This is a genomic window from Angustibacter aerolatus, from assembly GCF_054776675.1.
On the sequence record NZ_BAAHBM010000010.1, the window covers coordinates 1 to 56,420 of the forward strand.

Here is a 56,420-nt window from a genome sequence, read left to right on the forward strand (position 1 = left end):
CCGGGGGCAGCGCGCTCGTCGTGGCGGTCGCCGTGGTCGGGGCCGCCACCGCGCTCGGGCGCTCGGACGCCGTCGACGTCCGGCCCGTCGCCGCGCCGGCCACCGCGAGGTCGACGGTCACCGCGACCCCGGCACCGCTGACCTCGGTCGCCGACGGCAGCGGGACGGCGGTGACGCTGACCCCGACCGGCCCGGGTGGCGTGCCGCGGGCCGCCTTCCTGCCGGGTGCCGGGTGGGCGGCGAGCGGGCTGAGCCGCGGCGCGCCGGTGTCGCTCGACACCGTCGAGTCGGAGGGCAGCCTGCAGTACGCCGAGTGCGACGTCGACGCGCGGTGGACCGGCCGGGCCGGCGTCGTGCAGGCGGTGCTGCCGGCCGACGCGCAGGTCGGCGTGCAGAAGGTGCGGGTGCTGGCGACCGCGCGGCAGGCGACGTCGCAGGCTGCCGCGCAGGTGTCCGGCCTGCTGGGCTGCGCGAAGGTGCGGGCGGACGCCGAGGTGACGGTGACCCCGGTGCCGTCGGCCGCGGTCCGCGACGCCACCGGGTCGGTCGACGTCGTGCACACGGTCGTCGACACCGGGACGTCGATCGACCAGTGGGTCGTCGTCGCCCGCGAGGGCCGCGGGGTCAGCACGCTCACGGTGCCGGTCTTCGGCGAGCAGCAGGTCACGGTGGCCGGGCTGCGCCAGCTCGCCGCCGCGGCCCGCGCCCGGATGGCCGCGGCGCTCGACTAGCCCGACGATGGAGGGGTGCCCCCGGCCGACGCGACACCGCCGAGCGCCCAGGGCACCAGCACCTCGGACCCGCCCGACCCCCGGCGCTGGCGCGCGCTCGCCGTCTGCCTCGTGGCGCTGTTCGCGACGCTGCTCGACGTGAGCGTCACCAACGTGGCGCTGCCGTCGATCGGGGCGGCCACGGGTGCCGGGCCGTCGCAGCTGCAGTGGGTGGTCAGCGGCTACGTGCTCGCGTTCGGCCTGGTGCCGGTGCTCGCCGGGCGGCTCGGCGACGACCGCGGCCGCCGCACGATGTTCCTCGTCGGCGTGGCCGGGTTCACCGCGACCAGCCTCGTCGTCGGCCTGTCGCGCGGCGCCACCGCGCTGATCGTCGCCCGCTTCGTGCAGGGCCTGTTCGGCGGGCTGATCAACCCGCAGGTCTCGGGCCTGGTGCAGCAGCTGTTCCGCGGCCCCGAGCGCGGCCGGGCGTTCGGCGCGATCGGGTCGGCCGTCGCGCTGGCCACCGCCGTCGGACCGGTGCTCGGCGGTGCGCTCATCGGCCTCGGCGGGCCCGAGCACGGCTGGCGGCTGGTGTTCTTCGTGAACATCCCGGTCGGCCTGGCCGCGCTCGCGCTCGGCCGCCGCTGGCTGCCCGCTCCCCCGCCGCGCGGCAGCACCCGGCACCGCCTCGACCTGCTCGGCGCGCTGCTGCTCGGGCTGGCCACCGCCTGCGTGCTCGTGCCGGCCGTCGAGTACGACGCGGTGCGCGACCCCCGGCTGTTCTGGCTGCTGCTGCCGGTGGTGCCGCTGGGTCTGGCGTTCTGGCGACGCGAGCGCCGGCTCACCGAGGGCGACCTCGACCCGCTCGTCGACCTGCGGCTGTTCCGGCGTCCGTCGTACGGGGTGGGGGTCGGCCTGGCGCTGCTGTACTTCTGCGGCTACACCGGGCTGCCGCTGGTGCTGGCTCTCTACTTCCAGTCCGGGCGCGGCTACACGGCGCTCGAGTCCGGGCTGGCCGTGACGGCGTTCGCCGTGGGCTCGGCGGTGGGTGCCCCGGTGGCCGGCCGGCTGGTGCCGCGGCTGGGCCGGCCGCTCGTCGTCGGTGCCCTCGTGGTGTTCGGGCTCGGGGCGCTGGCCATCGGGCTGGTCGTGCGGTCGGGGCCGGACGACGTCGCGCTGCGGCTCGCGCTGCCCCTGCTCGTGCTGGGCCTCGGCTCGGGCGCGATCATCACCCCGAACCAGGCGCTGTCGCTGTCGGCCGTCGACCCGCGCACCGGCAGCGTGGCCGGTGGGGTGCTGCAGACCGCCCAGCGGCTGGGATCGGCGATCGGGCAGGCGGTGCTCGGCGCCACCTTCTTCGCCGCCGTCGGGGCCGGCGCCTCGGCGTCCGGCGCGGCCCGGGTCGACGCCTACTCGCGCGCGGTGAGCGCCGCGGTGCTGGTGACGCTCGCGTTCACCGCGGCCGCGCTGGTGCTCGGGCTGCTCGACCTGCGGCAGTCCCGGCGGGCGCGGACGGCCGACGCCGCGGCGTCGGGTCAGGCGGCCAGCGCCGGCTGACGCGTCGCCCGCTCGCGGTAGCGCTCGGCCGCCTCGCGGAACGCCCGCAGCGCGTACGGCGGCACCGCCATCCCCTCGCGCTGCGCCCACAGCAGCTGCGACTCGACGCGCGCGATGTCGCGCACGTGGTGCTCGATGCGGTCCTCCAGCCCGAGCTGCACCAGCACCGCTCCGGAGTCGGTGCGCTGCTCGGCACCGTTCGCCCCCACCGGTCCGAAGGTGCGCGAGCGCAGGAACCGCGCGAGGTGCAGCTGCCACGGCGAGAGCGCCCCGGACTGCACCAGGTGCGTCGCGCTCAACCGGTAGAACGCGAAGTGGCCGGGCTCCTGGGCCTTGATGGCGTCGACGACGGTCTCGCGCAGCGCGTGCTCGCCCATCTCGGCCAGCGACGCGCTCATCGACTGGTACGCGATGGTCGCCGAGCGCTCGGTGGCGGCGCCGGTCAGGTAGTAGAGCAGGCGGATCACCTCGTGCAGGGCGGGCAGGTGCGCCAGCGCCCCGAGCAGCCGCACCTTCGGGCTGACGGTGTCGAGGTCGGCCTGCACCGGCGGCAGCCCGAGGTGCCCGACGAGGGTGTCGAGCAGCACCCCGTGCCGCTCCTCCTGCGGGCTCCACACGTCGTTGGCGAACGTGCGGTCGACGTCGCTGCTGCCCGGCAGCAGCACGGCGAGCTCGAGCACGTTGCGCTCGACCTCCATCTCGACCCGCGCCATGTACGCCAGCACGTCGGCGAACCGGTCGCGCACCGCCGCGACGTCCCGCATCGAGTAGTCGGCGGACGCCGGGTCGATCGGCGGGTGCAGCTCACCCAGGCGGGTGACGTGGTCCCGGATGCGCTGGTCGTCGGCTCGTGGCGTGCTCACGGTCGGGTCTTCGGGCCCGGCGTCCGGCGGGTTTGGTGCGGTCCACCGGACGGCGCACCCCGCACGCGCGGCAGCCCGCCCCCGACCGGGTCGGGAGCGGGCTGCGGCGTCGCGCGGTGCGGGTCAGGCCTGCAGGCCGCGCATGATCTCGCGCATCAGGTCGGCGGTGGCCGACGGCGTGCGGCCGACGCGGACCCCGGCGGCCTCGAGGGCCTCGGCCTTCGCGGCCGCGGTGCCCGACGACCCGCTGACGATCGCGCCGGCGTGGCCCATCGTCTTGCCCTCGGGCGCGGTGAAGCCGGCGACGTAGCCGACGACCGGCTTCGTGACGTGCTCGCTGATGTACGCCGCCGCGCGCTCCTCGGCGTCGCCGCCGATCTCGCCGATCATCACGATCGCGTCGGTGTCGGGGTCGGCCTGGAACGCCTCGAGCGCGTCGATGTGCGTGGTGCCGATGATCGGGTCGCCGCCGATGCCGATGGCGGTGGAGAACCCGAACTCCCGCAGCTCGTACATCATCTGGTAGGTCAGCGTGCCCGACTTCGAGACCAGGCCGATGCGGCCCGGGCCGCTGATGTCGGCGGGGATGATGCCGGCGTTGGCCTGCCCGGGCGAGATGAGCCCGGGGCAGTTCGGCCCGATCAGCCGGGTGGTGCCCGACTCCTGGGCGTAGGTGAAGAACTCCGCGGTGTCGCGCACCGCGACGCCCTCGGTGATGCAGACGGCGAGCGGGATCTGCGCGTCGACGGCCTCGACGACGGCGGCCTTGGTGAACTTCGCGGGCACGAAGATCACGGTGACGTCGGCGCCGGTGGCCTCGCGAGCCTCGGCGACGGAGCCGAACACCGGTACCTGCACGGGCGAGCCGTCGGCGCCGGTGAACTCGACGCTCTGGCCGCCCTTGCCGGGCGTGACGCCGCCGACGACCTGGGTGCCGGAGGCGAGCATCCGCTGGGTGTGCTTGCGGCCCTCGGAGCCCGTCATCCCCTGGACGACGACCTTGCTGTCCTTGGTCAGGAAGATTGCCATGAGTTCGATCGGTCCTTACTTCGCGGCGGCGAGCTCGGCGGCCTTGCGCGCCGCGCCGTCCATGGTGGGCTCGACGGTGACCAGCGGGTGGGCGGCCTCGGCGAGGATCCGCCGGCCCTCCTCCACGTTGTTGCCGTCGAGGCGGACGACGAGGGGCTTGGACGCCTCGTCGCCGAGGATCTGCAGCGCCTGCACGATGCCGTTGGCCACCTCGTCGCAGGCGGTGATGCCGCCGAAGACGTTCACGAAGACCGACCTCACCTGCGGGTCGCCGAGGATGATCTCGAGGCCGTTCGCCATCACCTCGGCCGACGCGCCGCCGCCGATGTCGAGGAAGTTCGCCGGCTTCACCCCGCCGAGGTCCTCGCCGGCGTACGCGACGACGTCGAGGGTGCTCATCACGAGGCCGGCGCCGTTGCCGATGATGCCGACCTCGCCGTCCAGCTTCACGTAGTTCAGGCCCTTGGCCTTCGCGGCCGCCTCGAGCGGGTCGGCGGCCTCGGCGTCCTCGAGCGCGGCGTGCGCCTCGTGGCGGAACCCGGCGTTCTCGTCGAGCGACACCTTGCCGTCGAGCGCGATCACCCGGCCGTCCTCGGTCTTCACCAGCGGGTTCACCTCGACCAGCGTGGCGTCCTCGTCGCGGTAGACCTCCCACAGCTGCTGCAGGACGGCGGCGACCTGGTCCCGCACCTCGGCGGGGAACCGGCCGGCCTCGACGACCTCGGCGGCCTTCGCGGCGTCGACGCCGACGATCGGGTCGACCTCGACGCGGGCCAGCGCCTCCGGCCGCTCGACGGCGAGCTGCTCGATCTCCATGCCGCCCTCGCGGGAGGCCATCGCCAGGTAGCGGCGGTTCGACCGGTCGAGCAGCAGCGAGACGTAGTACTCCTCGGCGATCTTCGCGCCCTGCGCGATCATCACCCGGTGCACGGTGTGGCCCTTGATGTCCATGCCGAGGATCGCCTCGGCCTGCGTGGCCGCCTCGTCGGGGCCGTGCGCCAGCTTCACGCCGCCCGCCTTGCCGCGACCGCCGACCTTCACCTGCGCCTTCACCACGACGGTGCCGCCGCCCAGCTGCTCGGCCCCGGCCCGCGCGGCGTCCGGCGTCTCGGCGACGACCGCGTCGAGCACGGGGACCCCGTGCTCGGCGAACAGGTCGCGCGCCTGGTACTCGAAGAGGTCCACGGTCGTTCGTCCTCGCCTTCCGGTGCGACGTCGTCGTCGGCCGGCCACCGCTCGCGGCAGGCCGAGGCGAGCCTAGACCCGCGCGGCGACACCCCCGACGCCCCGCACCCCGGGTGCGACGAACCCCACACCCACGCCACCCCGCCGAGATGCGAGCAGCGGTTCACGCCGCCGTCGTTCGACCAACCACTGGGCGCATCTCGGCGGCCGGTCGAGGTGCCTCAGTCGGTGGCGACGTTCGCGCGCACCCAGTCGACGATCGACTGCGTGGTGGCGCCGGGCGTGAAGACCTTGGCGACGCCCATCGCCTCGAGCTGCGGGATGTCGTCGGCGGGGATGATGCCGCCGCCGAACACCACGATGTCGTCGGCGTCGCGCTCCTTCAGCAGCTCGACGACGCGGGCGAACAGCGTGAGGTGGGCACCGCTGAGCACCGACAGGCCCACCACGTCGGCGTCCTCGGCGATGGCCGCCTCGACGATCTGCTCCGGCGACTGGTGCAGGCCGGTGTAGACGACCTCCATGCCGGCGTCGCGCAGCGCCCGCGCGACGACCTTGGCACCGCGGTCGTGCCCGTCGAGGCCGGGCTTGGCGACGACGACGCGGATCGGGGCAGCGTTGCCCATCGAGACCTCCTGTGGTGACGGCTCGCGGTGCAGGCTATCCGGCTGCAGGGGTCGCGCCGTCCACAGCCGTCGAGGCGAACTTGATCCCGCCGCCGGGGTGTCCGTATGGTCGGCGCGACCGCCGAACACCCCTCGTGGAGGACGCCTGTGCCCAAGCGCGCCTACGCCGGACGCCACCGCGGGCGCCACCGTGCGCCCGTCGAGGAGCGTCCCGGTCGTGGTGTGGTGCTGCCGGGCGCGGCCGCCGCGGCGCTGACCATCACCGCGACCGGTGCCGTGCTGGTGCCCGGCGCGGCCGGCGCGCAGGCCCAGGAGCACGTGCCGGACACCGACACCGGGGCCACCGCGACCGCGGCCCCGACGGTCTCCTCCACGCACGTGGCCGACGCCAGCGCCGCGCTGCGCTCGGCCGAGATCGCCGAGGTCGCCGCCAACGCCCGCGCCGAGGCCCGGGTCAGGGCCAGTCGCGCCGCCGAGCGCAAGGCCCTCGCGGCCAAGAAGGCGAAGGCGCTCGCCGAGGCGCACAGGTGGGTGCTGCCGGTGCCGCGCGGCTCGTACCGGGTCAGCTCCGGATTCGGCATGCGCTGGGGCAAGCTGCACGCCGGCAACGACTTCGCCGCCCCCGTCGGCACCCGCGTCGGCTCGATCGGCAAGGGCACCGTGGTGTTCGCCGGCCAGCAGAGCGGCTACGGCAACAAGGTCGAGATCCGGCACTGGGACGGCACCGTCTCCTGGTACGGCCACCTGTCGCAGATCGAGGTGAAGGTCGGCCAGGACGTCGACGCGGGCGAGGAGATCGCCCGCTCCGGCAACACCGGCCACTCCACCGGCCCGCACCTGCACCTCGAGGTGCACCCCGGCGGCAAGGGACCGGTCAACCCGCGCCCCTGGCTCGCCGACCACGGCGTGCGCTTCTAGCGCTCAGCCGCTCGGCTGGTCCTTGACCAGGTGCAGCAGCCAGCTCGTGCCGCCGGTGGCGGCGTCGGTGTGGATGAGGGCGTAGCGCCGCGCGCCGTCGCGGCCGTGCAGCACGAACCGGAACCTGGTGTCGCGCAACGACTCCAGCTCCCACCAGCCGGTGTCGGCGACGGACTTGTCGGCGTCGGTGTACGTCAGGTGGTCGAGGTCGTGGTCGGGCACCGCGACGGCGAGCCGGTCGTGCCGGACGTCGGTCGGCAGGCCGCGCGGCACCGCCCACGAGCGCAGCACGCCCTCGATCTCGAGCCGCAGGTCGAAGTGCGGGCGGGGCACCCGGTGGTCGTGCAGCACGAACGCCGGCCGCTCCGGCTGCGCGCCGCCCGCCTCCGCCACCGGCGTCAGAGCTTCTCGACCGGCGCGTAGCGCAGCAGCAGCCGCTTCTCGCCCTCGCTGCCGAAGTCGACCTTGGCGATGGTCTTGTCGCCCTCGCCCTCGACGCCGAGCACGGTGCCCAGCCCGAACGACTCGTGGGTCACCTTGTCGCCGGGCTCGAGCGCGATGATCGGCCGGTTGCCCGGTGACCGGACGCCGGGCCGCTGGGCCAGCCGCGCCACGGCCGGCAGGTCGCGAGACGACATCCGCGACGGCGGCGTGCCGAGCCGGCGCCAGTCGAGGCTGCTCTGCGGCAGCTCGTCGAGGAACCGCGAGGCGGGGTTGTACTGCGGTGCACCGAACGCGCTGCGGATCGTCGCCCGGGTCACGTACAGCCGCTCGCGGGCACGGGTGATGCCGACGTAGGCCAGCCGGCGCTCCTCCTCCAGCTCGGTGGGGTCGTCGAGCGCGCGCTTGTGCGGGAAGACCCCCTCCTCCATGCCGGTGAGGAACACGACGGGGAACTCCAGGCCCTTCGCGGTGTGCAGCGTCATCAGGGTCACCACCCCGCGCTCGACGGCCTCGGCGTCCGGGATGTCGTCGCTGTCGGCGACCAGCGAGACCCGCTCGAGGAAGTCGGTGAGGGTGCCGTCGGGCTGCGACTCCTCGAACTCGCGGGCGACCTCCTCCAGCTCGTAGAGGTTCTCCAGCCGGGTCTCGTCCTGCGGGTCCTTGCTGTTGCGGAGCTCCTCGGCCAGCCCGGTCTGCTCGAGCACCGCGGCCAGCACGACCGCCGGCGTGGCGCCGCTGTCGACGAGCGTGCGCAGGTCCTGCAGCAGGGTGGTGAACCCGCGCACCGCCGTCAGCGAACGGGTGGCGATGCCCGGCGCCTCGTCGGCCCGGGCCAGCGCCTCGACGAACGGGATGCGCTCGCGGGTGGCGAGCGCCGCCAGCACCGCCTCGGCGCGGTCGCCGATCCCGCGCTTGGGCACGTTGAGGATGCGCCGCAGGTTGACCGTGTCGGTGCCGTTCGAGAGCACCCGCAGGTAGGCGATCGCGTCCTTGACCTCGCGCCGCTCGTAGAAGCGGGTGCCACCGACGATCTTGTACGGCAGGTGCACGCGCACCAGCACGTCCTCGATCGTGCGGGACTGCGCGTTGGTGCGGTAGAACACCGCGACGTCGCCGGGCCGCACGCCCTCGTCCTTCGTCAGCCGCTCGACCTCCTCGGCGACGAACGCGGCCTCGTCGTGCTCGCTGTCGGCGACGTAGCCGACGATCGGCACGCCGCCCGCCTTCGCCGTCCACAGCTTCTTGTCGCGGCGGTCGGGGTTGCGGGCGATGACGGCGTTCGCCGCGGTGAGGATGGTCTGGGTCGAGCGGTAGTTCTGCTCCAGCAGGATCGTGCGCGCGTCCGGGTAGTCGCTCTCGAACTCGACGATGTTGCGGATCGAGGCGCCGCGGAAGGCGTAGATCGACTGGTCGGCGTCGCCCACCACCGTCAGCTCGGCCGGCTCGGCGCGCACCTCGTGCCCCTCGCGGACGACGGTGCCGTCGGCGGCCAGCACCTCCTTGCGGGCGACCTCCTCGGCCACCGAACCGCCGACCAGCTCGCGCACCAGCACGTACTGCGCGTGGTTCGTGTCCTGGTACTCGTCGACCAGCACGTGCCGGAACCGCTCGCGGTAGTAGGCCGCCACCTCGGGGAACGCCTGCAGGATGTTGACCGTGGTCATGATGATGTCGTCGAAGTCGAGGGCGTTCGCCTCGCGCAGCCGCGCCTGGTACATGCGGTAGGCCTCGGCGAGCTGCTGCTGCTGCGGGGTGCCGCCCTCGCGCGCCGCCTGCTCGGCGAACGTCTCCTCGTCGACCAGCTCGTTCTTCAGGTTCGACACCTGGGCGAGGAACGAGCGCGGCGGGTAGCGCTTGGGGTCGAGCTGCAGCTCGCGGCAGACCAGCGCCATGAGCCGCTGGCTGTCGGCGGCGTCGTAGATGGAGAACGACGAGCGCATGCCGACGTGCGTGGCCTCGCGCCGCAGGATCCGCACGCACGCCGAGTGGAACGTCGAGACCCACATCCACTGCGCGCGGGGGCCGACCAGGTGCTCGACCCGCTCCTTCATCTCGCCGGCGGCCTTGTTCGTGAACGTGATGGCCAGCACCTGGCTCGGCCGGACGTCGCGCGCGGCCAGCAGGTAGGCGATGCGGTGGGTGAGCACGCGGGTCTTGCCCGAGCCCGCTCCGGCGACCAGCAGCAGCGGCGAGCCGGTGTGCACGACGGCCTCGCGCTGCTGCGGGTTCAGCCCCTCGAGCAGCGCCTCGGGGTCGCGGCCACCCCGCCCCGGGGGCTGCGCCGCGGGGTCGGGCTCGTCGGCCGAGGCCTCGCTCGGGACGTGGTCGAAGAGGGTGCTCATCGTCGTCCAGGGTACGGCCCGGCACCGACACCCTCCGGTGCCGACACCGGGCTCGCCGTTCCCGCTCCGCGTGCCCCGGACGCGTGGTTGTATGCGTCTGGTCGCGGCGAGGGCGCCGCACGAGCCGGGAGGTGGACGGGTGCGTCGTCAGCACGAGGTCGGACGGTGGCTGGCGGCGGGCGCCGGGCTGGCGACGGCCGCCGGGGTGGTGCTGGCGCCGGCGAGCGCGAGCGCGGCGGCACCGTCGCACGACGACGCGTCCGGCGCCACGCAGGTCGCGTCACTGCCGTTCGCGGCCACGGCTGATCTGCGCCAGGCCACCGACAGCGCCACGGAGACCCGGCTGCGCGACACCTGCTCGGACGACGCGCCGGCGCCGCAGGCGCACGGGGTCTGGTACCGCTACACGCCGACGTACACCCGCGTGGTGCACGCGGAGGGCAGCGGGCGTGCCACCGTGCTCGCGGCGCAGGGGCCGGTCGACGACCTGCAGCCCGTCGACGGCGACTGCGGCCGCTCGTTGCGCGCGGACGGCATGATCGTGCGAGCCGGCACTCCCTACTTCTTCCTGCTCACGGTCCCCGACGGCGACACGGCCTCCAGCACGACGTTCCACCTGGTCGACAGCGGGTGCGGCGCCGACCAGCCCCGTGCGCACGACCTCGACGGCGACCACTGCCCCGACCTGGCCGTCGCGCTGCCCCGCACGGCGAGCGTGGAGGTGCGCTACGGCAGCACGATGCACACGCTCGCCAAGCGGCGGCAGGTCCTGCGCCTGAGCACCCAGACCGGCGCCGGGAGCGGCATGGTCGTCACCACCGGTGACGTCGACGGCGACGGGTACCTCGACCTGGTGGTCGGCCTGCCGTCGCTCGACGTGTCCGGGCGGGCCGACGCCGGCGGCGTGCAGGTCGTGTACGGCTCGGCCACCGGGCTCGGCGCGGGCAGGGCCACCCGGCTGCTGACCGAGAGCACGCAGCGCGGCACCGGCTCCCCCGAGGTCGGTGACCGGTTCGGCGCGGCGGTGTCGGTCTCCGGCGCCCCGCGCGGGCGGCTGGCGATCGGCGTGCCGGGCGAGTCGCTGGGCAGCACCGCCCGCGCCGGCGCGGTCGTCGTGCTGACGGCGGGGAGCGCGTCCGGTCGGCTGCTGTCGCAGTCCGGGTCCGCGCCCGGCACCCCGCGCACCGGCGACGCCTACGGCTCGGCCGTGGCCTTCGACGGCACCAACCTGCTCGTCGGCGTGCCGCTCGACGACCTCGGGTCGGCGGCGGACGCCGGGTCGGTCACCGTCGTCCCGGCCGGCGGCGGTGCCTACGAGCTGACCCAGGACACCAGGGGGATGCCGGGCGTCGCGGAGGCCGGCGACCGGTTCGGCGCCGCGTTCGCCGTCCTGCGCTACGCCGACGGCACCCGCGTCGCCGTCGGGGTGCCGGGCGAGAGCATCGGGTCGGCGACGCGCACCGGGTCGGTGAACCTGCTGACCCGGGCCGCCGGCACCGCCCGGCTGCACCCCGACGGCTACGCGTTCCACCAGGGCAGCGCGCACGTGCCAGGGGGGAACGAGTCGGGTGACCACTTCGGTGCGGTGCTGGTCGACGGCACCGACACCGTGGTCGACAGCGTGCGGTCCTACGCGACGGTGCACCTGCTCGTCGGGGTGCCGGACGAGGACCTCGGTGCGACCGCCGACGCAGGCACCGTGCTCGACCTGCCCTTCGCCGACTCCGGGTCCCGCGGGGCCTCGGCCCGGCGCTCGGAGCTGGTGGACGGCTCCGGGACGAGCCAGGGCGCCCGCAGCCCGTCCGGCGGCTCGGCGAGCGTGCCGGGCTCACCCGGCCGGGGCAACCGGTTCGGCGCCTCGCTCGCGGCACTCCCCGGCGACGTGCGCGCGCAGGAGGACCGCACCGTCTCGGTCTGGGCGGGCGTGCCGGGGCAGGACGTCGCCGGTGCCGCCGACGCCGGTCTCGTGCAGCGCGCGGACGACGTCGAGCCGGTCGCGGGCGACGCCCTGCACCGCATCCAGCACCTGGAGCGCCTGCGCTACCAGACGCTGTACCCGGCCCAGATCGTGCGGGGCGCGGGGTACGGCGGCTCGGTCGGCTGAGCAGCGCGGGCGGCGCGGCGGGCGCGGCCTAGGCTGGACGGCGATGAGCGGTCACGGGCACGGGCACGCGACCGCCGCGGCGTCCGGCTCGGGCGGCCGGCGGCGGCTGTCGGTCGTGCTCGCGATCACCGTCACCGTGCTGGTCGTCGAGGTGGTCGGCGCGGTGCTGTCCGGCAGCCTCGCGCTGCTGGCGGACGCCGCGCACGTGCTCACCGACGTCGCCGGGCTGCTGCTGGCGCTGGGCGCCGCCGTGCTGATGGGACGCCGGCCGAGCCCGCGCCGCACGTGGGGCTGGCACCGCGCGGAGGTCGTGTCGGCGGCGCTGCAGGCGCTGGTGCTGCTGGCGGTCGGGGCGTTCGTGCTGGTCGAGGCGGTGCGCCGGCTGGTGCACCCGCCGGAGGTCGCCGGCAGCGCGATGGCGCTCTTCGGCGCGGTCGGGCTCGTCGGCAACCTGGCCGCCGTCGCCGTGCTGGCCGGGGCGCGCACCCACGACCTGAACCACCGCGCGGCGTTCCTCGAGGTGGTGAACGACGCGCTCGGCTCGGTGGCCGTGCTGGTCGCCGCCGCCGTGGTCGCGCTCACCGGCTGGACCCGCGCCGACCCCGTCGCCTCGCTGGTCATCGGCGCGCTGATCGTGCCGCGCACGCTGGTGCTGCTGCGCGAGAGCGTCGAGGTGCTGCTCGAGTCGACCCCGCGCGGCCTCGACCTCGACGACGTCCGGCAGCACCTGCTCGAGGTGGCCCACGTGCGCGACGTGCACGACCTGCACGCGTGGCAGGTGGCGACCGGTCTGCCGGTGCTCACCGCGCACGTCGTGGTCGACGACGCGTGCTTCGTCGAGGGCGACCAGCCGGCGATGCTCGACGAGGTGCAGGCCTGCCTGGCCGGGCACTTCGACGTCGAGCACTCGACCATCCAGTTCGAGGCGGCGGGGCACGCCGCGCACGAGCACGCGCGGCACGACTGACGCCGGGATAGGTTCGGCCGCATGCCCATCCCCGACTCCGAGGTCGAGCGCGTGCTCGTCGTCGCCGCCCACCCCGACGACATCGACTTCGGGGCCTCGGGCACCGTCGCCACCTGGGTGGACGCCGGGGTCGAGGTCACGTACCTGCTGTGCACCTCGGGCGACCAGGGCGGCTTCGACGACACCCCGCGCGAGGAGATGCCGGCGCTGCGCCAGGCCGAGCAGCGGGCCGCGGCGAAGGCGGTCGGCGTCACCGACGTCCGGTTCCTCGAGGGGTACCGCGACGGCTGGCTCGAGCCGAGCTGGGAGCTGCAGCGCGACATCGTGCGGGTGATCCGGCAGGTGCGGCCGCAGCGGGTGCTGCTGCCCAGCCCCGAGCGCGACTGGAACCGCATCCAGGCCAGCCACCCCGACCACCTGGCGGCCGGCGAGGCCGCGATCCGCGCCGTCTACCCGGCCGCGCGCAACCCGTTCGCCTGGCCCGAGCTGGTGTCGGACGAGGGCCTCGAGCCGTGGACGGTGCGCGAGGTGTGGCTGATGGCCCACCACGACAGCCCGCACTTCGTCGACGTCACCGACGCGTTCGACCGCAAGCTCGAGGCGCTGCGCTCGCACGTCAGCCAGGTGTCGCACCTCGGCGACGAGCTCGACACGATGCTGCGGCACTGGGGCGGCTCGCTCGCCACCGCGGCCGGCTTCGGCGACGGCCGGCTCGCCGAGGCGTTCAAGGTCGTCCCCACCGGCTGACCCCCTCCCGCCGAGCTGCCACCTCTCGGGCACCGGCAGGACTCCCGGTGCCCCGGAAGCGGCACGTCGGCAAGGAGGGGTGCGAGCGGGGTCAGGCGGCCGGACGCCGGGTGCTGCCGGTGCGGAACGCGTGCCGGGCGGCGACGGCGACGGCGGGGTGGTCGGTGATGAGACCGTCGACGCCGGCCCGCAGGTGCGCCAGCTGCTCGCGCACCGCCTGGCCGAACGCGGCGGGGTCGTCGCCGTCGCGCAGGGCCGGCGGCAGGAAGGCGTTCTCGGCGCGGTAGGTCCACGGCCGCACCGCGAGCCCGGCCTCGTGCGCGTCCGACACCAGCGACGTGACCTCGCCGAGGCCGCCGTCCACGCGGGTGGGCAGCACCTGCTGCCGGTTCGGGCCGAGGCCGGTGACGCCGAGGCCGCGCACCCAGCGCAGCCCCTCCGGCGTCACGAGCTCGGCGTACGTGCGCTCGTCGCCGGCGCGGGCCAGGTCGGGCGGCGCGCCCTCGGCGGCGGTCAGCAGCGCCGTCTGCGCCCGCACGCCGTACCGCTCGCGCAGCAGGCGCAGGTGCGTCGGCTCGAAGCACTGGACGACGACCGGCCCGTCGGGGCGGTCGACGCCGGCGGCCCGCAGGTCGCGTGCCACGAGCTCCTCGACCGGCCGGCCGAGCTCGCGGAACCACGTGGGGTGCTTCACCTCGGCCAGCACGCCGACCGGGCGCCCGACGACGGCGGCGAGCTGCCCGCGCAGAGCCAGCACCTGGGCGAACGTCAGCACCCGGTGCCGCCCGTCGTGCCGCGCGCTGCCCGGCCGCAGCAGCGGCATCCGCTCGCGGGCCCGCAGCGTCAGCAGCTCGGCGAGGGTGAAGTCGATGGTGAACCACCCGGTCACCGGCACGCCGTCGACGACGCGGGTGGTGCGTCGTGCGGCGAAGCGGGGACGGTCGGCGACGTCGGTGGTCTCGCTCAGCTCGGCGTCGTGCCGGGCGACGAGCACGCCGTCCTTCGTCGGCACCAGGTCGGGCTCGACGGCGTCGGCGCCCGACAGCACGGCGAGCCGGTAGGCGGCCGCCGTGTGCTCCGGTCGCTCGCCGCTGGCACCGCGGTGCCCGATCACGACCGGTCCCTCACTGCCCCACGGACCGAGACCCGCGAACATCGTGCCTCCCGCTCGCCACGCCGTCCGTCGGCGGTGCGCCGACTCCCAGTGACCTCCTCCTCGGCGCTGCGGGGGCGATCCCTGGATGGACGCCGGGTGAAGTGCTCCCGACGATCCGGTGCGCTCCCCCACCGGCTGCCGAGATGCGCCCAGCGGTTCACCTGGAGGTCGCTCGGTGAACCGCTGGACGCATCTCGGCGAGGGTGGGTCAGGAGCGGGTGCGCAGGTACTCGTCGCGGGCCACGACGCCGACGTCCGTCTGGTCGGTGAACAGGCCGTCGATGCCGGTGCGCAGGTACGTCACCTGCTCGTCGATCGCCCGCCCGAAGTCGGCCGGGCTCGTGCCGCGTCGGTAGTCGGCCGGCAGGAACTGGTTCTCGGCGCGGAACGTGTACGGCGTGACGGTGAGCCCGGCGCGGTGGGCGTCGCGCACCAGCGAGGTGGGCGTGCCCAGCGTGCCGTCGGCCTTCCACGGGATGACCTGCAGCTTGTCGGGGCCGATCGAGTCGATGCCGAGCGAGGCGACGGTGCGCAGACCCCTGGCGCTGGTGAGGTCGGCGTAGGTGCGCGGGTCGCCGGCAGCCACCAGGTCGTACGGCGCGCCGCTGGCGGAGGTGAGGAACACCGTGCGGGCGCGCAGCCCGTAGCGCTTCGGCGCCGTCGCGATGTTGGTCAGCTCGAACGACTGGACGACGACCGGCGCCTTCGGGCTGTTGAGGCCGGCCCGCTGCAGCTGCGGCACCAGCACCGGCTCGAGCGGCAGCCCCTGCGAGCGGAAGAACGTCGAGTGCTTCGTCTCGGGGATGACGCCGATCTGGCGGTGCAGCTGCTTGCTGAGCCGCACCCGCAGCGCGAGCACCTCGGCCAGCGTGGGCACCTGGTAGCGCCCGTCGTACAGCGTGCTCTCCTGGCGGATCTGCGGCAGGCGCTCCTTGGCGCGCAGCGTCTTCAGCTCCCTGAGGGTGAAGTCGGTGGTGAACCACCCGGTGGTGCGGACGCCGTCGATCACCTTGGTCGTCTTCCGGCCGGCGAACTCCGGGTGGTCGGCGACGTCGGTGGTGCCGCTGATCTCCGGCTCGTGCCGGTCGACCAGCACGTGGTCCTTCGTCGACACGAGGTCGGGCTCGAGGTAGTCGGCGCCCATCCGGGCGGCCAGCTCGTACGCCGCGAGCGTGTGCTCGGGCCGGTAGCCCGACGCGCCACGGTGCGCGATGACGAGCGGCTCGTGGCGGCGCTCGGCCGCGGGGAGCCCGCTGGCCTGCGCCACGCCGGACGACGCCGAGACCCGTTGCACCGCAGGGGCGCTGGCGCCGGCCGGGGTGGCGACGTCGAGGGTCAGGACGGCCGCGGTGGCGAGCGCGGCGGCCGAGAGGGCGCGGACGGACGAGCGGCTGGTGAGCGCCCGACGTCCGGGGACGACTGTGTGCACGGTTCCTCCACCGGCGCCGCGGCGGCGGTCGCCGGTGCGCCGCGGCCAGTCACCCAGCCGCAGCGGGCCGAGCGGCCAACACCGGGCGGCGCCGCCGTGGCAGGCGAGCGGCCGTTCGGTGTCCGGTTCGTCCCCCTAGCCGCTCGGCTGAAACCGCTGCGCCACAACGGCTGGAACGGATCGTGAACACCGGTCAGCCGTCAGAGGAGACGTCGGTCGGCAGCCCAGCGGGTCAGCTCGTGCCGGCTCGACAGCTGCAGCTTGCGCAGCACCGACGACACGTGGGTCTCGACGGTCTTCACCGAGATGAACAGCTCCTTGCCGACCTCCTTGTAGGCGTAGCCGCGCGCGATGAGCCGCATCACCTCGCGCTCGCGGGCGCTCAGCCGGTCGAGGTCGTCGTCCATCGTGGGCACCGGGCCGCCGGCGAACGCGTCGAGCACGAACCCGGCCAGCCGCGGGCTGAACACCGCGTCGCCGTCCGCCACCCGCCGGATCGCCGCCACGAGCTCGGGACCGGTGATGGTCTTCGTGACGTACCCGCGGGCGCCCGCGCGGATCAGGCCGATGACGTCCTGCGCGGCGTCGCTGACCGACAGCGCGAGGAAGCGGGCCGGGGTGCCCACCGAGCCGGCGATCACCTGCAGGCCGCCGCCGCCGGGCAGGTGCACGTCGAGCAGCACGACGTCGGGCACCTGCGCGGCGATCACCGCGAGCGCCGTCGGCACGTCCTCGGCCTCGCCGACGACCTGCACGCTGTCGCCGAGCTCGGCGCGCACGCCGCTGCGGAACATGGCGTGGTCGTCGACGATCACGACCCGCACCAGCTCGGACCCGGTGTCGCTCATGACGTCTCCTCGCGTTGGGGGGCGCCGTGGCCCACCTTCATGGTCAGCGCGACCTCCGCGCCCTCGCCCGGGGTCGACCGCACCCGGGCCGTGCCACCGTGCCGCTCGACGCGGCCGATCACCGAGCCCTTGAGCCCCATCCGGTCGTCGGGCACCGCCGCCGGGTCGAAGCCCACGCCGCGGTCGCGCACGAACACCTCGACCTGACCGTCGACGACCTCGGCGTACACGTCGACCGACGGCGCCTCGGAGTGCCGGGCCGCGTTGGCCACTGCCTCGCGCGTCGCCCGCACCAGCGCCTGCAGGTTCGCGTCGAGGTCGGCGTCGCCCACCACGACCAGCTCGACGGGCACGCCGTGCGCCTGCTCGGCCTCGGTGGCGACGGCCTCGAGCGCCGGGCGCAGGGTGGTGCGCTCCTGGGTCTCGGGCTCGAACAGCCAGCCGCGCAGGTCGCGCTCCTGCCCGCGGGCCAGCGCGCGCACCGCCCGCGGGTCGTCGGCGCGGCGCTGGATGAGGGCGAGCGTCTGCAGCACCGAGTCGTGCAGGTGCGCGGCGACGTCGGCCCGCTGCTGGCTGAGCAACCGCTCGCGGCGCTCGTCGTCGAGCTGGCGCACCAGCCGCCACAGGAACGGGCCGACCACCAGGCCGAGCCCGATGAAGACGACGAGCAGCAGCAGGAACGACTCGCGCAGCGCGTCGAGGCGCCCGCTGCCGACGAGGAAGGTGACCAGCGCCAGCACCACGAGGGCGACACCGCCGACGACGCGCGCCACCACGAGCGCCTTCGTCGACAGCGGGGCCGACGACAGCGCCGCCAGCCGCTGACCGCCGGGAGCGGCCTGCAGCCAGCCGGCGCGCTCGGCGACGTCGGCCTGCACCCACAGCAGCGTCAGGCCGGCGGCGGCGATGAGCACCGGCACGACGACCCGGAGCGGCAGCCCGGCGCTCACCGAGCTGAGCAGCAGCACCAGGCCGACGCCGAGCGCCCCGAACGCCGCGAGCTGACCGAGGTCGCCGCGGCCGACCGTGAACCGCGGCCGGCGTCCGCCCCGGCTCGCCGCCGCGAGCGCCGCCGGGTCGCCGGCGTCCGGGCTGGTGCGGGGCGCGAACACCCACAGCGCCGCGTACACCGCGACGCCGAACCCGTTCACCGCCGCGAGCAGCGCGAACGCCACCCGCACGGGCACCACCGAGACGCCCAGGTGCCGGGCCAGGCCGGCGGCCACGCCTGCGACGAGCCGGCCGTCGTCGGCCCGCTCCAGCCGCGCGGGGGCGGCAGCCGCAGCCGGGCCGGCGTCGGCGGCGGGGCCGGTCGCCGGAGGTGGTGTCGTCACCCCCTGATCCTGCCGCGTGCGAGGGGCCTCCCACCACGGGGGACACCCCTGAGCGCCGGCCCCGGTCCGGGGTGCGGCACCAGGGGTCCCTCAGGGTCGACCCCGATGCGCCGGGGCGCGCCGCGGGGCCACGATCGGTGCCATGGACCAGACGCAGCAGACCCAGCCCCCTCCCCCACCGCCGTCCGCCGGACCCACCGGGCCCGCCGGGCCCGCCGGCGGCCCGGACGCCGGTGAGCGGGTGGCCGGCGTCCTGCGCGGCCTGCGTCGCAGCCGGTCCGAGCGGATGGCGGCCGGCGTCGCCGGCGGCGTCGCCCGCAGCCTCGGCCTCGACCCGCTGCTGCTGCGCATCGTGCTCGTCGTGCTGGTCTTCTTCGGCGGCGCCGGCCTGGTGCTCTACGCCGCCGGGTGGCTGCTGCTGCCGGTCGACGACGGCGAGCCCTCGATCGGCCAGCAGGTCGTGCAGCCGGGCCCGCGGCGTCCGTCGACCCAGACGGTGCTGCTGGCGGTGGCGCTGGCGCTGGTGGCGTTCGGGTCGCTGCTCGCGGCCTTCGACCACTGGGACGGCGGGCTGCTCTTCGTGCTCGCGGTCGCCGGTCTGGTGCTGCTGCTCGTGCGCCGCGAGGGCGTGCAGGTCGGCTGGAACCCCTCCCGCCCGGCGGCCGCCGCGTCCGGCTCGCCGGTCCCGCCCGCGGCGACGGCGTCCGCACCGTACGGCCCGCAGCCGGCGCCCGGCACCGCGTTCGCGGCCTCGGCCCCCGCGCCCGCCGGGCCGCTGCTCGCCCCGCGCGGCAGCACCCCGCAGCCGCCGTACCAGCCGCCGTACCAGCCACCGGTCGCCTTCCAGCCCCCGCCGCCGACGCCGCGTCGTGAGCGGTCGCTGCTCGGGCGGCTCACCGTCAGCCTGGTCCTGATCCTGCTCGGCGTGCTCATCAGCATCGACCTGGCCGGCGGCGACCTGCCCGGCGTCGTCTACGTGGCCGCGCCGCTCGCGCTGGTCGGCGTGGCGCTGATCGTCGGCACCTTCGTCGGCCGGGCCCGCGGCCTCATCGCCCTCGGCATCCTGCTGAGCATCGCGTGCGGCGCCGTCGTGGCCGGGCAGCGCATCGGCGACGGCGTGGGCGACCCGAACACCGTGCGGCGCACGCCGACGACCGTGGCCGAGCTGCCGCTCGACGCCGACTTCGGCCCGGGCGAGGTGTTCTACGACCTGCGCGGCATCGACCTGGCCGGCACCGACGCGAACATGTCGGTCGAGATCAGCGCCGGCCGCGTCGAGGTCACCGTGCCGGCGGACCTGGACGTGCAGCTCGACTCGAGCGTCGGGCTCGGCGGGATCAACGCCTTCGGGCAGGACGTGGGAGGACCTGGCGTGGAGCTGAACGTGAGCGACGACGGCACGGACGACGTGACCGGCGGCGGCACCCTGCACCTGCACCTCGGTGCGGGCGTCGGCCAGCTGGAGGTGCACCGTGCGCAGGCATGACGCGGACGTGACCTCGCTCGTCTTCGGCCTGGTGTTCCTGGGTGTGGGCGTGCTGGTGATCCTGCAGCAGCAGGACGTGCTCAGCTTCCCCGCGGCGTCCGTCGCCGCACCCGCGGTGCTCGTCGCCGCCGGGCTGGTCGGCCTGGTCGCCACGCTCGGCGGCAACCGTCGCCGTCAGGCACCGGCGCTCGACTCGGCGCCCGGCTCGTCCGCGGCGGCGACCACCACGACGGTCACCCCGGACCGGGCGCAGCCCGCCCAGCCCGCCCAGAGCCCGTCGTCCGCGCCCTCGACGGGCGCGACCCGGCTCGCGTCGTCCGAGTCGTCGGACGACACGGTGCGGCTCACCAAGGGGCCGGACACCCGGCCGCTCGGCCGACAGGACACCGCTGGCGAGTAGCCCTCGACGGCGGCAGGGAGGGACGGGCCCGGGCTCAGGCGGTGTGCCACACCGCCGGGTCCGGGCCCTTCGGCACTCGACACCACGACGAGATCAGACTACGATCTTGGTCATGACGACGACCTCGCTCGCTGACGCCAAGGCTCGCCTCAGCGAGATCGTCGCGTCCGCCGCCGCTACCCACGAACGCACCATCATCACGAAGCAGGGACGGCCGGTCGCGGCGCTCCTGTCGATCGAGGACCTCGAGAGCCTCGAGGAGACGCTCGACATCCTGTCCGACCCGCAGCTGGTGGCAGACATCGTGACGGCCCGCGCCAGCCTGGACCGCGGCGAGGGCGTGGAGATGACCTACGAAGAGGGTCTGGCGGCCATCCGTCGTCGCGCGCAGCCGGCGTGACCCATCGGATCGTCCTGGCGCCGGCCGCACAGCGAGCCCTGAGCCACACGCTGCCGGAGTCGGTCGCGATCGCCGTCTGGGAGTTCGTCAACGGACCGCTGGCCGAGAACCCGTACCGCGTCGGCAAGCCGCTGTTGGCTCCCTTCGAGGGTCTCTTCTCGGCACGGCGCGGGACGTACCGAATCGTCTACGAGATCCAGGACGCGTCGGTGATCGTGCGAGTCGTCAAGATCCAGCACCGAGGGGACGCGTACCGTTCGTGACGACTCAGGCGGTGTGCCACACCGCCGGGTCCGGGCCCTTCGGCACGATGCCGGTCGGGTTGATCGTGTCGTGCGTGACGTAGTAGTGCCGCTTGATGTGGTCGAAGTCGACGGTGTCGCCGAAACCCCTGTCCTGGAACAGCTCTCGCGCGTAGCGCCACAGGTTCGGGAACTCGGTGAGCTTCTGCCGGTTGGTCTTGAAGTGGCCGTGGTAGACCGCGTCGAACCGCACCAGCGTGGTGAACAGCCGCACGTCGACCTCGCGCACGTGGTCGCCCATGAGGAACCGGCGGTCGGCCAGCCGGCCCTCGAGCACGTCGAGCCGGGCGAAGAGCGTGTCGTACGCCGCCTCGTACGCCTCCTGGGTGGTGGCGAACCCGCAGCGGTACACGCCGTTGTTCACGTCGCGGTAGACGTCCTCGATGAGCAGGTCCATCTCGGCGCGCTCGTCGACGGGGTACAGGTCGGGGGCGCCGGGCACGTGGTACGCGCGCCACTGCGTCGACAGGTCGAGGGTGATCTGCGGGTAGTCGTTGGTGACGACGAGCCCGGTCACGGTGTCGACGACGCACGGCACGGTGACCCGCTGGTCGTACTCGGGGTCGGTGCGCAGGTACGCCTCCGACAGGTACTCGATGCCCAGCACCGGGTCGCGGTGGCCCTCGTCGAGCCAGAACCGCCAGCCGCGCTCGTCGCGCACCGGGTCGACGACGGCGAGCGAGATGGCGTCCTGCAGGCCCAGCAGCTCGCGCACGATCACCGAGCGGTGCGCCCACGGGCAGGCCAGCGACACCACGAGCCGGTAGCGGCCCGGCTCGACCGGCCAGCGGCCCTCGGCGTCGGGTCCCTCCCCCGGCGCGCTGTCGCTGTCGGTGGTGATGCGCCCGGCGAAGCGGTTGCGCTGCCGCTTCCACTCCCCGCCCGTGCCGGTCTCGCCGGCGAACTGCCCCGTCGTCGTCACGGGACGACGGTACGCCGGTCCGTAGGGTGGTGCGCATGACGGACCCTGCCTCGGCCCGCCGCGCGGTGTACCTGCTGGCGCTGCGCACGTTCCGCCGGCTGCCGGCTCCGGTGCGGCGCGGGCTCGTGCGGCTCGGCACGCCGGGGTACACCGTCGGGGCGGTGTGCCTAATCGAGCGCGACGAGCGGCTGCTCGTGCTGCGCCAGCCGCACCGCGTCGGGTGGAGCCTGCCCGGCGGGCTGCTCGACCGCGGCGAGCCGGCCGCCGTCGCGGTGGCCCGCGAGGTGCGCGAGGAGCTCGGGATGCAGATCGTGGTCGGGCGCCCGATCACGGTGGTGGTGGACGCGCCGCTGCGCCGGGTCGACGTGGTCTACCGGGTGCGGGTGCAGGGCGACGTCGGCGAGCAGCCGGGCGGCGAGGCGGTGCAGGCGCGCTGGCTGCTGCCGTCCGAGATCGACGAGATGGACGGCCCGACGCAGCAGATCCTGGCGGCGGCCGAGGCGGTGCGCGACCCCGCGGGCTACGACGGCCACGTGCTGTGAGCCTCGCCGGCGTCGTGCTGGCCGCGGGCGAGGGACGTCGGCTGCGGCCGCTGACCACGCTGCGCCCCAAGGCGCTCTGCCCGGTGGCGAACGCGCCGCTGCTCGACCACGCGCTCGCCCGGGTCGAGCCGCTGACCGGGGCTGGACCGGCGTCCGTCGCGGTGAACGCCCACCACCACGCCGACCAGGTGGTGGCGCACGTCGGCGAGCGCGCGCACCTCGCGGTGGAGCAGCCGGAGGCCCTCGGCACCGCCGGGGCGCTGGGCGGGCTGCGCGACTGGCTCGACGGCCGCGACGTGCTGGTGACGAACGCCGACGCGTGGTCCGACCGCTCGGTGCTCCACGGCTTCGCCGACGGGTGGGACGGCGAGCGCTGCCGGCTGCTGGTGCGCGAGGTCACCGGTCGCGGTGACTTCACCCTCGAGGGCCGTTCGGTGCGCTACGTCGGGTCGTGCCTGCTGCCCTGGCGCCTCGTGCGCGACCTCGCCGCCACGCCGTCCGGGCTGTACGAGGTGCTGTGGCGCGACCGCCTCGACGCCCTCGACCTGGTCGAGACCGCCGCCGACGTCGTCGACTGCGGCACGCCCGCCGACTACCTGCACGCCAACCTGCTCGCCTCCGGCGGCGCGAGCGTCGTGGCGCCGGGTGCCGAGGTGCACGGGCGGATCGAGCGCTGCGTCGTCTGGCCCGGCGCGGTGGTGCGGGCGGACGAGGTGCTGCACGACGTCGTCCGCGCCGGTGACGCCGAGCACCCCGTCACCGTCCCCTGACCCCTCGGGCGGCTCGCGCACCGTTCGAGGGGTGTGCGCGCCCCTGGAACGGTGCGCGAGCCGACTTCACGTGGCTCGCGTCGCGGCGTCAGACCACCCAGGCCACGAGCAGCAGCACGGCGACGACGCCGAGCACCACGGCTGCGACACCCGTTGCGGCAGAACCGGTCGGGAGGCCGTCGACGGCGATCCAGGTCGGGTCGTACGGGTCGTAGCGCAGGCCGACCGGCTGGCCGACGGCGAACCGCGCGTGGTCGGACGACGAGTGCGCGCGGGCGACGACGTCGGCGCCGTCCGGCGTGCGGTAGCGCACCTGCGGGAACGACTGCTGCGAGCTGTTGACCTCGACGCCGACGACGGTCCCCTGCGCCGGGAGCGCGCGACGCAGCCGGGCCGCGTCGCCGCGGGCCTGTCGCGCCGCCAGCACGCAGGCGACGAGCGCCCCGAGGGCGAGCGGCGGCAGCAGCCACACCGCCGGCCCGGGCAGCAGCTGCCTCACTGCGGGCAGCTGGTCATCGCGCCCAGGGTGCTCGACGGCACCGCGAAGTCCTGGCTCTCGGCCTTCGTGAGCGTCGCGCTGCTGCCCTTGTAGGTGCCGTCGAGCCCGAAGCCGGGCACCGAGCCGCCGATCGTGCCGCCCATCGAGCCGGTGTCGTACTCGGAGCGCACGTAGACGGCGTCCTGCGCGATGCGGTCGACGAGCGGCGAGATCTGCTCGGCCAGCTCGACGGGGTTCGGCAGCGGCAGGCCACCGGCCGGCAGGGTGGTCGGCGTCGGGCGCGGCAGCACGACCGGACCGGCGGTGACAAACGCCTGGTCGAAGGCCGCGCGGTTGGCCGGGTTGCGCAGGTTCAGCGTGTACGAGTGCTGCACCGAGTGCCCGGTGTCGCCGTTGCCGCCGTAGGTCGCCTTGCCGCCGCTGCTGTTCACCGGCAGGCCGGCCTTGGTCGAGCCGATGCCGCCGGTGCCGCCGTACTCGCCCTGCACGGTGAGCTCGACCGGGTTGCCGTCGGCGTCCATCTTCACCGTGTACTGGCCCTTGCCGGTGAAGCCGAGCTTGCCGCTGACGAACGACAGGCTGCCGTTGGCGTTGCCGCTGCTGTCGAAGACGCCGGTGAACTGCTGCGTGCCGTCGGCGTTCAGCCGCACCGACCCCTTCACCGCGGCCTTCGCGTCGGCCGTGACGCCGGCGAGGGTCGAGGCGCCGTAGCCCGCGCCACCGGTGACCTGCGTGCCGACGTCGAGCACCACGGCGTCGGGGCTGCGCGCGTCGTCCTGGTCGCCGATGCCGGTCTGCCGCTGCAGCCAGTGCACGCCCTGCTCGAGCGCGTCGCCGGCCGACCCGAGGATGGCGTTGCCGACGTGCTGCGCGACGCCCCGGTTGCGCTCGACGTAGCGGTTCGCGGCCTCGGCGGAGTCGAAGTGGTACACGGTCTGGTACCCGCCGGTCGCCGACACCGACCCCTCGACGTACCCCTTGGCCTGCAGCTTCTTCGAGATGGCGGACAGGTCGAGCTTCTCGCCCGCGGTGCCCTTGACGCCCAGCTCGTAGGAGTCGGCGAGCAGGACGTCGGCCGAGCCGTCGCCGTAGGTGACCACGGAGTACTTGTCGTCGTGCCCGCCCTTCACGAAGAACGCCGTGACGGCGGCGCCCACGGTGCGGTCGCGGGTCGACGTCGTGCAGCGCGGCGTCGGACGGTCGTAGCCGCACTCGCCGCCCGTGATGCGGCACAGCGCCGACTGGATCGAGCCCGAGACGTCGGACGCCAGCGGCAGCAGCGCGATCGAGCCGAAGATCGCGGCGACGAGCACGGCGATGCCGACGTACTCGAGCGTTCCCGCCCCCTCGTCGCGCCTGCGCGCCCCCGATCCGCTCACGGGACGAACCTACGCACGACGGGCACGGGCGTCATGGGCCCGTGGACCCAGCCCGGTCACCGCTCCGACCAGGCCCGGCGCCCGACCCGCGGCAGCGCCAGCCTGGCCAGCGCCCCACCCAGCCCGGCGCAGGCCACCCAGAGCACGACGTCGACGCCGAGCCGCACCGACTCCTGCAGCGTGGCGCCGACCGCGAGCAGCCCGATCACCGACAGCACGCCCGGGAACACCACCCACCCGAGCAGCGCGCCCAGGCTGACGCTCACCAGCACCATCGCCAGGTCGGCACCGGCCTGCCACGCCGGGCGCGCCGCCGCCCGTCCGGCCAGCACGCGCACCAGGCACCCGACCACCAGCAGCAGGGTGTGCGCGCTGGAGGAGCCGGTGAGGTCGATGAGGGACGGCGCCGCCAGCCGGCTGAGCACCGACAGCACGAACGTCGCGCCCGCGGTGAAGACGGCGGCCCGCACCAGCGTCGGCCGGTGCACGACGCTCACGCCGCGCTCCCCGACGGCACGACGGCCACGGTGGCCAGCACCTGCTGCAGCACCTCGTCGGTCAGGTACGTCTCCGGGGCGCCGACGAGCAGCCCGTACTGCCGCTCCCCCGCGGTCTGCACCACGAGCTCGACCTGACGGCTCGGCACGGCCGGCTTCCCGGCGACGACGGCGTAGTCCCACACCCACTCGAGCCGCAGCGCCCCGGCCGCCCCGGGCACGGTCACCGACGTCGGGGCGCCGACCGGCTGCGCGCCGAGCTGGGCGCTGCGCGTGGTCCTCAGCAGGTCGGCGCGGACGTCGAGCGGCCCGACCCGGCCGGTCTCGCTGAACACCGCGATCGCCGGCGGCACCGGGAGCTTCGCGTCGGGACGGGTCCACTGGGCGGCCGCACCGGGCATGCCGCCCCCCGCCGCGACCGGCGCGAAGCCCGGGGGCAGCGCGAGCACCAGGTCGTCCTGCCGCACCGGCGTCCACCCGGCCGGCACCGGCGGTGTCGAGACGGACGACGAGGGCGTGGCCGTGGCGGAGGGGGTGGCCGAGGGGGTGGCCGAGGCGCTGGCCGGCTGGTCGCCGGTGCCGCAGGCGGCGAGCGGCAGCAGCCCGAGCAGGGCGGCCCCCAGCACCAGCCGTCGCCCGGTCACGCCGTGCACCCGGACAGGTCGGCGAGCCTGCTGCCCGGGACGGCGAGGTCCTGACTGCGTGCCTGCGTCAACGTGGTCTCCTGTCGTCCGGACGCCGGGACGCTGCCCGTCGTCGCGCCGGCGGTGGTCGCGGTGGTCGTGGTGGTGGTGCTGGCTGCTCCGGGCGTGCGGGTGGTGACCCGGGCGACCACGGCGTCGGCCGCGAACCGGGCGACGAGCGCCCGCGCTGCCCCGCTCGCGGCACCGGCGTCGACCCGCACCGGCGTGAGCGGACGCGCGGCCTGCTGCTTCGACGCCTTCTGCTTCGACGCCTTCTGCTTCGACGCCTTCTGCCTCGTGGTCTGCTGCTTCGTGGGCTTCGCCGGCACCTGTGCGAGAGCGACCGGGCGCGGGACGGCGACGGCTCCGGCGAGCACGAACGCGCGGTCGAAGGCCGCTCGGTTGGTGGGCGTGCGCAGGTCGAGCACGACGGTCTCGGTGCGCTGCACGCCGGCGGCGGCCTCGGTGGCGGCCACCTCGGGCTCGGGCGCGATGCCACCGGCGGCGCGGGCGGTGCCCGGCAGGCTGGTGGCCGCGCGGTACCTGCCGTCCGGCTGCACGCCCGCGATCCCCTGCAGCTGCAGGGTGACCGGCCGGCGACCGGCGTCCAGCTGCACCGACCAGGTCACCGGGCCGTCCACGCCGAGCTGCCACCCGTAGGCCGCGGGCTGCTCGCCGGTGCTGCGCGGCGGCGCCAGGGTGCCGGTGGTGGTCGAGCGGCCGTCCGCGTCGAGCCGGAGGGTGGTGCCGCCCGGGGGTGCGTCGACCCGGCCGCTGGCGGGCAGCGCGGCCCGGGCGTACCCGCCGCCGAGGGCGGTCTGCCCGCCGAGGTCGACCAGCACGCCGTCGGGGCGACCGAGGTCGTCGGGGTCGCCGAAGCCGAGCAGCTTCGAGACCTCGCGCACGCCGTCCGGCAGCCCGATGCCCACGGGCCCCTGCGCGGCCAGCGTCACGGGGGTCACCTCGCCGCGCAGGCGGTCGAGCCACGCGTCGGCGGCGTCGTGGCTGCCGAAGCGGTACTCGGCCCCGAGCGAGGCACCCGACGCCGTCGACGGCCCGTCACCGAGCCGGAGCCGTTCCCGCGCAACGGCTCCGAGGTCGCCGATGCGGTCGTCGCGCGGGCGGTCGAGGTCGACCACGGCGGTGCCGTCGGTCTGCTTGGCCACCGTGCTGCCCTCGGCCGGGTCGCGGACGACGGAGCGCGGGGCGAGCGCCGCCCCGATCGAGCGGTCGCGCGCCAGCACCCGGCAGCTGGTGGCCGACTGCACGTAGCCGCAGGCGCCGCCGGTGCTGCGGCACACCGACACCCGCAGCGACTCGGCCAGCTGCGGGGCGAGCGGCAGGGTGAGTGCGGCGCCCACCACGACCACGACCAGCACGAGCACGCCCACGTGCTGCACCCACCCGGCGTCGGCCGGCTCGACCCGTCGGTTCACGCAGACGCCTGTGCCGCGACGGGTTCGAGGTGCAGCACGCTGCCGGGTCGCACCCCGCGAGCGGTGAGGCCGAGCACCGCGGTCTCGAGCACGGCGACCGCCCGACGTCGCGGCAGGTGCATCCGCCAGCGCGGCAGCCGCGTCACCTCGAGCACCTGCAGCTCGCGGTCGAGGTAGGCGACCTCAAGGTCGGTGAGCATGCCGAGCGAGTGCACGGACGAGCACGGGTGCAGCAGCAGCCCGCCGGGTACCTCGCGGCGGCCGAGCAGCCCGACGGTGCGGCGGCCGAGCGAGCGCGCGACGTCGACGACGAGGTCGACCGGCGCGCCGTCGACGTGCAGCCGGCCGCGGTCGCCGCAGGCGCGCAGCCGCTCGCGCTCGGCCGGTGCGAGGCGGGCCACGTCAGCTCACCGGCAGGTCGCGCACCTGCCCGACGCCCGGCACCCGCAGCGTGACCTCCGAGGTCGACTGCGGCGGCGCGGGGAAGACCGCCCACATCACCAGGGGGTTGCGGTAGATCGTGCCCGACCCGAGGTCCTCGGTGCAGACGCAGGCGCCCTTCGCGTACGACAGCGGCAGCGCGAGGGTCCGTTGCTGCTCGTCGACCATCCGCACGTTGACCAGGGTGCCGTTCTGCGCGAAGGGATTCTGCCCCAGCACCTTCGTCGAGGTGCCCCAGGGCGCCTCGTCACCCGTCGACGCGAGCGCCATGCCCACCACGACGTCCTGCCCGGTGCGCCGCACCGACGTGACGTCGAGCCGCACCGAACCGTCCTGCGACAGCACGCTGGCGACCGGGTCGGGCACGGCGGCGGTCGGCTGCGTCGTGCGCGCCACCGCCAGCTTCGGCAGCGGCTTCGGGGCGTCGACGCCGACCCGCTCGCCGCCGCGCGAGCGGTCGCGGTCGAACACGAAGGTCACCCGGCGGTTGCGCTGCCGGTTCGCCTCGATCGGCTTGCCCTCCGGCGTCACGTTCGGCACCAGGTGGTCGCTCTCGCCCCGGCCGACCGCCTGCAACCGGATGCCGGCGCTCTCGACCGCGGGCGACAGCGCGGCGACCACGGCGCGGGCGCGGGCCAGCGACAGCTGCTGGTTGTAGCCCGGCGAGCCCTGGTCGTCGGTGTGCCCCTCGACCACGATCGTCTTGCCCTTCGCGGCCCTCGCCAGCTTGGGTGCGGCGGCCCGGACCACCTGCTTCGCCTTCGCGTTCAGCGTCGAGGAGTCGAACGCGAAGAGCACGTCGGACGGCAGCGAGACCTCCGCCTTGTCGCCGTCCTGCGCCTCCTCCGAGCCGCCGAAGCTCGACACGGTGCGCACGACGTCGTGCACCACGGGGTCACCGGCACCCTCGCCGGGTGTCGCCGGCGGCGGGCCGTCGCCCCACTCGACGACGTCGTCCGGGAGCGTCAGCGGCGGCTGCTGCGCGCTGATCGGCAGGTCCTCGACCGGCGGCAGGTCGCGGCCCATGAGCAGCGTCACCGACGACGACGCGGGCGCCGGGAAGTCCGCCCAGTACAGGCCCTGGTCGCCACCCGACACGATCTCCTGCGTGTTCGTCGAGCACAGGCAGGTGCCGTCGCTCGTGCGCAGCGGCTCGGCGAGGGTGCCGGCGGTGCGGTCGTAGAGGCGCAGCCCCAGCTCGTACTCGACGTCCCGCGGCGTACGCAGCGCCCGCATCATCGCCGGTCGCGCGTCCTCGCCCTCGGCTGCCGGGTCCCACGCCAGCAGCACCCGCACGACGTCGCCGACCTTCTCGGCGCGCACCACCTCGACCCGCGCCCGCGCCGGCTCCTCGTCGGTGTCGTCGACGACGTCGACGGTCTTCACCGGAGCCGGCAAGACGTTCAACCGGTGGTACCCGTCCTGCACGACGACCTCCGGCGACGCGCTCGGCGTCGGGGTCGCCGAGCCGGACGTCGCGCCCCCGCCGCCGCCCGTCGACGCGGCCCCGGTCGACGGCTCGGCGTCACCGGTGCACCCCCCGACGGCGAGCGCCGCGAGCACCCCCGTCGCCACCGCGAGCCGCCGTCGTCCGCCGCCGCGACGCGCCCGTGGCACCGCGCCGCCGAGCTCCACCCCAGGCGTCATCGTGCGTTCCCCAGCCCTTCCTCGACTGCTTCCGTGCTGACAACTCGTGACGGGTACCCACCACCTGTGACGGTCGGCCGCCTCGTGGGTGAGGCTCCCACACGGGGGTTCCCTTTCAAGATCATCCGGGTCTAACCTATGGCACTCCGGGCAAACTGGACACCCCCCGATCGGGGGTCGCCGGGCCGGGTGGGGGCGTACGGGACACGTGGTGAGGGTGGCTCGCGGGCGCGTCGACGACGACGCGGTGCGAGGCACGTGGACACCGGAGGGAGCTCGAGTTCGGCTGTGCAGGAACAGGTCTCACGCATGAGGGTGCTGGGTGCACCCGATCTCAGGACGACGCTCGACGTGGGCGACGTCGACGCGCTGGTCGAGCGGTTGCGGCCGCCCGCGGCGCGCGCCGACCCCTTCGTCGTCGTGGTCCCCGCCGCCGCCGCGGCGACCGCCGCGCGCACCGTGTCGCTGGGTCGGGCGGGGGCCCCCGGCGCGGTCGGCGTGGTGCACGCGAGCACGCTGCCGCCGCTGGCGCTCGACGTCGTGGGCGACCTCCTCGCGGGGATGCAGGACGAGCTGTCGGCCCCCGAGCTGCTGGTCGTGACCGAGGCCGTCGAGCGCAGCGTCGTCGCCGGTGCCGCGCTGTCGACGGTGACCCGCCTCGCCGAGCCGACGCCCTCGATGGCGCAGCACCTGCGGTCGTGGTGGCCCACCTCGCGCTTCGTCGTCACCACGCACCCGACGCCGCAGATCGCCGTCGTGGTGCAGGGCGAGCCGCGCGGTCTGCGGCTGCCCGACACCGGAGCCGACCTCGACGTCTGGTGCACCGCGGGCGACGAGCCCACCCGCGCCGTGGCGGCCGACGTCGTCGCGCGGCTCGGCGAGCGCGAGCCGGTCGAGGTCGAGCGCCCCGACGCGAGCCGGGTGCGCTGGGCGACCTCGCGCTGCACCGAGCTGGTCGCCGTCCCGCACGACCTCTCGCTCGTCGTCCGCACCGCGCTCGACGCCGCCGTCGAGTGCCGCTCGTGCGGCGCCCCCGTCGCCTGGGACGCCTGCCGCTTCTGCCACGCCCGCCGCCCCGACGCGATCGACCGGATCGACGCGCTCACCGCGGGCGACCGGCTCGACGCGATCGACCTCACCGACCAGACCCTCGACAGCACCGACGACCGGGCCGCGGCCGGGCTGCCGGCAGGAGCAGCATGAACCCCAGACAGCGCCGTGGCCTCGTGATGCTGGTGCTGGCCGCGCTCGGCGCGTGCGCCGTCTTCCTCGGCGTGGCGTCGTACGTCGCCCAGGTGAACGCCGAGGTCGGCCCGCGCACCAAGGTGTACGTGGCCGCCCGCGACATCCCGCCCTTCGCGGCGGTGACGCCACAGGACCTGCGCACGGTCGAGATCCCGACCAAGTACGTCACCGACACGACGGTCACCCGGGAGGCGGACTTCCTGGGGCAGAAGACCTTCACGACCGTGAAGTCCGGCAGCTACCTCACGTCGGAGATGATGACGTCGAGCTCGTCGCTGTCGGACGGCATGCGCGAGGTGTCGATCAACTTCGACGCCGCCGACGGCATCAACGGGCGCGTGCGACCCGGCGACAAGGTCGACGTGGTGGCGGCCTTCGCGGCCCGGCAGAGCAGCCAGAACCAGGTCGACCAGAGCGTCCGCAAGGCGCAGCTGCCCTACAACGTCGCCGGCATCGTGGTCTCGCAGGCGCTGGTGGTCAGCGTCGGCGAGAAGACGCCGGTCGGCATCGAGGTCGGCGCCGCGACCGACGGCAACGCCGACCCGCAGGAGGTCGTGCCGGTCACGTTCGCGTTGAGCGTCAAGGACTCCACGGCCCTCGCGTACGCCGAGGCGTTCAGCGTGAAGATGCGGATCATGCGGTCCGGCAACAACGAGTCGGGCAAGAAGGTGACGCCCGACGCCCGCAGCTTCAACGACACGCGGCTGCCCCCGCTGCTGCAGGAGACCGTGACCGCGCCGCCCACCGGCAAGGGCGCCGACAAGAAGACCGCCGAGCCCGCGTCGACCGACGGCAGGGGCTCCGGCACGCAGCGCGACACCGAGGCCGCAGGGAGCAGCCGATGAGCTACCGGGTGCTGATCGCGGCGCCGTCGCAGGAGCTGGCGGCCGACCTGGCCGAGACCGTCGCCGCGGCGGGTGCGCAGGCCGTCGGCACGGTGACGTCGGAGGCCCAGCTGCGCGAGCAGCTCGGGGCGCTCGACGCCGACGTCGTGCTGGTGCGCGAGGACCTCTCGCCGACGCCGGTGTGGCCGCTGATCCGCGAGGCGGTGACCGCGAAGCCGTACCTGGCGATCGTGGTCGCGGCGCGCTCCGGGTCGGCCGAGGTGCTGGCCCAGGCCATGGACGCCGGGGCGCGCGCCGTCGTCGAGCTGCCGCTGCAGGTCGAGGACGTCGCCACGAAGATCATGTCGGCCGGCGGCTGGGCGCAGACCATGCGGCGCGTCATCGGCGGCGAGCGCGAGGCGACCACGAGCGCCGCGGGCCTGATGGTCGTGCTGGCCGGGGCGAAGGGCGGCGTCGGCACCACCACGCTCGCCGTGCACCTGGCGCTGCACAGCGCGCAGGACGACCCGACCCGCCGCGTGTGCCTGGTCGACCTCGACGTCGCGAAGGGCGACGTGCCGCTCTACCTCGACGCGCAGCACCGGCGCAGCATCCTCGACCTCGCGCCGGTGGCGCAGGACCTCGGGCCGCGGGCGATCGCCGACGCGCTCTACCAGCACCCGTCCGGGCTGAACGTGCTGCTGGCGCCGGCCGAGGGCGAGTTCGCCGAGCGGCTGACCGGCGACCAGGTGGCCGCGATCCTCACCGGGCTGCGGCAGCGGCACGACGTGGTGATCGTCGACGCCGGCGCCGTCGTCAACGAGGCGTCCGCGGCCGCGGTCGAGCTGGCCGACGAGGTCTACGTCGTGACGATGCCGGACGTGCCGTCCCTGCGCGGGGTGCGTCGTGCCGTCGAGATGTGGGAGCGCCTGGGGCTGCGCAAGGAGGAGGCGGTGCAGACCATCGTCAACCGCGCCGACAAGCGCACCGACATCCAGGCCGAGACCGCCGCCAAGATCGCCGGCACGCAGGTCGTCGAGACCCGGCTGCCCGCGGTGTTCCGCGGGCTCGAGGCCGCCGCGAACCAGCGCGACCCCGAGCTCGCCCAGAGCGGCTGGACGTCGAAGCTCGAGCAGCTCGCCGTCGAGCTGCGGGTCAGCAGCCAGCGGCCGCTGAGCAGCCGGCAGCAGCGCGCCGCCCGGCCCGAGCGAGCGGCCCGCGAGCGGCGCGCGAAGGGCGGCCGCCGCCGTGCCGTGACGACCGACGACCTGGCGACCGCCGACGAGGGGCAGGGCACGATCGAGCTGGTCGGGCTGTTCCCGATCCTGATCCTGATCGTGCTGCTGGCCTGGCAGGCGGTGCTGATGGGCGTGGGCGCGCACTACGCCGCCAACTCCGCGGCCGAGGGCGCGCGCGCCGCGGCGGTGGGGGGCGACGTCCGGTCGGCGGCCGAGCAGGCGGTGCCCGCGTCGTTCCGCCGGGGCATGCAGGTGTCGAGCAGCGGCACGACGGTGCGGGTCGCCGTCCGCCCGCCGCTGTTCGTGCCCGGGGCGCGCTCGCTCGACATCCCGCTGCGGGCCAGCGCCGGCCAGGTGAGCGAGCGATGACGGCGGTGCGACGGCGCGCGCGGCGCGACGACGGGTGGATGTCGCTCGAGCTGGTGGGCATGGCGTTCCTGCTGCTGCTGATGGTGCTCTTCGTGATCCAGGTCGCCGCGGTGACCTACACGATGGCGCAGGCGAACGGTGCGGCCCGCGCCGCGGCCCGCGCCTCGACGCTCGGCCAGTCCGGGCAGTCGGCCGCCCGCAACGCGGTGAGCAGCTCGCTGCACCCGGTGGCGACCGGTGCACGAGGGCACTGGACGGTGCGGCTCACGGTGCCGCGCGTCGTCCCCCGGATGCCGACGATGACCATCGTGCGCAGCGCCACCATGCCGCAGACCGAGCCCGGGATCGGAGGCTGACGTGGGACTCCTCGACCGCCACCAGGTGAAGCTCGGCGGCGACACCTCGGACGCCGACGCGCACGCGCAGACCGTCGCCCGCTACCGGGGCCTGCTGCTGCACGAGATCGACCTCGGCGAGCTGAGCAAGCTCGACGCGGGGCAACGGAGGCTGCGCCTCGAGCGGGTGATGGGTCACCTGCTCAGCCGCGAGGGCCCGATCCTGACGACCGGCGAGCGACAGGCGATCATCCGCCGCGTCGTCGACGAGGCGCTCGGCCTCGGCATCCTCGAGCCGCTGCTCGCCGACCCGAGCGTCACCGAGATCATGGTCAACGGCCACGAGACGATCTTCGTCGAGCGAGCCGGTGTGCTGCAGCGCCTCGACGCGCACTTCGCGAACGAGGACCAGCTCATGCAGACCATCGACCGGATCGTCGCGGGCGTGAACCGCCGCGTCGACGAGTCGAGCCCCATGGTCGACGCGCGCCTGGCGACCGGCGAGCGCGTCAACGTGATCGTGCCGCCGCTCGCCCTCGACGGGCCGATGCTCACCATCCGGCGGTTCCCCCGCGCCTACTCGCTGGCCGAGCTGGTGGGCAAGGGCGCGATGGACGAGTCGACCGCGCTGCTGCTGGGCTCCCTGGTGCGGGCGCGCGTCAACGTGATCGTCAGCGGCGGCACCGGCACCGGCAAGACCACGATGCTCAACGCGCTCTCCGGCTTCATCCCCGGTCACGAGCGCATCATCACGGTCGAGGACGCCGCCGAGCTGCAGCTGCAGCAGGAGCACGTGATCCGGCTGGAGTCCCGCCCGGCGAACGTCGAGGGCAAGGGCCAGGTCACGATCCGCGAGCTGGTGCGCAACTCGCTGCGCATGCGCCCCGACCGCATCATCGTCGGCGAGGTCCGCGGCGGCGAGACGCTCGACATGCTGCAGGCGATGAACACCGGCCACGAGGGCTCGATGGCCACGGTGCACGCGAACAGCGGCGACGACGCCGTCATGCGCCTCGAGACGCTGGCCAGCATGAGCGAGATCAAGATCCCGTTCGAGGCGCTGCGCGACCAGATCAACAACGCGGTCGACGTCATCGTGCAGCTGCAGCGCGGGTCCGACGGCTCGCGCCGGGTGAGCGAGGTGTCGGCGGTCTCGTCGCGCCGGCGGGAGGACTTCGCGCTGGCGTCGCTCACCGAGTTCGTGCCGCAGCCGATGACGGCCGACCGCGTCGTGCGCGGCACCTACCAGCACCACCCGCTGCCGGCCGCGCTGGCCGAGCGGCTGGTGCTGGCCGGAGAGCCGCTGCCGCAGCCGTTCCGGGTCGCCGAGCACCCCTCCGAGCTGTACGTCCGGCGAGCCGGCTGATGCGGCCGGTCACCAGCCTGGGCCTGCTGGCCCTGACGCTGCTCGTCGCCGTGACCGGGGTCTGGTACCTCGCCCGCGGCGCGGCCGACAAGCGCGCGCTCGAGGGCGACACCGGCCGCGGCCGCACCGGCGTGCGCGGCTGGCTGGCCGGCGGCCCGAACCGCGCGGTGCGGCGCACCCAGTGGGGACGCCGGCTCGAGCGCCGGCTGCTCGCCGCCAACCTGCCCGGCGTCCTGCCCGCCGAGGCCGTGGTGGTCGTGGCGGTCGTCGTCGTGGCGGTCACCGTCGCGGCGTCCACGCTCGTGTCGAGCCTGGTCGCGGTGATCATCGCCGTCGCGGCCGTGCTGCTGCTGCGGCAGTGGCTGGTGTGGCGCGAGGACCAGCAGCGCGTCGCGTTCGTCGGGCAGATGCCCGAGCTCGCGCGGGTGCTGTCGAACGCGACCAGCGCCGGCCTGTCGATCCGGACGGCGATCGAGATGGCCGGCGAGGAGCTGGCCGAGCCCGCCCGCACCGAGCTGCGACGGTGCGCGCGCTCCATGGCGGTGGGCACGCCGCTGGAGGAGGCGCTGCTGCAGATGGAGCAGCGGCTGCCGGGGCGCGAGCTGTCGGTGCTGGTCGGCACGCTCGTCATCAGCTCGCGCTCGGGCGGTTCGCTCATCACCGCGCTGCGCGACATCGCGGCGACGCTCGAGGACCGCAAGGAGCTCAAGCGCGAGGTGCGCACGCTGCTGACGCAGGCCACCTACACGGGGTACCTCGTGGTGGCGCTGGGCGTCGGCCTGCTGTTCATGCTGAACACGATCAGCCCCGGGCTGCTGAAGACCGTCACGAGCACGCCGATCGGCCTGCTGGCGCTCGGGTTCGCCGTCTGCTCGTTCGGCATCGGCATGCTCCTGATCCGCCGCATGACGAGGATCGAGACGTGACGGCGCTGTTCGGCGTCGCCCCGCTCGCGGCCCTGCTCGCCGGCGTCTGCGCCTGGGTCGCCGTCGCCGGGTGGGCCCGGCTGCGCAGCGACCCCATGCAGGGCCTCGACGTCGAGGACCTCGCGCTCGTGCGCGGCCGCAAGCAGCTCGACCGCGGGGGCGGCCCGCTCGGCTGGGTCGGACGACGGCTCGCTCCCCCGCTCGCTGAGGTGATCGGCTCGACGCGGCTCGACGCCATGCGCCGTCGGATCGAGCTCGCCGGCCGCCCCGACGGGCTCACCCTGCAGACCCACCTGGAGCGCAAGGCCCGGCTGCTGGTGGTGTTCGGCGCCGCGGCGGTCGCGCTCTTCCTCTACGGCCAGCGCTTCGTGGCGCTGCTGGTGCTGGTGGCCGCGTGGTTCCTGCCCGAGCTCGCCCTGCGCAGCGCCAGGCGCAGGCGGCAGCGGTCGATCGACCGCGACATCCCCGACTTCCTCGACGTGCTGGCGGTCACCGTGAGCGCCGGCCTGTCGTTCCGTGCCGCGCTCGAGCGGGTGGCGTCGCGCTACACCGGCGCGCTGGCCGACGAGATCACCCACACGCTGCGCGAGATGGACGTCGGCGAGTCGCGGCGCAACGCCTTCCAGCGGCTGCGCGAGCGCAACGCCTCCGAGGCGCTCGACCAGTTCGTCGTCGCGCTGCTGCAGGCCGAGGAGCTCGGCTCGCCGCTCACCGAGGCGCTCGACCAGATCGCCGTCGAGATGCGGCGCTCGACGGCGCAGCGCGCGCGGCAGTCGGCCGCCCGCACCTCGCCGCGCGTCGCGCTCGTCGTCACCATCGTCATGGTGCCCGGCGCGCTGGTGCTGCTCGTGGTCTCGCTGTTCCTGTCGTCCGGGATCGACCTGGGTGGGGTGCTCGGTGGCTGAGGCGGTGACGTCGACGTCGGTGCGCAGCCTGGTGCTGCTGCGCATCCTCACGCTGTACCCGGTGGCGCTGGCCTGGCAGTCGCGGCCGCCGCGCGCCGACGAGGTGGTGCTCGTGCTGGTGCTCGTGGCCAGCACGACCGGCCTGGCGCTGCGCTGGGGCTCGGTGGTGCCGCTGCTGCGCCGCCACGTGGGCCTGGCCGCCGCCGACGTCCTGGTGAGCCTCGTGGTGCTGGCGCAGGCGGGCACGTCGTCCGCCTTCGTGGCCTACACGTTCACGACCGCGGTGCTGGTCGGCCTGCTGTTCACCCGCGGCGCCACGGTGCTGCTGACCACGCTGCTCGCGGCCGGGTACGTGCTGCTCGCCGACCTCGAGCGCACGACGCGCGGCCACGCCGGCTGGTCGTCGCTCACCGTGCCGGCCGCCTACGTGCTGCTGGCCCTGGCCGGGTCGGCGTTCCGCAGCGTGCACGACCGGCTGGCCCAGGCGGTCGAGGCGGCCGCCGCCGCCGAGCGGGCCGCCGCCACCGCCGCCGAGCGCACCCGGCTGGCCCGTGACCTGCACGACGGGCTGAGCTCGACGCTGCAGGGCCTGGTGCTGCAGACGATGGCGGTGTCGCGCACCGCCGCCACCGGCGAGGCCGACGGCGTCGTGCGGCTCACCGACGACCTCGAGATCGCCGCCCGCGCCGCCCTCGCCCAGTCGCGCGAGGTGCTCACCGGCCTGCGCCGCGACGACGACAGCGCGCCGCTCGTGCAGGCGGTGGCAGACCGCTCGCGCCGCTGGTCGGAGCGCACCGGCGTGCCCGTCGACGTGCGCACCGGCGGCGTCGGCGACCTCGACCCGACGCAGCGCATCGCGGCCCTGCGGGTGCTCGACGAGGCGCTCGAGAACGTGCACCGGCACGCCGGTGCCAGCCGGGTCACGGTCACCCTGTCGGGTGACGACCGCGTCGTCGAGCTGGAGGTGCAGGACGACGGCGTCGGCCTCGGCGGCGAGCCGGCGGTGCGCCGCGGCCGGTTCGGCGTGGTCGGCATGACCGAGCGCGCCGGGGTCGTCGGCGGTCACCTGGTCGTCGAGGACGCCCGCAGCGCCCCGGAGCCCGACGTCATCGACCTGCGAGATCCGTTGCCGCGCAAGGGGACCCGCGTCCGACTGACCGTGCCGCGGGGTGCGGCACCCACCACCGTGCAGGGAGCCCGATGAGCAGCACGACCGAACCGGACGGCGCCACCCGACCGCCGTACGACGCGCCGGGCGACCCCGTGGCCGAGCTGCGGCTGGTGCTCGCCGACGACAACCCCGTGGTGCGCACCGGCATGGCGAACCTGCTGGCGACCATCGACGGGCTCGACGTGGTGGGCGTCGCCCGCGACGGTCGCGAGGCCATCGAGCTGGTCGAGCAGCTGCACCCCGACCTCGCACTCCTCGACGTGCGGATGCCCCAGGTCGACGGGATCGCTGCGGCACAGCACATCGCGGCCACCGTGCCGGTGCTGATGCTCACGCACTCCGACGAGCCCGAGGTCATCGCCGCCGCCCTCGCCGCCGGCGCGCGCGGCTTCGTCGTCCACTCGGAGTTCGCGATCGACGAGCTCGTCGCCGCGGTGCGCACCGTCGCCGCCGGCGGCGTGCACCTCTCGCCGTCCGCCGGCGCGATCCTGGCCGGCGCGGCGGCCCTGAGCATGGCGGGCGGGAACGCCTCTGCCGCAACGGGACCCGCGCAGACGTGGGGGCTGTCGGTGCGCGAGCAGGAGGTCATGGACCTGATCGCCGAGGGCCTCACGAACAGCCAGGTGGCCAGTCGCTGCTACCTGTCGGAGAAGACCGTCAAGAACCACGTGAACCGCATCTTCGCCAAGCTCGGCGTCACCTCGCGGGCCGAGGCCGTGAGCCTCTGGCTGCGCCGCTGACCGGTGCGGATGGGTCCGGTTTGGGCCCTTTCGTGGGCCCCCGGACCCTGGGAGCCCGACGCTCCGGAGAGCAGAGTCTGCGTCGTAGCCAGTCAGGGCACCGAGCGAGAGGAACCACCGAGATGACCATGCTCTACCGCATCGCCGCCGAGGGTCAGACCCGTCTGCACGTCCTGCGCGAGCGCCCCCGCGACGACCGCGGTCAGGGCACGCTCGAGTACGTCGGCATCGCCGTCCTCATCGGCGTGATCATGGTGGCCCTCTTCAAGCTGAAGATGGGCGAGAAGGTCTCGAAGGCCGTCGAGGACGCCTTCAAGAAGATCTCCGAGCCCGGCAGCTGATGACCGCACGGACCGCACGTCGCGAGGAGGGGCAGATCACGCTGCCCCTCCTCGTGCTCGTGCTGGTCCTGTTCGCCTGCGCGCTGGGCATGTTCGGCTTCGGTGAGGCGTCCGACTCGCGGGGCAAGGCGCAGAAGGCGGCCGACGCCTCCGCGCTGGCCGCCGCGAAGTACGCGCGCGACGGCATGCTCGCCGTCGTCGTGGTGAACGGGGCCACGTTCCACGGGCAGTGGTCGGCGCTCGGCAGCGCGGTGTCGGCGGCCGCCTGCCCGGCCGGCGCGGCCTACGCCGAGCAGAACACCGCGAGCCTGACGTCGTGCCGGTACGACCCCAGCCAGGGCACCGTGACGACCGGCACCCGCAGCAAGGCCACCGCCGCGCGGCACCAGCAGGGCACGGCGACCGCGAAGGCCGACCTGCACCTGCCGCGCTGCACGCTCTCGTACTACACGAGCAGCGGCTACGACCACCACGAGGTCGTCACCTGCACCGCCTCGCGCGGCGGCACCGCCTCGGTCGACTACCTGAACACCGCCGGGTACACGGTGTTCCAGACCAGCACCCTGAAGCAGTGGCAGCAGGTCTTCCGCATCCGGCTGGTCGACGACTCCGGGCCGTTCTAGCCCGCTGGGCGGTAGCGTCGCCGGGTGCCGCTGACGCCCGAGGAGCTCCACGCCCACGCCCTCGCCGCCGCCGACGACGAGCAGCGCCTGCCGCTGTCGCGGATGACCGGCTGGGACATCAGCCCGTTCGAGCAGGAGGGTCTGCGCACCGCGCGGCTGCTGCCCCCGGTGCTGCCCGAGCCGCCGCGGCACGGCGAGGACCCGGCCGACTGCTCGTCGTGCGCGCGGCGCGACGAGGGGCTGTGGCTCGACGACCGGTGGCGCCTCACCCGCGTCGAGGGCGTCGGCGTCCCGCTGGTGCTGATGCTGCACCCGCGCGACCACCACGACCTGGCCGACCTGCCCGACGACCTCGCCGCCGAGCTCGGGGTGCTGCAGGTGCACCTCACCCGGCACGTGCAGGCGCTCCCCCACGTCGCCCGCTGCCACGTCTACCGGATCGGTGACGGCGCGGCGCACCTGCACGTGTGGCTGTTCGCCCGACCCGAGGGCCAGGGCCAGCTGTGGGGGTCGTGGCTGCCGGTGTGGGACGACCTGCTGCCCGAGTACCCCGCCGACGTCGCCGACGCCGACGCCCGGGTGGTGGCCTCGGCCCTGGTCGGCTCCTACGGTGGGCGGCTCGGCGCTACGGCGAGCTGAGCGACTCGACGTCGGCCAGCGGCACCAGCCCGCGGGCCGCCTCGACCAGCGCCGGGTCGAGCGCCACCAGCACGTCGGCCTGCAGCCGCGTCACCGCGACGTACTCGGCGTGCCGCAGCGACGTCCACCCCTGCTCGCGGGCCACCTGCCACGACGTCCACCGCGACACCCGGTCACCGAGCGCGCGGATCTTCACCTCGGTCGTGCGGTCGTGCAGCGCCCGCGCCTCGCGCTCGGTGCGCCGTCCGGCCAGCACGTCGTCGAGCAGCAGCTGCAGCGCCTGCGAGCGCACCGCGCTCGGCGCCACCAGCCGCTGCGCCTCGTGCACCTGTACCTCGTGCTCGACGACGTGCAGCAGGGCACGTGCGTCGACCACGGAGCGCGTCACGGTCGGTCAGTCGCAGAGCTCGCAGTGCCCGCTGACCGGCAGCGCGATGTAGTGCACCGGGCAGAGGTTGACCGGACGCTCGACCTGCGCCCGGGCGCGCTCCTTGCGGGCCGCCACCTGGGGGGTGAGGGTCACGCGGCCGCCGCCGTCCGGAAGGTCCTCGGCGAACGCCTGGTAGCAGAGCAGCCGGTGCTGCGCCGCGAGCGCGTCGAGGTCGGCGACCGCCGCGTCGCCGGCGGTCCGGGCGCTGCGGCCGTACGCGGCGCCGGCACCGCCGTCGGGGCGGACGACCAGCGACGCCAGCGGCGGCTCGCCCGCGGCGGCGGCCTGCGTCGCGACGGCGTCGAGCAGCTTGGTGATCCAGTGCTGCAGCAGCACCGTCGTGCGAGCACCCGAGACCTCCTGCACGCGCTCACCGAGCTCCTTGGTGGTGATCACGGCGTTGTACCGCTTCGCCGTCTCGACCAGCTCGTCGTGCGCGACCTGGGCCCAGGCCTCCATGGCGTCGGCCGGGTCGACCGGTTCGGCCGCCTCGACCGCCGTGACGTCGTCGACCTGGTCGGTTGCCGGTGCTGCGTCAGTCTGCAAGATGCGCCCCTCGTCGTGGTGCTGGTCCTCCCACGATCTCACGACCTCGCGCCGGCTACTCCCACTCGATGGTGCCCGGGGGCTTGCTGGTGACGTCGAGGGCGACCCGGTTGACCTCGGGGACCTCGTTCGTGATGCGGGTGCTGATGCGCGCCAGGACGTCGTAGGGCAGCCGCGACCAGTCGGCCGTCATGGCGTCCTCGCTGGAGACGGGGCGCAGCACGACGGGGTGGCCGTAGGTGCGGTGGTCGCCCTGCACGCCCACGCTGCGGACGTCGGCGAGCAGCACGACGGGGCACTGCCAGATGGTGCGGTCGAGCTCGGCGGCGGTGAGCTCCTCGCGGGCGATGGCGTCGGCGCGGCGCAGGGTGTCGAGGCGCTCGGCGGTGACCTCGCCGATGATGCGGATGCCGAGGCCGGGGCCGGGGAAAGGCTGGCGCCACACGATGGCCTCGGGCACGCCGATCTCGAGGCCGACGGCGCGCACCTCGTCCTTGAACAGCGTGCGCAGCGGCTCGACCAGCTCGAACTGCAGGTCGTCGGGCAGGCCGCCCACGTTGTGGTGGCTCTTGATGTTCGAGGCGCCCTCGCCGCCGCCGGACTCGACGACGTCCGGGTAGAGGGTGCCCTGCACGAGGAACCGCACGGGGTGCCCGTCGGACGACGCGTCGTCGACGACCTCGCGGGCGGCCTGCTCGAACACCCGGATGAACTCGCGGCCGATCGCCTTGCGCTTCTCCTCCGGGTCGGTGAGGCCGGCGAGCGCGTCGAGGAACTGCTGCTTCGCGTCGACCGTCTTCAGCGCGACGCCGGTGGCCTGCACGAAGTCCTGCTCGACCTGCTCGACCTCGCCCTCGCGCAGCAGCCCGTGGTCGACGAACACGCAGGTCAGCTGGTCGCCCACGGCGCGCTGCACGAGGGCCGCCGCGACGGAGGAGTCGACGCCACCGGACAGCCCGCAGATCACCTGCGCGTCGCCGACCTGCTGGCGGATGCGCTCGACCAGCTCGTCGGCGACGTTGCCCGCCGTCCACGACTGCTCGAGGCCGGCGCCCTTGGTGAGGAAGTTCTCGATGACGCGCTGCCCGAACGTCGAGTGCAGCACCTCGGGGTGCCACTGCAGCCCGTAGAGCCGGCGCTCGTCGTCCTCGAACGCGGCGACGGGGGTGTCGACGGTCTCGGCGGTGACGGCGAAGCCCTCGGGCGCCTGCTGCACGCTGTCGCCGTGGCTCATCCACACCGACTGCTCGTCGGTCTGGCCGCGGAACAGCGTCGACGCCTCGGTGCGCACCCGGGCCGGCGTGCCGCCGTACTCGCGCTGGCCGGTGTGCGCGACCTCGCCGCCGAGCGCCTTCGCCATCGCCTGGAACCCGTAGCAGATGCCCAGCACCGGCACACCCGCCTCGAACAGCGCCGGGTCGACCGACGGCGCGCCGTCCTCGTAGACGCTGCTCGGCCCGCCCGACAGCACGATCGCCGCGGGGTCGCGCTCGAGCATCCGCTCCAGCGGCATCGTGTGCGGCACGACCTCGCTGTAGACGCTCGCCTCGCGCACCCGCCGGGCGATGAGCTGGGCGTACTGGGCGCCGAAGTCGACGACGAGGACGGGACGCGCCTCGAGGTCGGTCGGGCCCGGCTCGAGCTCGGTGGCGGGAGGGGTCTCGGGGACGACGTCGCTCACCGCACGAGCCTATCGGGCGCGGCGCGACCGGCCGGCCCCTCCCGGTCTAGCGAGCGGTGGCGCCGCCGTCGCCGTGCGCGGTGTCGTCGCCGTGCGCGGTGCCGTCACCGGCGTCCGGCCCCGCCGTCTCGTCGCGCCCGTCGCGGAGGTCGACGACGTCGGCCCGGTGGTGACCCGTCGTCCCGTCCTGCTCCGGCGCCGCGGCGTGCGCGTCGGCGTGCGGGTCGAGCTCGTGCGCCTTCTCGCGCAGCTCCTGCGACGTCGACTCGTGCCGCTCGGCGGCGGCCAGCCGCTCGCGGGCCTCGCGCTCCTTCTCGGCGCCCTGCAGCTCGACCTCGGCGCGCTCGCGCTGGGCGCGGGCCACGTGCTCCTGGGCCAGGGCGCGCTCGCGCTCGGCCTTCGCACCGCTCTCGCGCGCCTCGGTCAGGTGCTCCTGCGCGCGGCGCTGGTCGCGCTCGGCCTGCACCCGCTGCCGCTCGGCCCGCTGCCGCCGCACGCGCGGCAGCACCAGCAGCGCCACCAGCAGCAGCACCACGACCACGGCGATCACGACGACGATCCAGGGCTTCACGGGGTCCTCCTCAGGCGCCCGCGGGTGCCTCCCGTGAGCCGTCAGGCAGCGTCTCGGACCTCGACGCGCCCGGCAACACGGAGCGGGTGCGACCTAGCGCGGGACGGCGGGGGTGTCGCCGCTCGGGTCGTGGCCGGTGGCCAGCGCCTCGGTCACCTCGCGCACGACCCGCCGCTCGACGACGAACGACAGGCCGGGCACGACGCCGGCCAGCACGAGGGCCAGCAGCCGGCCGAGCCGCCAGCGCAGCGCCGACCACAGGTTCAGCACGGTGACCAGGTACACGACGTAGATCCAGCCGTGCACGATCGCGACGACGTCACCGGCCCACCCGCCGTCCGGCTTCACGACGAGGTACTTCAGCAGGATCTCCAGGCAGAGCAGCAGCAGCATGACGCCGGTGACGATCGCCATGACGCGGTAGCGCAGCAGCGGCCCGCGCACGGCGTCCGGCCCGCGGCGCAGGTGGCTGCGGCTCGTCCCGGACGTGACCTGCTCGCTCATCGCACTCCCTGCACCTGTGGTCCGGGCCGCCCGGGCTCGAGCGCCCGCTGCGCGTCCTCGTGGTCCTGCCGCACCATCTTCCACCACAGCACGAGGGCGAACGCCGCGAACACCCACCACTGGACGGCGTACGCCGCGTTGCGCCAGGCGATGCCCGAGGCGGCGGGCGCGGGGGCCGGCACGCGCTGCACCGGGTCGCCCGCGGCGCCGGTCGCGCGCTCGGCGGTCAGCACGACGTACCCGTTGTAGATGGGGGTGCCCCAGCGGTTCGCCAGGTCGGCGGCGTCGAGGCGGCTCAGCACGGCGCCGGCGACCGGGGCCTCCGGCGGCGCCTCGTCGGGCTGCAGCACGCCCTCGACGCGCACGGTGCCGGACGGCGGGGCGACGGGGGCGGTGGACGACGCGACGACCCCGCGCACCACGGGCAGCCAGCCGCCCTCGACCTGCACGGCGGTCACCACCCAGACCCCCGGGTGCGACCGGTCGCCGACGAGCACCTGCCGCGTGGCGTCGTACGCGCCCTCGACGCTCACCCGGCGTCCGACGCCGGCGGCGGGGAACGACCGCTGGGGCTGCGCCACCTGCTGCACCGGCACCCGCGGGGCCGACGCCAGCTCGCGCCGCTCGCGCTCGGCACCCTTGTCGCGCGCCACACCCAGCTGCCACGACCCGGCGAACCCGAACGCGACGCAGACCAGCAGGACCGCCCCGAGCAGCGCCAGCCAGCGCGGTCGCAGGGCGGTCCTCAGCACCCCACGACCGTAACCCGGGCGGCCCCGGCGGCCGGTAATCGGTTCGTCGGCTGTCGGCACCTGCCCGTACCGTTGGCGGACGTGCGCACCCTCCCCCTCGACGACCCGGGCGACCCCGACCTGCGGGGTCCCTGGCGGTACATGTGGTGGGTCGCGCGCGGGCAGAAGGCGACGCTGCTGCTCGGCGTGCTGTGGGGCGTGCTCTGGATGGTCTGCCAGGCGCTGGTGCCGGTCGCGGTCGGGCGCGCCATCGACGAGGGCGTGGTCACCGGCGACGGCGGCGCCCTCGTGCGCTGGTCGCTCGCCGTGGTCGCGCTCGCCGTCACGGCCGCCGGCACCGGGCTGCTGCGGCACCGCGCCGCCGTCTCGAACTGGCTGATGGCGAGCTTCCGCACCGCGCAGCTCGTCGGCCACCACACCGCCCGCACCGGCGAGGCGCTGCCGCGCACCATCCCCACCGGCGAGGTCGTGTCGGTCGTCACGAACGACGCCATGCGCTTCGGCGGCGCGTACGACGTGACCGCCCGGTTCGCCGGCGCCGTCGTCAGCTACGTCGTGGTCGCCGTGGTGCTCACCAGCATCTCGACGCCGCTCGGGCTGCTCGTGCTGATCGGCGTGCCCGCGCTCACCGCCGTGCTGGGCCTGCTGGTGAAGCCGCTGCAGCGCCGCCAGGCCGCGCAGCGCGAGCAGGCCGGCCGGCTCACCACCCTGGGCGCCGACACCGTGGCCGGGCTGCGGGTGCTGCGCGGCATCGGCGGCGAGCGCACGTTCGTCGACGTGTACACCGCGCGGTCCGAGCAGGTGCGGCAGTCGGGCGTGCGGGTCGCCGGCGTGCAGGCCACGCTCGACGCCGCCCAGGTGCTGCTGCCCGGCGTGTTCGTCGTGCTGGTGACCTGGCTCGGCGCGCGGCTCGCCGTGCGCGGCGACATCAGCGTGGGCGACCTCGTGCAGTTCTACGGGCTGTCGGCGTTCCTGGTGACGCCGCTGCGCACCGCCACCGAGACGCTCGACAAGCTGACCCGGGCCCACGTGGGCGCCGGCCGGATCATCGCCGTGCTGCGCGTCTCGCCCGGCGTGCTCGACCGCACCGACGGTCGGCGCGCCGACCCGCTGCCCGACGCCCCGCTGCACGACCCGACGTCCGGCGTGACCATCGAGCCGGGCCTGCTGACCGCCGTCGTGAGCGAGCACCCCGAGCAGTCGGCGGCGCTCGCCGACCGGCTGGGCCGCTTCAGCGAGGTCGCCGGGGCACCGGTGACGCTGGGCGGCGAGCGGCTCGACCTGCTGCCGCTCGAGGCCGTGCGCCGGCACGTGGTCGTGAGCGAGAGCGAGCCGCGGCTGTTCACCGGCGGGCTGCGCGAGCAGCTGACCGGGCCGCGACCGGTGCCGGACGACGAGCTGTCGGCGGCCCTCGACGCGGCCGCCGCCGACGACGTGCTCGACGCGCTGCCCGACGGCCTCGACAGCGAGGTCGAGGAGCGCGGCCGCTCGTTCAGCGGCGGCCAGCGGCAGCGGCTGTCGCTCGCCCGCGCCCTGCTCACCGACGCGCCCGCGCTGGTGCTCGTCGAGCCGACCAGCGCCGTCGACGCACACACCGAGGCCGCCGTCGCCGCCCGGCTGCGCGAGCACCGGGCCGGCCGCACCACCGTCGTCACCACCGCCAGCCCGCTGCTGCTCGACCACACCGACCGCGTGGTGTTCCTCGAGCACGGCGAGGTGGCCGCCGAGGGCCGGCACCGCGAGCTGCTGCGCACCGTGCCCGCCTACCGCCGCACCGTGATCCGAGGGGAGGACGCATGAGCTCGCCGCGCACGCAGCCCGCGCCCCCGAGCCCGACCGCGCTGCCGGTCGCCTCGCCGCAGACCGTCCGCCGCGAGGCGAAGGCGCTGCTCGGCCAGCACCGCCGCAGCCTGGGCGGCGTGCTGGCGCTGCTCGCCGCCGCCGCGCTCGCCGGACTCGTCGGGCCGGCGCTGGTCGGGCGGCGCGTCGACGAGCTGCGCGGCGGCGCCGGGCTCGGCCGGGTCGACGCGCTGGCGCTGGTGCTGGCGATCGCCGTCGTGGCGCAGACCCTGCTGACGTGGGCCGCCCGGCGGCAGTCGTTCGTGCTCGGCGAGCTGGTGTTCGCCCAGCTGCGCGACGCGTTCATGCACCGCGTGACGCAGCTGCCGCTCTCGACCGTCGAGCGGGCCGGCACCGGCGACCTCGTCACCCGCACCACCCGCGACGTCGAGGCGCTCTCGCACACCGTCCGGTACGCCGTCCCCACGGTGATCGTCGCCACGATGACGACGCTGCTCACCGTGGCCGCCACGTTCGTCGCCGGGTGGCGGGTGGCGCTGCCGGTGCTGCTCGCCGTGCCGCTGCTCACCGCGACGTCGCGCTGGTACCTGAAGCGCGCTCCCGCCGGCTACCTCGCCGAGAACGCCAGCTACGCGGTGCTGAACGGCACGGTCACCGAGACGGTCGACGGCGCGCGCACGGTCGACGCGCTGGGGCTGGGTGACGCCCGCCGCCGGCGCGTCGACGCCGACCTGAGCCGCTGCTACGGCGCCGAGCGCTACACGCTGTGGCTGCGCAGCTGGTGGTTCCCGTCGATCGACTTCAGCTACTTCCTGCCGGTCGCGCTCGTGCTGCTCTGGGGCGGCTGGCTGGTGCACGGCGGGCACGCCACCGCCGGGCAGGTCACCGCGGTCACGCTCTACGTCATCCAGCTCATCGAGCCGGTCGACGAGCTGCTGTCGTGGCTCGACGAGGTGCAGGTCGGTGCCGCGTCGTACGCCCGCATCATCGGCATCGGCGACGTGCCCGACGACCGCACGCCCACCGGCGAGGTGCCGGACGACGACCGGATCACCGCCCGCGACGTCCGCTTCGCCTACCGGCCGGGGCACGACGTGCTCGGCGGCATCGACCTCGACCTGGCGCCCGGCGAGCGGCTCGCTGTCGTCGGACCGTCGGGCGCCGGCAAGTCCACCCTGGGGCGGCTGCTGGCCGGCATCAACGCGCCCACGCAGGGCCGGGTCGACGTCGGCGGCGTCCCGCTGGTCGACCTCGAGCTCGACGACCTGCGCAGCCACGTCGCGCTCGTCACGCAGGAGCACCACGTGTTCGTCGGCACCCTCGCCGACAACCTGCGGCTGGCCCGGCCCGAGGCCGACGTCGCCGAGCTGCGCGACGCGCTGGACGCGGTCGACGCGCTGAGCTGGGCCGACCGGCTGCCGCAGGGGCTCGACACCGAGGTCGGCTCGGGCGGGCACGAGCTGACGCCGGCGCAGGCCCAGCAGCTGGCGCTCGCCCGGCTGGTGCTGAACGACCCGCACACGCTGGTGCTCGACGAGGCGACGTCGCTCATCGACCCGCAGTCGGCCCGGCACCTCGAGCGCTCGCTCTCGGCGGTGCTCGACGGCCGCACCGTGCTGGCCATCGCGCACCGCCTGCACACCGCGCACGACGCCGACCGGGTCGCGGTCGTCGAGGGCGGCCGGATCACCGAGATCGGCACGCACGACGAGCTGCTCGCCGCCGACGGCGCCTACGCGGCGCTCTGGCGGAGCTGGACCGATGCACCCGTGACCTCCGAGCCGTCCGCTCGTTAGGCCGTGTGACGCGGGGCCGGCCGTCCACCCCCGGTGCCGGCCCCGCGTCCACGCCCCGCCCGTTCCGCCCCGCCCCCTGGCGCCACGTTCCACGGCGCTGCTCCCTGCGCGTGACCCTCACCGGATCTGCACCCGCGCCCGGAGCCCGGCTGCCACGATCGCGCGGTGCCCCGTCGTCCGAGCCGTCGCGCCGTGCTGCTCGGCGGCGCCTCGGCGGTGGTGGGCGCGGCGGGTGGTGGCTACGCGGCGGTCGAGCGCGACCTGCTGCCGGGACGGGTGCGGCTCGACCAGGCGCTGCACCGTCCGGACGCCGACCTGACGCCGCCGGTCGGCCCGAGCGGCACGACGGTCACCGGCTCGTTCGCGTCGCGCGCCCGCGGCACCCGCGTCGGCTGGACCCTCGTCGCGCCGCCGGACGTCGACGAGCGCGACCTGCCACTCGTCGTGGCGCTGCACGGTGCGCGCTCCACCGGCGCCGAGTACCTGCTGCGGAACGTGGCGATGCCGGCGTTCCTGGCGGCGCACGTGCGCGACGGCGGGCGGCCGTTCGCCGTGGTCGCCCCGGACGGCGGCCCCGACCGCTACTGGCACCCGCGCGCCGACGGCGACGACCCGCTCGGCATGGTGCTCACCGAGCTGCTCCCCCGCATGGCCGACCGCGGGCTGCGCACTGGCCGGATCGGCGTCATGGGCTGGTCGATGGGCGGCTTCGGCGCGCTGTCGACCGCGCGCGAGTCGGCCGCGGGGCGCACCGGCGACGTGCGGGTCGTCGTCGCCGCGGCGTCCAGCCCCGCGCTCTTCGCCTCGGCCGGCGGCACCTCGCGCGGCTCGTTCGACTCCCCCGCCGACTGGCGCCGCTGGGGCGACCTGGTGCGCGACCCCGGTCTGCACGGGCTGCCGGTCACCGTCAGCTGCGGCTCGAGCGACCCGTTCGCCACCACCACCCGCGCCTACCGCTCGGCCGTGCACCCGCGGCCCGCCGGCGGCCTCAGCGCCGGCTACCACACGCCCGGCTACTGGCGCAGCGTGCTGCCGGCCCAGCTGCGCTTCCTCGGCCGGCACCTCACCTGACCCGCCGCCTGACCGCCGCCTGGCCCGAGCATCATCGTGGCGACGAGCACCGCCCCAGCGAAGGCCGTTGCCACGATCGTGCCCCGCGCCGGCGCGCGCTCCGGGCGCTCAGGTGCGGGCGACGGGGGCGAGGACGGCGGCGGTGAGGTGCACGAGGTCGGCGGGCGCGAGCTCGAGGCTGGCGCCGCGACGTCCGGCCGAGACGAGCACCGTCTCGTGGGCCGACACCGAGGCGTCGACGACGGTGCGCAGCGGGCGGCGCTGGCCGATCGGTGAGATGCCGCCGACGACGTACCCGCTGCTGCGCTCCGCGGCGGCCGGGTCGGCCATGGCGGCGCGCTTGCCGCCGACCGCCGCGGCGAGCGCCTTGAGGTCGAGCGACGCCGACACCGGCAGCACCGCGACGGTGAGCGTGCCGTCGACGTCGGCGACCAGCGTCTTCAGCACCCGCTCGGCGCTCACCCCGAGCGCGGCGACCGACTCGTCACCGAAGTGCCGGGTCGCCGGGTCGTGCTCGTAAGTGTGCAGGGTGTGCGGCACGCCGGCACGGGCGACCGCGACGGTCGCCGGCGTGCCGACGTGCTTGCCACCCCTGGCCATCGGTCAGGCCGTGACCTCGACGTCGCGCCAGAACGCCACGCGGTCGGTGATCTGCTTCGCGGCGTCCTTCGGCTGCGGGTAGTACCAGACGGCGTCGGCCGACTCGTGGCCCTCGGCCGCGAGCGAGTAGTACGACGCGGTGCCCTTCCACGGGCACACGCTGGTGGTGTCGCTCGGCACCAGCACGTCGTCGCGCAGCGCGGTGCGCGGGAAGTAGTGGTTGCCCTCGACGACCACGGTGTCGTCGCTCTCGGCGATGACGATGCCCTGCCACACGGCCTTCATGACTGCTCCTTCACGTCGAACGCGACGCCGGTGAGTTCCAGCGACCGCTGCCAGAGCAAACCCGCGAGGTCGACGTCGTATGCCGTGGGTGATGCGACGGCCTTCACCGGGTGCCCGCGGGTGCCGCCGAGACCGCCCGGCCCGACCAGCTCGGCACCGTGGACGTCGGGGGCGCCGGCGGCGTAGAGGGTGGGCCAGGCACCGTGCTCGGCCGACTGGCTGAACGGCCGCGAGACGACGCCGGCCACCGCGCCGAGCAGCTTCGAGCGGCTGGCCGGGCCGGCCGAGATGAGGTTCGTGGCGGCGAAGCCGGGGTGCGCGGCGACGCTCAGCAGGGGCCACCCGGCGGCGACGGCGCGCCGCTGCAGCTCCATCGTGAACAGCAGGTTCGCGAGCTTGCTCTGGCTGTACGCGGTCCAGCCCCGGTAGCGCTGCTCGGACTGCAGGTCGGTCAGGTTCACCCGGCCCGCGGTGTGCGCGACGCTCGTCAGCGTGACCACGCGGGCGGGTCGGCCCGAGTCGTCGGACTGCAGGTGCGGCAGCAGCGAACCGGTGAGCGCGAAGTGCCCGAGGTGGTTGGTGCCGAGCTGCATCTCGAAGCCGTCGGCGGTGGTCTGCCGCTGCGGCAGCGCCATCACGCCGGCGTTGTTCACCAGCAGGTGCAGCGGGCCGGACCACTGCCGCGCGAACGCCCGCACCGACGCCAGGTCGGCGAGGTCGAGCACGCCGAGCTCGACGCCGCCGGCACCGGGCGCGGCGCTCAGCCCGCGGCGCACCTCCGCGAGCGCCCGGTCGCCCTTCGCCGGGTCGCGCACCGCCATGACGACGTCGACGCCGTGCCGGGCGAGCTCGAGCACGGTCGGGACGCCGATGCCCGAGCTGGCGCCGGTCACGACGGCTCGGCGGCCGTGCAGGTCGGGCAGGTCGGACGGCGTCCAGCGGTGGCTGCTCACCGGTGCATCATCACGGTCGGGTCGAGCGGCCGCACGCGCAGCCCCCGAGCGGCTCAGCGCACGCCGACGCGCTTCATCACCCGCACCCCGGCGGTCAGGGCGCGCGCCCACTGCTCCGACGTCATGCCGGGCGGGACGCCGAAGCCCCAGAGGCGCTGCGTGGTGATCGTCTGCGCCTCGGTGAAGTCGTGCACGCCCTCGGCGCCGTGCCGCCGCCCGAGGCCGCTGGCCCGCATGCCGCCCATCGGCGCACCGACGCTCGCCCAGGTCGCGGCGTACGCCTCGTTCACGTTGACCGTGCCGGCCACGATGCGCGAGGCGATGCGCCGGCCCCGGGCGGTGTCCCGCGTCCAGATGCTCGCGTTGAGGCCGTAGTCGCCCTCGTTGGCGCGCTCGACCGCCTCGGCGTCGTCGCGCACCCGGTACACCGACACCACGGGGCCGAACGTCTCGTGCGCGTAGCAGGCGGCCTCCCGCACCACGCCCTCGAGCACGGTCGGCTCGAAGAACAGCGGCCCCAGGTCGGGCCGGGCCCGGCCACCGGCGAGCACCCGCGCACCGTGGGCCACCGCGTCGCGCACGTGCTCGACGCAGACGTCGAGCTGACGGGCACTGGTCAGCGAGCCCACGTCGACGGCGTAGTCGAGCCCCGGCCCGAGGCGCAGCGCCCGCACCCGGGCGACGAAGCGGTCGAGGAACGCGTCGGCGACCTCCTCGTGCAGCAGGAGGCGCTCGGCGCTGATGCACAGCTGCCCGGTGCTGGCGAAGCACCCGCGCACCGCGCCCTCGACCGCGCGCTCGAGGTTCGCGTCGTCCGCCACGTACATCGCGTTCTTGCCGCCGAGCTCGAGCGTCGCGCTCACCAGTCGCGCGCCGGCCTGTGCGGCCACCTGCCGGCCGACCGCCGTCGAGCCGGTGAAGCACACCGCGTCGGCGACGTCGACGACCGCGCCGCCGATCGTCGGCCCGTCACCGAGCACCACCTGCACCAGCCCGTCCGGCACGCCGGCCTGCACGAGCAGCTCGACCGCGCGCAGGGCGGTCAGCGCGGTCTGCGTGTCGGGCTTGAGCACCACGCCGTTGCCGGCCAGCACCGCCGGCACCACGTCGCCGATCGCCAGCGTCAGCGGGTAGTTCCACGGGCTGATGACGCCGACCACGCCCTTGGGCTGGCGCAGCTCGAGCGCCTTCGACAGCACCGGGAACGGGCCCTGCCGCCGCTTCGGCCCGAGGTACTGGTGCGCCCGGCGCGCGTAGTGCCGGCACAGCGTCGCGACGTCGAGCACCTCCTCGAAGGCGTGCGCGCGGGCCTTGCCGTTCTCCAGCTGGATCAGGTCGAGCAGCTCGGTCTGGTGGTCGAGCAGCAGGTCGTGCAGCACGAGCAGCGGACGGGCGCGCTCGGCCAGCGAGCGCCGTCCCCAGCCGCGCTGCACCGCCCGGGCCGCGTCGGCGGCCACCCGCACGTCGTCCGGCGTGGACGTCGGCAGCTGGGTCAGCGGCGCACCCGTCGCGGGTGCGCGCGTGGTGGTGGTCGGGGCGCTCGGCGCGGCGACGACCCGCCGGGCCAGCCGCCGGCTCGTGGCCGGGTCGACCGCCCAGGTCGCCGACGGGTCGGTCTGCGGGTCGACCACGGTGTCGCTCACCCGACCACCGTAGCCCGCGGCGCGGGACGAGCGGCAGGGTTCACCGAGCGCTCACCGTCGTGCCGTCGCGCGCCCCCGCGTCCTGTCGTAGCGTCCGAGACCACGGCACCGACGACACGCACCTGGAGGCCACGTGCCGAAGCAGCCCGAGCAGCACCTCGAGGTCGAGCGCACCTACGACGTCGACGACGAGACGCTGCTGCCCGAGCTGCTGGAGGTCGAGGGCGTCGAGCGCGTCACCCCGCCCCAGGTGCTGCCGCTCGAGGCGGTCTACCACGACACCGCCGACCTGGCGCTGGCCCGCGCCCGGGTCACGCTGCGGCGGCGGCGCGGAGGGCACGACGACGGCTGGACGCTCAAGCTGCCGGACGCCGCGGGGCGCCTCGAGCGCACCGCCCCGCTCGGCCGCTCGACGAGACCGCCCGCCGCGCTGCTCGAGCCGGTGCGCGCCCTGGTGCGAGACCACCCGCTGGGGCCGGTGACCACCATCAGCACCCGCCGCACCCTGCGGACGCTGCTCGACGCCGAGGGCCGCACCCTGGCCGAGGTCTGCGACGACGTCGTGACGACCACCGGGCCGCGCGGCGACCAGGCGTGGCGCGAGTGGGAGGTCGAGCTCGGGCCGCACGGCGACACGGCGCTGCTCGACGCCGTCGAGGTGCTGCTGCTCGCGGCCGGCGCGCAGGTCAGCGACACGCCGTCCAAGCAGGCGCGGGCGCTCGGCCGCCTGCCGAAGCGGCTGCGCGCCGTCCCCGCGCTGCCCGGGCGCGGGTCGTCGACGGGCGAGCTGGTGCAGGCGTTCGTGCGGACGCAGACGGCGACGCTGGTGACCGCCGACCCGGCGCTGCGGTCCGGTGACCTGGCGCAGCGCACGGCCGCCGTGCACGAGGCCCGGCTCTCGGTGCGCCGGCTGCGCTCGACGCTCACCGCGTACGCCGCGCTGCTCGACCCCGCGGCGACGCAGCCGCTGGCCGAGGAGCTGCGCTGGTTCGGCCGGCTGCTCGGCGAGGCCCGCGACGCCCACGTCACCGGCGAGCGGCTGCTGACCGCCGTTCGCGAGCTGCCGCCCGAGCTGGTGCTCGGCCCGGTCGCCGCCCGCGTCGACACGCACTTCGCGGGCGCGGAGCAGCGCGCCGCCCGAGCCGTCACCGCCGCGCTCGGCGGACGCCGGTACTACCGGCTGCTCGACGCCCTCGACGCGCTGGCCGCCGACCCGCCGCTCACCGAGGCGGCGCAGGCGCCGGCCGCGAAGGGCCTCGAGCAGGTGCTGCGGCACGAGTGGAAGCGGCTCGACCGCCGGGCTCGCGCGGCCCTGGCCGGGCCGGGCGAGGCGGCCGACGGCACCTCCGCCGACGAGCTGCTGCACGCCACGCGCAAGGCGGCCAAGCGGCTGCGGTACGTCGCGGAGTCGGCGCGGCCGGTGGTCGGCAAGCCCGCCAAGCGGCTCGCCGCCTCGGCGCACCACGTGCAGCAGCTGCTGGGCGACCACCAGGACGCCGCCGTGGCGCTCGACGCGCTGCGCGAGCTCGGCGTGCGGGCGCACCTCGACGGCGACAACGCGTTCACCTACGGCCTGCTGCACGCCGGGCAGCAGGCGCTGGCCGAGCGCAGCCGCCGCGAGTTCGCCGACGGCTGGGCGCGGCTGCGCCCCGAGCGGCCCTAGCCCGCGCGGCTCAGACCGGCTGGTACGGCGCGACGACGACCTCGACGCGCTGGAACTCCTTGAGGTCGCTGTAGCCGCAGGTCGCCATCGCGCGGCGCAGCGCACCGACCAGGTTCGTGGTGCCGTCGGCGGAGCGGCCCGGCCCCTCGAGGATCTCTGACAGCGGCCCAAGCGTGCCGACGTGCACCCGCTCGCCGCGCGGCAGCTCCTGGTGGTGCGCCTCGGGCCCCCAGTGCCAGCCGCGCCCCGGGGCCTCGACGGCCCGGGCGAGCGCGGCGCCCAGCATCACGGCGTCCGCGCCGCAGGCGATCGCCTTGCCGAGGTCGCCGCTCTTGCCCATGCCGCCGTCGGCGATCACGTGCACGTACCGGCCGCCGGACTCGTCCATGTAGTCGCGGCGGGCGGCGGCGACGTCGGCCAGCGCGGTCGCCATCGGCGCGTGGATGCCCAGCGTGGTGCGGGTGGTGTGCGCCGCCCCGCCGCCGAAGCCGACGAGCACGCCCGCCGCGCCGGTGCGCATGAGGTGCAGCGCCGCGGTGTACGTCGCGCAGCCGCCGACGATGACCGGCACGTCGAGCTCGTAGATGAAGCGCTTGAGGTTCAGCGGCTCGGCGCGCCCCGACACGTGCTCGGCGCTGACCGTCGTCCCGCGGATGACGAACAGGTCGACCCCGGCGTCGACCACGGACTTCCACAGCTGCTGCGTGCGCTGCGGGGTGAGCGCCCCGGCGACGGTGACGCCCGCCTCGCGCACCTGGCGCAGCCGCTCGACGATGAGGTCGGGCTGCACGTCGGCCGCGTAGACCTCCTGCATGCGCCGGGTCGCGGACGCCGGGTCGAGCGACGCGATCTCGGCGAGCAGCGGCTCCGGGTCCTCGTACCGGGTCCAGAGCCCCTCGAGGTCGAGCACGCCCAGCCCCCCGGCCCGGCCCATCGCGATCGCCGTCGCGGGCGACATCACCGAGTCCATCGGCGCGGCGAGCACCGGCAGCTCGAACCGGTAGGCGTCGATCTGCCACGCGACCGAGACCTCCTGCGGGTCGCGCGTGCGGCGGCTCGGCACCACGGCCACGTCGTCCAGCGAGTAGGCCCGACGGCCGCGCTTTCCCCTGCCGATCTCGATCTCGGTCACGGCGGCAAGGGTACCGGGGCGCCGGGTGCCGTCGTCCCGCCCCGGCCGGCCTGCCGACGCGAGCCACGTGAAGTCGGCTCGCGCACCGCGCAAGGGGTTCCCGCACCGTTCCATGGGCGTGCACACCCATGGAACGGTGCGTGAGCCAACTGAACGTGGCCCGCGTCGCGGGGGCGGGTCGGGCCGGGGGCGGGTCAGGCGGGTGGGGGCGGGGCGAGGTGCGGGCGCTGGGCGGCGCGGGCGGCCTCGTACGTCGTGCGGGCCGCCTGCGTGCTGGGCAGGGTCGAGACCTCGGCGACCGGCACGTCCCACCACGCGTCGCTGTCGGGGGCGCCGGTCTGCGCCGAGCACTCGACGTGCACCACCGTCGTGCGGTCGGACGCCGTGGCGCGGGCCAGCGCGTCGCGCAGCCCGCCCAGCGTGGTGCAGCGCAGCACGTCGGCGCCGAGGCTCTCGGCGTTGGCGGCGAGGTCGACGGGCAGCAGGTCGCCGTCGAGCCGACCGGACGCGCCGCGGTACCGGTACGACGTGCCGAACCGCTGCGAGCCCAGGCTCTCCGACAGCGCGCCGATCGAGGCGAAGCCGTGATTCTGCACGAGCACCACGAC

Annotated in this window: 57 protein-coding genes and 1 pseudogene (1 of these 58 running past the window's edge); 28 read left to right on the forward strand and 30 right to left on the reverse strand. The window is 75.2% G+C overall.

All coding sequences use genetic code 11. The features are described from left to right. Together ACYVI6_RS04190 and ACYVI6_RS04195 are read left to right on the forward strand one after the other, a co-directional pair. Positions 1–731, forward strand: a pseudogene (locus tag ACYVI6_RS04190) (hypothetical protein); the annotation flags it as partial. A gap of 15 nt (positions 732–746) precedes the next feature. Beyond that, positions 747–2,267, forward strand: coding sequence for an MFS transporter (locus ACYVI6_RS04195; protein ID WP_460445164.1), 1,521 nt, complete (start codon positions 747–749; stop codon positions 2,265–2,267). Here the strand turns inward: ACYVI6_RS04195 and ACYVI6_RS04200 are convergent. The 4 genes from ACYVI6_RS04200 to ACYVI6_RS04215 form a co-directional block, all read right to left on the reverse strand. Next, entirely contained in the window at positions 2,246–3,130 is an 885-nt protein-coding gene (locus ACYVI6_RS04200; RefSeq protein ID WP_460445165.1) for a GTP-binding protein LepA, read from the reverse strand. The two genes, ACYVI6_RS04195 and ACYVI6_RS04200, sit on opposite strands and share 22 nt — an antisense overlap. A gap of 123 nt (positions 3,131–3,253) precedes the next feature. Continuing rightward, complete coding sequence (gene sucD, locus ACYVI6_RS04205; RefSeq protein ID WP_460445166.1) at positions 3,254–4,159, reverse strand: succinate--CoA ligase subunit alpha; 906 nt, start codon at positions 4,157–4,159, stop codon at positions 3,254–3,256. A 15-nt stretch (positions 4,160–4,174) separates the two neighbouring features. Then, positions 4,175–5,344 carry an ADP-forming succinate--CoA ligase subunit beta gene (gene sucC / locus ACYVI6_RS04210; protein ID WP_460445167.1) on the reverse strand — a complete coding sequence of 390 codons (1,170 nt, stop codon included), beginning with the start codon at positions 5,342–5,344 and terminating at the stop codon, positions 4,175–4,177. Between the two features lie 221 nt (positions 5,345–5,565). Next, on the reverse strand, positions 5,566–5,970 hold the full coding sequence (locus tag ACYVI6_RS04215) for a cobalamin B12-binding domain-containing protein (protein WP_460445168.1): 405 nt from the start codon (positions 5,968–5,970) through the stop codon (positions 5,566–5,568). A 147-nt stretch (positions 5,971–6,117) separates the two neighbouring features. On the opposite strand from ACYVI6_RS04215, the gene ACYVI6_RS04220 reads away from it, so the two are divergent. Beyond that, a complete protein-coding gene (locus ACYVI6_RS04220; RefSeq protein WP_460445169.1) occupies positions 6,118–6,888 on the forward strand; it encodes a M23 family metallopeptidase in 771 nt (256 codons plus the stop codon). Between the two features lie 3 nt (positions 6,889–6,891). Here ACYVI6_RS04220 and ACYVI6_RS04225 read toward each other — a convergent pair whose 3' ends face one another. Both ACYVI6_RS04225 and pcrA read right to left on the reverse strand, forming a co-directional pair. Beyond that, positions 6,892–7,281: a DNA polymerase ligase N-terminal domain-containing protein gene (locus ACYVI6_RS04225; RefSeq protein ID WP_460445170.1), complete on the reverse strand. Its 390-nt coding sequence runs from the start codon at positions 7,279–7,281 to the stop codon at positions 6,892–6,894. A 5-nt stretch (positions 7,282–7,286) separates the two neighbouring features. Beyond that, entirely contained in the window at positions 7,287–9,674 is a 2,388-nt protein-coding gene (pcrA, locus tag ACYVI6_RS04230; protein WP_460445171.1) for a DNA helicase PcrA, read from the reverse strand. Between the two features lie 139 nt (positions 9,675–9,813). Between pcrA and ACYVI6_RS04235 the strand changes: the two genes are divergently transcribed. Genes ACYVI6_RS04235 through ACYVI6_RS04245 form a run of 3 tightly spaced genes read left to right on the forward strand, consistent with a single transcriptional unit; the run spans position 9,814 to position 13,492 of the window. Beyond that, positions 9,814–11,778: an FG-GAP repeat domain-containing protein gene (locus tag ACYVI6_RS04235; protein WP_460445172.1), complete on the forward strand. Its 1,965-nt coding sequence runs from the start codon at positions 9,814–9,816 to the stop codon at positions 11,776–11,778. 43 nt (positions 11,779–11,821) lie between these two features. Continuing rightward, on the forward strand, positions 11,822–12,745 hold the full coding sequence (locus tag ACYVI6_RS04240) for a cation diffusion facilitator family transporter (RefSeq protein ID WP_284289861.1): 924 nt from the start codon (positions 11,822–11,824) through the stop codon (positions 12,743–12,745). 21 nt (positions 12,746–12,766) lie between these two features. After that, entirely contained in the window at positions 12,767–13,492 is a 726-nt protein-coding gene (locus ACYVI6_RS04245) for a PIG-L deacetylase family protein (protein WP_460445173.1), read from the forward strand. A gap of 91 nt (positions 13,493–13,583) precedes the next feature. Here the strand turns inward: ACYVI6_RS04245 and ACYVI6_RS04250 are convergent, their stop codons facing one another. From ACYVI6_RS04250 to ACYVI6_RS04265, 4 genes are all read right to left on the reverse strand, one after another. Beyond that, positions 13,584–14,648: a glycerophosphodiester phosphodiesterase family protein gene (locus tag ACYVI6_RS04250; RefSeq protein WP_460445174.1), complete on the reverse strand. Its 1,065-nt coding sequence runs from the start codon at positions 14,646–14,648 to the stop codon at positions 13,584–13,586. Between the two features lie 208 nt (positions 14,649–14,856). Beyond that, entirely contained in the window at positions 14,857–15,987 is a 1,131-nt protein-coding gene (locus ACYVI6_RS04255) for a glycerophosphodiester phosphodiesterase (protein ID WP_460445222.1), read from the reverse strand. A gap of 290 nt (positions 15,988–16,277) precedes the next feature. Further along, entirely contained in the window at positions 16,278–16,925 is a 648-nt protein-coding gene (locus tag ACYVI6_RS04260; RefSeq protein ID WP_460445175.1) for a LuxR C-terminal-related transcriptional regulator, read from the reverse strand. Next, a complete protein-coding gene (locus ACYVI6_RS04265; protein WP_460445176.1) occupies positions 16,922–18,259 on the reverse strand; it encodes a PspC domain-containing protein in 1,338 nt (445 codons plus the stop codon). Before ACYVI6_RS04265 ends, ACYVI6_RS04260 begins: the two co-directional genes overlap by 4 nt. A 142-nt stretch (positions 18,260–18,401) precedes the next feature. Between ACYVI6_RS04265 and ACYVI6_RS04270 the strand changes: the two genes are divergently transcribed. The 4 genes from ACYVI6_RS04270 to ACYVI6_RS04285 all read left to right on the forward strand — a co-directional run bounded on the left by ACYVI6_RS04270 (position 18,402) and on the right by ACYVI6_RS04285 (position 20,808). Then, on the forward strand, positions 18,402–19,745 hold the full coding sequence (locus ACYVI6_RS04270) for a PspC domain-containing protein (protein ID WP_460445177.1): 1,344 nt from the start codon (positions 18,402–18,404) through the stop codon (positions 19,743–19,745). 7 nt (positions 19,746–19,752) lie between these two features. Then, positions 19,753–20,145, forward strand: coding sequence for a hypothetical protein (locus tag ACYVI6_RS04275; RefSeq protein ID WP_460445178.1), 393 nt, complete (start codon positions 19,753–19,755; stop codon positions 20,143–20,145). Positions 20,146–20,257: 112 nt separating this feature from the next. Next, positions 20,258–20,545, forward strand: a complete 288-nt coding sequence (locus ACYVI6_RS04280; RefSeq protein WP_460445179.1) for a type II toxin-antitoxin system Phd/YefM family antitoxin — start codon at positions 20,258–20,260, stop codon at positions 20,543–20,545. Next, positions 20,542–20,808, forward strand: coding sequence for a type II toxin-antitoxin system RelE family toxin (locus tag ACYVI6_RS04285; protein WP_284289848.1), 267 nt, complete (start codon positions 20,542–20,544; stop codon positions 20,806–20,808). The genes ACYVI6_RS04280 and ACYVI6_RS04285 overlap by 4 nt, the downstream gene beginning before the upstream one ends. A gap of 4 nt (positions 20,809–20,812) precedes the next feature. On the opposite strand, the gene ACYVI6_RS04290 is transcribed toward ACYVI6_RS04285, so the two are convergent. Then, positions 20,813–21,769 (reverse strand): glutathione S-transferase family protein, encoded by a 957-nt coding sequence (locus tag ACYVI6_RS04290; RefSeq protein ID WP_460445180.1) that lies wholly within the window; start codon positions 21,767–21,769, stop codon positions 20,813–20,815. 35 nt (positions 21,770–21,804) lie between these two features. On the opposite strand from ACYVI6_RS04290, the gene ACYVI6_RS04295 reads away from it, so the two are divergent. Next, positions 21,805–22,311 (forward strand): NUDIX hydrolase, encoded by a 507-nt coding sequence (locus ACYVI6_RS04295; protein WP_460445181.1) that lies wholly within the window; start codon positions 21,805–21,807, stop codon positions 22,309–22,311. Beyond that, positions 22,308–23,081 carry a glycosyltransferase family protein gene (locus ACYVI6_RS04300; protein WP_460445182.1) on the forward strand — a complete coding sequence of 258 codons (774 nt, stop codon included), beginning with the start codon at positions 22,308–22,310 and terminating at the stop codon, positions 23,079–23,081. The genes ACYVI6_RS04295 and ACYVI6_RS04300 overlap by 4 nt, the downstream gene beginning before the upstream one ends. An 88-nt stretch (positions 23,082–23,169) precedes the next feature. Here the strand turns inward: ACYVI6_RS04300 and ACYVI6_RS04305 are convergent, their stop codons facing one another. From ACYVI6_RS04305 to ACYVI6_RS04335, 7 genes are read right to left on the reverse strand one after another with little or no spacing between them, the layout of a single operon-like run. Beyond that, positions 23,170–23,580: a DUF3592 domain-containing protein gene (locus ACYVI6_RS04305; protein ID WP_460445183.1), complete on the reverse strand. Its 411-nt coding sequence runs from the start codon at positions 23,578–23,580 to the stop codon at positions 23,170–23,172. Then, entirely contained in the window at positions 23,577–24,959 is a 1,383-nt protein-coding gene (locus ACYVI6_RS04310; RefSeq protein WP_460445184.1) for a hypothetical protein, read from the reverse strand. Before ACYVI6_RS04310 ends, ACYVI6_RS04305 begins: the two co-directional genes overlap by 4 nt. Positions 24,960–25,015: 56 nt before the next feature. Next, positions 25,016–25,456 carry a hypothetical protein gene (locus tag ACYVI6_RS04315; RefSeq protein WP_460445185.1) on the reverse strand — a complete coding sequence of 147 codons (441 nt, stop codon included), beginning with the start codon at positions 25,454–25,456 and terminating at the stop codon, positions 25,016–25,018. Continuing rightward, positions 25,453–26,100 (reverse strand): hypothetical protein, encoded by a 648-nt coding sequence (locus ACYVI6_RS04320; RefSeq protein ID WP_460445186.1) that lies wholly within the window; start codon positions 26,098–26,100, stop codon positions 25,453–25,455. The genes ACYVI6_RS04315 and ACYVI6_RS04320 overlap by 4 nt, the downstream gene beginning before the upstream one ends. Continuing rightward, the gene (locus ACYVI6_RS04325) at positions 26,097–27,575 is read right to left on the reverse strand and encodes a hypothetical protein (RefSeq protein WP_460445187.1); all 1,479 of its coding nucleotides are present in this window, start codon (positions 27,573–27,575) and stop codon (positions 26,097–26,099) included. Before ACYVI6_RS04325 ends, ACYVI6_RS04320 begins: the two co-directional genes overlap by 4 nt. Beyond that, the gene (locus ACYVI6_RS04330) at positions 27,572–27,976 is read right to left on the reverse strand and encodes a DUF192 domain-containing protein (protein WP_460445188.1); all 405 of its coding nucleotides are present in this window, start codon (positions 27,974–27,976) and stop codon (positions 27,572–27,574) included. The genes ACYVI6_RS04325 and ACYVI6_RS04330 overlap by 4 nt, the downstream gene beginning before the upstream one ends. Before the next feature lies 1 nt (position 27,977). Then, entirely contained in the window at positions 27,978–29,663 is a 1,686-nt protein-coding gene (locus tag ACYVI6_RS04335) for an OmpA family protein (RefSeq protein ID WP_460445189.1), read from the reverse strand. Positions 29,664–29,972: 309 nt separating this feature from the next. Between ACYVI6_RS04335 and ACYVI6_RS04340 the strand changes: the two genes are divergently transcribed. From ACYVI6_RS04340 to ACYVI6_RS04395, 12 genes are all read left to right on the forward strand, one after another. Beyond that, a complete protein-coding gene (locus ACYVI6_RS04340) occupies positions 29,973–30,866 on the forward strand; it encodes a hypothetical protein (protein ID WP_460445190.1) in 894 nt (297 codons plus the stop codon). Continuing rightward, a complete protein-coding gene (gene cpaB / locus ACYVI6_RS04345; protein ID WP_460445191.1) occupies positions 30,863–31,753 on the forward strand; it encodes a Flp pilus assembly protein CpaB in 891 nt (296 codons plus the stop codon). Before ACYVI6_RS04340 ends, cpaB begins: the two co-directional genes overlap by 4 nt. Next, the gene (locus tag ACYVI6_RS04350; protein WP_460445192.1) at positions 31,750–33,339 is read left to right on the forward strand and encodes an AAA family ATPase; all 1,590 of its coding nucleotides are present in this window, start codon (positions 31,750–31,752) and stop codon (positions 33,337–33,339) included. The genes cpaB and ACYVI6_RS04350 overlap by 4 nt, the downstream gene beginning before the upstream one ends. Continuing rightward, positions 33,336–33,695 carry a TadE/TadG family type IV pilus assembly protein gene (locus tag ACYVI6_RS04355; protein ID WP_460445193.1) on the forward strand — a complete coding sequence of 120 codons (360 nt, stop codon included), beginning with the start codon at positions 33,336–33,338 and terminating at the stop codon, positions 33,693–33,695. The genes ACYVI6_RS04350 and ACYVI6_RS04355 overlap by 4 nt, the downstream gene beginning before the upstream one ends. Position 33,696: 1 nt before the next feature. Further along, entirely contained in the window at positions 33,697–35,040 is a 1,344-nt protein-coding gene (locus tag ACYVI6_RS04360) for a CpaF family protein (protein ID WP_460445194.1), read from the forward strand. Continuing rightward, the gene (locus ACYVI6_RS04365; protein ID WP_460445195.1) at positions 35,040–35,966 is read left to right on the forward strand and encodes a type II secretion system F family protein; all 927 of its coding nucleotides are present in this window, start codon (positions 35,040–35,042) and stop codon (positions 35,964–35,966) included. The genes ACYVI6_RS04360 and ACYVI6_RS04365 overlap by 1 nt, the downstream gene beginning before the upstream one ends. Next, positions 35,963–36,871, forward strand: coding sequence for a type II secretion system F family protein (locus ACYVI6_RS04370; protein WP_460445196.1), 909 nt, complete (start codon positions 35,963–35,965; stop codon positions 36,869–36,871). The genes ACYVI6_RS04365 and ACYVI6_RS04370 overlap by 4 nt, the downstream gene beginning before the upstream one ends. Next, entirely contained in the window at positions 36,864–38,075 is a 1,212-nt protein-coding gene (locus ACYVI6_RS04375; protein ID WP_460445197.1) for a sensor histidine kinase, read from the forward strand. Before ACYVI6_RS04370 ends, ACYVI6_RS04375 begins: the two co-directional genes overlap by 8 nt. Further along, positions 38,072–38,782 (forward strand): response regulator transcription factor, encoded by a 711-nt coding sequence (locus ACYVI6_RS04380; RefSeq protein ID WP_460445198.1) that lies wholly within the window; start codon positions 38,072–38,074, stop codon positions 38,780–38,782. Before ACYVI6_RS04375 ends, ACYVI6_RS04380 begins: the two co-directional genes overlap by 4 nt. Before the next feature lie 122 nt (positions 38,783–38,904). Beyond that, positions 38,905–39,123 carry a hypothetical protein gene (locus ACYVI6_RS04385; RefSeq protein ID WP_460445199.1) on the forward strand — a complete coding sequence of 73 codons (219 nt, stop codon included), beginning with the start codon at positions 38,905–38,907 and terminating at the stop codon, positions 39,121–39,123. After that, entirely contained in the window at positions 39,123–39,746 is a 624-nt protein-coding gene (locus ACYVI6_RS04390) for a pilus assembly protein TadG-related protein (protein ID WP_460445200.1), read from the forward strand. The genes ACYVI6_RS04385 and ACYVI6_RS04390 overlap by 1 nt, the downstream gene beginning before the upstream one ends. Before the next feature lie 24 nt (positions 39,747–39,770). After that, a complete protein-coding gene (locus ACYVI6_RS04395; protein ID WP_460445201.1) occupies positions 39,771–40,385 on the forward strand; it encodes a hypothetical protein in 615 nt (204 codons plus the stop codon). Here the strand turns inward: ACYVI6_RS04395 and ACYVI6_RS04400 are convergent. From ACYVI6_RS04400 to ACYVI6_RS04425, 6 genes are all read right to left on the reverse strand, one after another. Then, a complete protein-coding gene (locus ACYVI6_RS04400; RefSeq protein WP_460445202.1) occupies positions 40,372–40,773 on the reverse strand; it encodes a hypothetical protein in 402 nt (133 codons plus the stop codon). The two genes, ACYVI6_RS04395 and ACYVI6_RS04400, sit on opposite strands and share 14 nt — an antisense overlap. Before the next feature lie 6 nt (positions 40,774–40,779). Further along, complete coding sequence (locus tag ACYVI6_RS04405) at positions 40,780–41,361, reverse strand: hypothetical protein (protein WP_460445203.1); 582 nt, start codon at positions 41,359–41,361, stop codon at positions 40,780–40,782. A gap of 55 nt (positions 41,362–41,416) precedes the next feature. Next, positions 41,417–43,042, reverse strand: coding sequence for a glutamine-hydrolyzing GMP synthase (guaA, locus tag ACYVI6_RS04410; RefSeq protein ID WP_460445204.1), 1,626 nt, complete (start codon positions 43,040–43,042; stop codon positions 41,417–41,419). 46 nt (positions 43,043–43,088) lie between these two features. Further along, a complete protein-coding gene (locus ACYVI6_RS04415; RefSeq protein ID WP_460445205.1) occupies positions 43,089–43,613 on the reverse strand; it encodes a hypothetical protein in 525 nt (174 codons plus the stop codon). 93 nt (positions 43,614–43,706) lie between these two features. Further along, entirely contained in the window at positions 43,707–44,117 is a 411-nt protein-coding gene (locus tag ACYVI6_RS04420) for a DUF3817 domain-containing protein (protein WP_284289823.1), read from the reverse strand. Next, positions 44,114–44,869, reverse strand: coding sequence for an SURF1 family protein (locus ACYVI6_RS04425; RefSeq protein WP_460445206.1), 756 nt, complete (start codon positions 44,867–44,869; stop codon positions 44,114–44,116). Before ACYVI6_RS04425 ends, ACYVI6_RS04420 begins: the two co-directional genes overlap by 4 nt. 81 nt (positions 44,870–44,950) lie before the next feature. Between ACYVI6_RS04425 and ACYVI6_RS04430 the strand changes: the two genes are divergently transcribed. From ACYVI6_RS04430 to ACYVI6_RS04440, 3 genes are all read left to right on the forward strand, one after another. Beyond that, a complete protein-coding gene (locus ACYVI6_RS04430; protein WP_460445207.1) occupies positions 44,951–46,669 on the forward strand; it encodes an ABC transporter transmembrane domain-containing protein in 1,719 nt (572 codons plus the stop codon). After that, positions 46,666–48,465: an ABC transporter ATP-binding protein gene (locus tag ACYVI6_RS04435; RefSeq protein WP_460445208.1), complete on the forward strand. Its 1,800-nt coding sequence runs from the start codon at positions 46,666–46,668 to the stop codon at positions 48,463–48,465. Before ACYVI6_RS04430 ends, ACYVI6_RS04435 begins: the two co-directional genes overlap by 4 nt. A gap of 165 nt (positions 48,466–48,630) precedes the next feature. After that, a complete protein-coding gene (locus ACYVI6_RS04440; RefSeq protein WP_460445209.1) occupies positions 48,631–49,536 on the forward strand; it encodes an alpha/beta hydrolase in 906 nt (301 codons plus the stop codon). A 108-nt stretch (positions 49,537–49,644) separates the two neighbouring features. Here ACYVI6_RS04440 and ybaK read toward each other — a convergent pair whose 3' ends face one another. The 4 genes from ybaK to ACYVI6_RS04460 are packed head-to-tail and all read right to left on the reverse strand — an operon-like array spanning position 49,645 to position 53,017. Beyond that, complete coding sequence (ybaK, locus tag ACYVI6_RS04445) at positions 49,645–50,136, reverse strand: Cys-tRNA(Pro) deacylase (RefSeq protein WP_460445210.1); 492 nt, start codon at positions 50,134–50,136, stop codon at positions 49,645–49,647. Between the two features lie 3 nt (positions 50,137–50,139). After that, positions 50,140–50,421, reverse strand: coding sequence for a DUF427 domain-containing protein (locus ACYVI6_RS04450; protein WP_284289815.1), 282 nt, complete (start codon positions 50,419–50,421; stop codon positions 50,140–50,142). After that, entirely contained in the window at positions 50,418–51,374 is a 957-nt protein-coding gene (locus ACYVI6_RS04455) for an oxidoreductase (RefSeq protein ID WP_460445211.1), read from the reverse strand. The genes ACYVI6_RS04450 and ACYVI6_RS04455 overlap by 4 nt, the downstream gene beginning before the upstream one ends. 53 nt (positions 51,375–51,427) lie before the next feature. Next, on the reverse strand, positions 51,428–53,017 hold the full coding sequence (locus ACYVI6_RS04460) for a succinic semialdehyde dehydrogenase (RefSeq protein WP_460445212.1): 1,590 nt from the start codon (positions 53,015–53,017) through the stop codon (positions 51,428–51,430). A 133-nt stretch (positions 53,018–53,150) separates the two neighbouring features. Between ACYVI6_RS04460 and ACYVI6_RS04465 the strand changes: the two genes are divergently transcribed. After that, on the forward strand, positions 53,151–54,680 hold the full coding sequence (locus ACYVI6_RS04465) for a CYTH and CHAD domain-containing protein (RefSeq protein ID WP_460445213.1): 1,530 nt from the start codon (positions 53,151–53,153) through the stop codon (positions 54,678–54,680). Positions 54,681–54,690: 10 nt separating this feature from the next. On the opposite strand, the gene ACYVI6_RS04470 is transcribed toward ACYVI6_RS04465, so the two are convergent. Together ACYVI6_RS04470 and iolD are read right to left on the reverse strand one after the other, a co-directional pair. After that, positions 54,691–55,812, reverse strand: coding sequence for a GuaB3 family IMP dehydrogenase-related protein (locus ACYVI6_RS04470; RefSeq protein ID WP_460445214.1), 1,122 nt, complete (start codon positions 55,810–55,812; stop codon positions 54,691–54,693). Between the two features lie 194 nt (positions 55,813–56,006). After that, positions 56,007–56,420, reverse strand: the end of a protein-coding gene (gene iolD / locus ACYVI6_RS04475) for a 3D-(3,5/4)-trihydroxycyclohexane-1,2-dione acylhydrolase (decyclizing) (RefSeq protein WP_460445215.1). The gene runs 1,491 nt beyond the window's last position; 414 of the gene's 1,905 nt are visible here — the last part of the coding sequence; its start codon lies off the right edge, out of view; its stop codon occupies positions 56,007–56,009.

Coding starts and splice junctions, on each gene's coding strand:
- ACYVI6_RS04335 (WP_460445189.1), bottom strand. CDS start 29,663: ATGACGCCTGGGGTGGAGCTCGGCGGCGCGGTGCCACGGGCGCGTCGC.
- ACYVI6_RS04365 (WP_460445195.1), top strand. CDS start 35,040: ATGCGGCCGGTCACCAGCCTGGGCCTGCTGGCCCTGACGCTGCTCGTC.
- ACYVI6_RS04245 (WP_460445173.1), top strand. CDS start 12,767: ATGCCCATCCCCGACTCCGAGGTCGAGCGCGTGCTCGTCGTCGCCGCC.
- ACYVI6_RS04240 (WP_284289861.1), top strand. CDS start 11,822: ATGAGCGGTCACGGGCACGGGCACGCGACCGCCGCGGCGTCCGGCTCG.
- ACYVI6_RS04280 (WP_460445179.1), top strand. CDS start 20,258: ATGACGACGACCTCGCTCGCTGACGCCAAGGCTCGCCTCAGCGAGATC.
- ACYVI6_RS04340 (WP_460445190.1), top strand. CDS start 29,973: ATGAGGGTGCTGGGTGCACCCGATCTCAGGACGACGCTCGACGTGGGC.
- ACYVI6_RS04390 (WP_460445200.1), top strand. CDS start 39,123: ATGACCGCACGGACCGCACGTCGCGAGGAGGGGCAGATCACGCTGCCC.
- ACYVI6_RS04355 (WP_460445193.1), top strand. CDS start 33,336: ATGACGGCGGTGCGACGGCGCGCGCGGCGCGACGACGGGTGGATGTCG.
- ACYVI6_RS04450 (WP_284289815.1), bottom strand. CDS start 50,421: ATGAAGGCCGTGTGGCAGGGCATCGTCATCGCCGAGAGCGACGACACC.
- ACYVI6_RS04435 (WP_460445208.1), top strand. CDS start 46,666: ATGAGCTCGCCGCGCACGCAGCCCGCGCCCCCGAGCCCGACCGCGCTG.
- ACYVI6_RS04250 (WP_460445174.1), bottom strand. CDS start 14,648: ATGTTCGCGGGTCTCGGTCCGTGGGGCAGTGAGGGACCGGTCGTGATC.
- pcrA (WP_460445171.1), bottom strand. CDS start 9,674: ATGAGCACCCTCTTCGACCACGTCCCGAGCGAGGCCTCGGCCGACGAG.
- sucD (WP_460445166.1), bottom strand. CDS start 4,159: ATGGCAATCTTCCTGACCAAGGACAGCAAGGTCGTCGTCCAGGGGATG.
- ACYVI6_RS04295 (WP_460445181.1), top strand. CDS start 21,805: ATGACGGACCCTGCCTCGGCCCGCCGCGCGGTGTACCTGCTGGCGCTG.
- ACYVI6_RS04350 (WP_460445192.1), top strand. CDS start 31,750: ATGAGCTACCGGGTGCTGATCGCGGCGCCGTCGCAGGAGCTGGCGGCC.
- cpaB (WP_460445191.1), top strand. CDS start 30,863: ATGAACCCCAGACAGCGCCGTGGCCTCGTGATGCTGGTGCTGGCCGCG.
- ACYVI6_RS04385 (WP_460445199.1), top strand. CDS start 38,905: ATGACCATGCTCTACCGCATCGCCGCCGAGGGTCAGACCCGTCTGCAC.
- ACYVI6_RS04380 (WP_460445198.1), top strand. CDS start 38,072: ATGAGCAGCACGACCGAACCGGACGGCGCCACCCGACCGCCGTACGAC.
- ACYVI6_RS04260 (WP_460445175.1), bottom strand. CDS start 16,925: ATGAGCGACACCGGGTCCGAGCTGGTGCGGGTCGTGATCGTCGACGAC.
- ACYVI6_RS04215 (WP_460445168.1), bottom strand. CDS start 5,970: ATGGGCAACGCTGCCCCGATCCGCGTCGTCGTCGCCAAGCCCGGCCTC.
- ACYVI6_RS04420 (WP_284289823.1), bottom strand. CDS start 44,117: ATGAGCGAGCAGGTCACGTCCGGGACGAGCCGCAGCCACCTGCGCCGC.
- ACYVI6_RS04270 (WP_460445177.1), top strand. CDS start 18,402: ATGGACCAGACGCAGCAGACCCAGCCCCCTCCCCCACCGCCGTCCGCC.
- ybaK (WP_460445210.1), bottom strand. CDS start 50,136: ATGGCCAGGGGTGGCAAGCACGTCGGCACGCCGGCGACCGTCGCGGTC.